The sequence below is a fragment of the Rhodopirellula europaea 6C genome, assembly GCF_000338295.1.
In the GTDB taxonomy this organism is placed as follows: Bacteria; Planctomycetota; Planctomycetia; order Pirellulales; family Pirellulaceae; genus Rhodopirellula; species Rhodopirellula europaea.
In genome coordinates, this window is the sequence record NZ_ANMO01000211.1 from 115,343 (window position 1) to 173,013 (window position 57,671).

44 protein-coding genes (2 of these 44 running past the window's edge) are annotated in these 57,671 nt (G+C 55.7%); 19 read left to right on the forward strand and 25 right to left on the reverse strand.

Features of this window, described 5'->3' with window-relative positions:
• Window positions 1-733 carry the 3' portion of an SMP-30/gluconolactonase/LRE family protein gene (locus tag RE6C_RS21670; protein ID WP_008660087.1) on the forward strand. 239 nt of this gene lie to the left of the window's left edge, so 733 of the gene's 972 nt are visible here — the last part of the coding sequence; its start codon lies off the left edge, out of view; the stop codon is at window positions 731-733.
• A gap of 331 nt (window positions 734-1,064) precedes the next feature.
• On the opposite strand, the gene RE6C_RS21680 is transcribed toward RE6C_RS21670, so the two are convergent.
• Window positions 1,065-5,876 (reverse strand): PVC-type heme-binding CxxCH protein, encoded by a 4,812-nt coding sequence (locus RE6C_RS21680; protein ID WP_039962980.1) that lies wholly within the window; start codon window positions 5,874-5,876, stop codon window positions 1,065-1,067.
• Window positions 5,877-6,184: 308 nt separating this feature from the next.
• On the opposite strand from RE6C_RS21680, the gene RE6C_RS21685 reads away from it, so the two are divergent.
• Entirely contained in the window at window positions 6,185-7,957 is a 1,773-nt protein-coding gene (locus tag RE6C_RS21685; RefSeq protein ID WP_008660089.1) for a divalent metal cation transporter, read from the forward strand.
• Between the two features lie 18 nt (window positions 7,958-7,975).
• On the forward strand, window positions 7,976-9,469 hold the full coding sequence (locus tag RE6C_RS21690; protein ID WP_008660091.1) for a UdgX family uracil-DNA binding protein: 1,494 nt from the start codon (window positions 7,976-7,978) through the stop codon (window positions 9,467-9,469).
• 13 nt (window positions 9,470-9,482) lie between these two features.
• On the opposite strand, the gene RE6C_RS21695 is transcribed toward RE6C_RS21690, so the two are convergent.
• Window positions 9,483-12,161: a U32 family peptidase gene (locus RE6C_RS21695; protein ID WP_008660092.1), complete on the reverse strand. Its 2,679-nt coding sequence runs from the start codon at window positions 12,159-12,161 to the stop codon at window positions 9,483-9,485.
• A 339-nt stretch (window positions 12,162-12,500) separates the two neighbouring features.
• A complete protein-coding gene (locus RE6C_RS21700) occupies window positions 12,501-12,725 on the reverse strand; it encodes a hypothetical protein (RefSeq protein ID WP_007327455.1) in 225 nt (74 codons plus the stop codon).
• A gap of 472 nt (window positions 12,726-13,197) precedes the next feature.
• Here RE6C_RS21700 and RE6C_RS21705 point away from each other — a divergent pair, with 472 nt between their 5' ends.
• Window positions 13,198-13,632: a secondary thiamine-phosphate synthase enzyme YjbQ gene (locus RE6C_RS21705; RefSeq protein ID WP_008660095.1), complete on the forward strand. Its 435-nt coding sequence runs from the start codon at window positions 13,198-13,200 to the stop codon at window positions 13,630-13,632.
• Between the two features lie 165 nt (window positions 13,633-13,797).
• Here the strand turns inward: RE6C_RS21705 and RE6C_RS21710 are convergent, their stop codons facing one another.
• Window positions 13,798-14,184 carry a DUF2237 family protein gene (locus RE6C_RS21710; RefSeq protein ID WP_008660096.1) on the reverse strand — a complete coding sequence of 129 codons (387 nt, stop codon included), beginning with the start codon at window positions 14,182-14,184 and terminating at the stop codon, window positions 13,798-13,800.
• Window positions 14,185-14,824: 640 nt separating this feature from the next.
• Here RE6C_RS21710 and RE6C_RS21720 point away from each other — a divergent pair.
• From RE6C_RS21720 to RE6C_RS21745, 6 genes are all read left to right on the forward strand, one after another.
• On the forward strand, window positions 14,825-16,864 hold the full coding sequence (locus RE6C_RS21720; RefSeq protein WP_008660100.1) for a hypothetical protein: 2,040 nt from the start codon (window positions 14,825-14,827) through the stop codon (window positions 16,862-16,864).
• 217 nt (window positions 16,865-17,081) lie between these two features.
• Complete coding sequence (locus RE6C_RS21725; RefSeq protein ID WP_008660102.1) at window positions 17,082-17,666, forward strand: pyroglutamyl-peptidase I; 585 nt, start codon at window positions 17,082-17,084, stop codon at window positions 17,664-17,666.
• Window positions 17,667-17,823: 157 nt separating this feature from the next.
• Window positions 17,824-18,906, forward strand: a complete 1,083-nt coding sequence (locus RE6C_RS21730) for a leucine-rich repeat domain-containing protein (protein WP_173401821.1) — start codon at window positions 17,824-17,826, stop codon at window positions 18,904-18,906.
• Complete coding sequence (locus tag RE6C_RS21735) at window positions 18,903-20,411, forward strand: protein kinase domain-containing protein (RefSeq protein WP_008660105.1); 1,509 nt, start codon at window positions 18,903-18,905, stop codon at window positions 20,409-20,411. The genes RE6C_RS21730 and RE6C_RS21735 overlap by 4 nt, the downstream gene beginning before the upstream one ends.
• 55 nt (window positions 20,412-20,466) lie before the next feature.
• Complete coding sequence (gene proC, locus RE6C_RS21740) at window positions 20,467-21,285, forward strand: pyrroline-5-carboxylate reductase (RefSeq protein WP_008660107.1); 819 nt, start codon at window positions 20,467-20,469, stop codon at window positions 21,283-21,285.
• A gap of 176 nt (window positions 21,286-21,461) precedes the next feature.
• A complete protein-coding gene (locus RE6C_RS21745; protein ID WP_007339964.1) occupies window positions 21,462-21,701 on the forward strand; it encodes a hypothetical protein in 240 nt (79 codons plus the stop codon).
• A gap of 153 nt (window positions 21,702-21,854) precedes the next feature.
• Here the strand turns inward: RE6C_RS21745 and RE6C_RS21750 are convergent, their stop codons facing one another.
• Genes RE6C_RS21750 through pyrH form a run of 3 tightly spaced genes read right to left on the reverse strand, consistent with a single transcriptional unit; the run spans window position 21,855 to window position 24,929 of the window.
• Entirely contained in the window at window positions 21,855-23,540 is a 1,686-nt protein-coding gene (locus RE6C_RS21750) for a membrane protein (protein ID WP_008660109.1), read from the reverse strand.
• Between the two features lie 6 nt (window positions 23,541-23,546).
• Entirely contained in the window at window positions 23,547-24,107 is a 561-nt protein-coding gene (gene frr, locus RE6C_RS21755; protein ID WP_037254753.1) for a ribosome recycling factor, read from the reverse strand.
• A gap of 42 nt (window positions 24,108-24,149) precedes the next feature.
• Window positions 24,150-24,929, reverse strand: a complete 780-nt coding sequence (pyrH, locus tag RE6C_RS21760; protein WP_008660111.1) for a UMP kinase — start codon at window positions 24,927-24,929, stop codon at window positions 24,150-24,152.
• 302 nt (window positions 24,930-25,231) lie between these two features.
• On the opposite strand from pyrH, the gene RE6C_RS21765 reads away from it, so the two are divergent.
• Both RE6C_RS21765 and RE6C_RS21780 read left to right on the forward strand, forming a co-directional pair.
• Window positions 25,232-25,582 (forward strand): hypothetical protein, encoded by a 351-nt coding sequence (locus tag RE6C_RS21765; RefSeq protein ID WP_039962942.1) that lies wholly within the window; start codon window positions 25,232-25,234, stop codon window positions 25,580-25,582.
• Window positions 25,583-26,490: 908 nt separating this feature from the next.
• Entirely contained in the window at window positions 26,491-27,993 is a 1,503-nt protein-coding gene (locus RE6C_RS21780; RefSeq protein ID WP_008660116.1) for an arylsulfatase, read from the forward strand.
• Between the two features lie 87 nt (window positions 27,994-28,080).
• Here RE6C_RS21780 and RE6C_RS21785 read toward each other — a convergent pair whose 3' ends face one another.
• Together RE6C_RS21785 and RE6C_RS21790 are read right to left on the reverse strand one after the other, a co-directional pair.
• The gene (locus RE6C_RS21785) at window positions 28,081-29,571 is read right to left on the reverse strand and encodes an arylsulfatase (protein WP_008660117.1); all 1,491 of its coding nucleotides are present in this window, start codon (window positions 29,569-29,571) and stop codon (window positions 28,081-28,083) included.
• Window positions 29,572-29,829: 258 nt separating this feature from the next.
• Window positions 29,830-30,696 carry an endonuclease/exonuclease/phosphatase family protein gene (locus RE6C_RS21790; protein ID WP_008660119.1) on the reverse strand — a complete coding sequence of 289 codons (867 nt, stop codon included), beginning with the start codon at window positions 30,694-30,696 and terminating at the stop codon, window positions 29,830-29,832.
• 66 nt (window positions 30,697-30,762) lie between these two features.
• Between RE6C_RS21790 and RE6C_RS21795 the strand changes: the two genes are divergently transcribed.
• Complete coding sequence (locus RE6C_RS21795) at window positions 30,763-31,335, forward strand: hypothetical protein (RefSeq protein ID WP_008660121.1); 573 nt, start codon at window positions 30,763-30,765, stop codon at window positions 31,333-31,335.
• Between the two features lie 215 nt (window positions 31,336-31,550).
• On the opposite strand, the gene RE6C_RS33045 is transcribed toward RE6C_RS21795, so the two are convergent.
• Window positions 31,551-31,844 carry a GNAT family N-acetyltransferase gene (locus tag RE6C_RS33045; protein ID WP_236618422.1) on the reverse strand — a complete coding sequence of 98 codons (294 nt, stop codon included), beginning with the start codon at window positions 31,842-31,844 and terminating at the stop codon, window positions 31,551-31,553.
• 66 nt (window positions 31,845-31,910) lie between these two features.
• On the reverse strand, window positions 31,911-32,066 hold the full coding sequence (locus RE6C_RS33050; RefSeq protein ID WP_236618411.1) for a hypothetical protein: 156 nt from the start codon (window positions 32,064-32,066) through the stop codon (window positions 31,911-31,913).
• A 624-nt stretch (window positions 32,067-32,690) separates the two neighbouring features.
• Between RE6C_RS33050 and RE6C_RS21810 the strand changes: the two genes are divergently transcribed.
• Window positions 32,691-34,814, forward strand: coding sequence for a S9 family peptidase (locus tag RE6C_RS21810; RefSeq protein WP_039962946.1), 2,124 nt, complete (start codon window positions 32,691-32,693; stop codon window positions 34,812-34,814).
• A gap of 98 nt (window positions 34,815-34,912) precedes the next feature.
• Here the strand turns inward: RE6C_RS21810 and RE6C_RS21815 are convergent, their stop codons facing one another.
• The 8 genes from RE6C_RS21815 to nadB all read right to left on the reverse strand — a co-directional run bounded on the left by RE6C_RS21815 (window position 34,913) and on the right by nadB (window position 42,926).
• Complete coding sequence (locus RE6C_RS21815) at window positions 34,913-35,419, reverse strand: lactoylglutathione lyase family protein (protein WP_008660129.1); 507 nt, start codon at window positions 35,417-35,419, stop codon at window positions 34,913-34,915.
• A 150-nt stretch (window positions 35,420-35,569) separates the two neighbouring features.
• Window positions 35,570-35,788 carry a hypothetical protein gene (locus RE6C_RS21820; protein ID WP_008660130.1) on the reverse strand — a complete coding sequence of 73 codons (219 nt, stop codon included), beginning with the start codon at window positions 35,786-35,788 and terminating at the stop codon, window positions 35,570-35,572.
• Window positions 35,789-35,931: 143 nt separating this feature from the next.
• Window positions 35,932-36,516 carry a hypothetical protein gene (locus RE6C_RS21825; protein ID WP_236618413.1) on the reverse strand — a complete coding sequence of 195 codons (585 nt, stop codon included), beginning with the start codon at window positions 36,514-36,516 and terminating at the stop codon, window positions 35,932-35,934.
• A gap of 226 nt (window positions 36,517-36,742) precedes the next feature.
• Complete coding sequence (locus RE6C_RS21830; protein WP_236618414.1) at window positions 36,743-37,219, reverse strand: hypothetical protein; 477 nt, start codon at window positions 37,217-37,219, stop codon at window positions 36,743-36,745.
• A 263-nt stretch (window positions 37,220-37,482) separates the two neighbouring features.
• On the reverse strand, window positions 37,483-38,133 hold the full coding sequence (locus RE6C_RS21835; RefSeq protein WP_039962949.1) for an SGNH/GDSL hydrolase family protein: 651 nt from the start codon (window positions 38,131-38,133) through the stop codon (window positions 37,483-37,485).
• 159 nt (window positions 38,134-38,292) lie between these two features.
• Window positions 38,293-38,670: a hypothetical protein gene (locus tag RE6C_RS21840; protein WP_008660136.1), complete on the reverse strand. Its 378-nt coding sequence runs from the start codon at window positions 38,668-38,670 to the stop codon at window positions 38,293-38,295.
• Window positions 38,671-38,767: 97 nt separating this feature from the next.
• Entirely contained in the window at window positions 38,768-40,951 is a 2,184-nt protein-coding gene (locus RE6C_RS21845; protein ID WP_236618416.1) for a DUF5722 domain-containing protein, read from the reverse strand.
• 292 nt (window positions 40,952-41,243) lie between these two features.
• On the reverse strand, window positions 41,244-42,926 hold the full coding sequence (gene nadB / locus RE6C_RS21850; protein ID WP_008660139.1) for an L-aspartate oxidase: 1,683 nt from the start codon (window positions 42,924-42,926) through the stop codon (window positions 41,244-41,246).
• Between the two features lie 124 nt (window positions 42,927-43,050).
• Here nadB and RE6C_RS21855 point away from each other — a divergent pair, with 124 nt between their 5' ends.
• The 4 genes from RE6C_RS21855 to RE6C_RS21870 are packed head-to-tail and all read left to right on the forward strand — an operon-like array spanning window position 43,051 to window position 47,490.
• Window positions 43,051-44,046, forward strand: coding sequence for a phosphatidylserine decarboxylase family protein (locus tag RE6C_RS21855; RefSeq protein WP_008660140.1), 996 nt, complete (start codon window positions 43,051-43,053; stop codon window positions 44,044-44,046).
• Complete coding sequence (pssA, locus tag RE6C_RS21860) at window positions 44,043-44,993, forward strand: CDP-diacylglycerol--serine O-phosphatidyltransferase (protein ID WP_008660141.1); 951 nt, start codon at window positions 44,043-44,045, stop codon at window positions 44,991-44,993. Before RE6C_RS21855 ends, pssA begins: the two co-directional genes overlap by 4 nt.
• Window positions 44,990-46,081 (forward strand): hypothetical protein, encoded by a 1,092-nt coding sequence (locus RE6C_RS21865; protein WP_008660144.1) that lies wholly within the window; start codon window positions 44,990-44,992, stop codon window positions 46,079-46,081. The genes pssA and RE6C_RS21865 overlap by 4 nt, the downstream gene beginning before the upstream one ends.
• Entirely contained in the window at window positions 46,078-47,490 is a 1,413-nt protein-coding gene (locus RE6C_RS21870) for an MBOAT family O-acyltransferase (protein WP_008660146.1), read from the forward strand. The genes RE6C_RS21865 and RE6C_RS21870 overlap by 4 nt, the downstream gene beginning before the upstream one ends.
• A gap of 57 nt (window positions 47,491-47,547) precedes the next feature.
• On the opposite strand, the gene RE6C_RS21875 is transcribed toward RE6C_RS21870, so the two are convergent.
• Both RE6C_RS21875 and RE6C_RS21880 read right to left on the reverse strand, forming a co-directional pair.
• Complete coding sequence (locus RE6C_RS21875) at window positions 47,548-48,459, reverse strand: NAD(P)-dependent oxidoreductase (RefSeq protein ID WP_008660148.1); 912 nt, start codon at window positions 48,457-48,459, stop codon at window positions 47,548-47,550.
• A 6-nt stretch (window positions 48,460-48,465) separates the two neighbouring features.
• Window positions 48,466-49,521: an NHL repeat-containing protein gene (locus RE6C_RS21880; RefSeq protein ID WP_008660151.1), complete on the reverse strand. Its 1,056-nt coding sequence runs from the start codon at window positions 49,519-49,521 to the stop codon at window positions 48,466-48,468.
• Between the two features lie 276 nt (window positions 49,522-49,797).
• Here RE6C_RS21880 and RE6C_RS21885 point away from each other — a divergent pair, with 276 nt between their 5' ends.
• Window positions 49,798-50,415: a hypothetical protein gene (locus RE6C_RS21885; protein ID WP_008660152.1), complete on the forward strand. Its 618-nt coding sequence runs from the start codon at window positions 49,798-49,800 to the stop codon at window positions 50,413-50,415.
• A 61-nt stretch (window positions 50,416-50,476) separates the two neighbouring features.
• On the opposite strand, the gene RE6C_RS21890 is transcribed toward RE6C_RS21885, so the two are convergent.
• From RE6C_RS21890 to RE6C_RS21905, 4 genes are all read right to left on the reverse strand, one after another.
• Window positions 50,477-51,784: a DUF1501 domain-containing protein gene (locus RE6C_RS21890; protein ID WP_008660153.1), complete on the reverse strand. Its 1,308-nt coding sequence runs from the start codon at window positions 51,782-51,784 to the stop codon at window positions 50,477-50,479.
• Window positions 51,784-55,572, reverse strand: a complete 3,789-nt coding sequence (locus RE6C_RS21895; protein ID WP_039962953.1) for a DUF1553 domain-containing protein — start codon at window positions 55,570-55,572, stop codon at window positions 51,784-51,786. The genes RE6C_RS21890 and RE6C_RS21895 overlap by 1 nt, the downstream gene beginning before the upstream one ends.
• Window positions 55,573-55,752: 180 nt before the next feature.
• Entirely contained in the window at window positions 55,753-56,115 is a 363-nt protein-coding gene (locus tag RE6C_RS21900; protein WP_039962954.1) for a hypothetical protein, read from the reverse strand.
• Window positions 56,116-56,145: 30 nt separating this feature from the next.
• Window positions 56,146-57,671: the final stretch of an FtsK/SpoIIIE domain-containing protein gene (locus tag RE6C_RS21905; RefSeq protein ID WP_008660158.1), read on the reverse strand. 2,713 nt of this gene lie beyond the right edge of the window; only the last 1,526 of its 4,239 coding nucleotides appear in the window; its start codon lies beyond the right edge, outside the window; it ends in the stop codon at window positions 56,146-56,148.

Here is a 57,671-nt window from a genome sequence, read left to right on the forward strand (position 1 = left end):
GGCAGGCAAGTTTGTCGCTGGGGTGGAACGTTCGCTCGGAATTTTCGACACCAACTCGGGCGAGTGGACGCCGTTTTGCGATGGTGTCGATAGCGACGTGACCAACACGATCATCAACGATGGGTTGGCAATTGACGACAACCTGATCTTCGGAACGAAGGACTTGGAATTCGCCGAGAAGAAGGCTGGGTTGTATCTGTATCGTGGAAGCGACCAAAAGCTGATTCGTCTTCGTGACGATCAAATTTGCAGCAACGGCAAAATGATTCGCAAGGACGAGTCCGGCAAACTGTTCTTGTTGGACATTGATTCACCGACGCGAACGGTTGTCGAGTATCCGCTGGACATTGCTGCGGGCACCGTTGGCGAAGCTCGTGTGGTGTTGGATTTGACCGATGATCCCGGTGTTCCAGACGGGGCAATTTTGACACCCGATGGCAACGGAATCATCGTCGCGATTTTCCATCCCGGTGTCGCGGAGCACGGTGAAACTCGGCTTTACGATCTGGCGACCGGAGAGTTACGAGTGGTTTGGCAGACTCCCGGATCGCCTCAGAACACTTGCCCGGCATTGGTGCCTTACGAGGGCAAGCTGAAGTTGGTCATCACCACCGCAGTGGAGAACTTCAGCGCCGAAGATCAAGCCAAGTGTCCCAACGCGGGCCAATTGTTCCTTGGTGAAACAGACTTCGTCGCGGACGAATCGTTTGAGCGAACTGTCTGGCCCGTTTGAACGTTGTTCGCCGACTGGTAACGAGTTTGACCAGTGAGACGCAGACCGGTTTTGTACCGCCAATTGAGCCGCACGGCGTTAGCCGCGGTTGGTGTGGCGGGAGCGAGTTCGTAATTGATCGGAGTGTTAGGCCGGTTGGGATGTCGGGTTGATAACCGGGCCTAACGGCCATCGGCTGATGTGGGTGTTGGTATTGAGCCGAACGGCGTTAGCCGCGGTTGATGCGGCGGGAGTGAGTTCGAAATTGGTCGGAGTGTTGGGCCGGTTGGGATGTTGAGGTGAGAACCGGGCCTAACGGCCTGCGGCTGATGTGGGGTCCCGGGGGCCACGGTCACGGCAAGGGCCGGATGGAAATGGAATCGATTCCGGCCATCCATCTTGCGATCGCTTTTTCGTTCTTGCCTGTGATTTTCACTTCGATCGTCAGGGGCTCATCGGCCTTCAGTTCCACTCGATCCCACGTGACGGCCGGTAAGACTCGGACGTCCGGTGAATATCCATCGAACGTTTTTTCGGCCTGGTCGCTGATCTTGAGCGATAGCTTTGCGTAGTCGACTGCCCCTGTGAGGTGCATCTGAACTTCGGCGGGGCCAGTGACATCATGCGGTACGTTCAACGTGATGGTGGATCCCACTTTGCCGCCGGTCCACCACAGTTGATTGTCCGCCGACCACTGATCGTGGAACGGTTTCATGCTTTGGTTTTGAACTTTTCCTCCCGATACAACCGCGGTATCGAGAACGCTTTCTGCTTCGACCGCCCATTCACGAGCGAACGATGGTCCGGGGCTCATCAGATAACCAAACAGATCGCGAATTTGATTTGGCTTCATCGGCTCCAGTTGTCCTTCCGGCATCAATGAAGTCTCAGAGAGCTTTTCAACTTCGACTTCATCAAGTGACAACACGATCTCCTCGGAGGTTGTCTGCACCGTGACCGCGTCTTCGTTGCGAGAGCGAACCAATCCGGATACCACGCGACCATCGTCCATCAAGAACGACGTCATCTGATAGGCGTTGCCGATCACGGCGTTCGGTTGAAGAATATTCTCCAGCCAATAGTTGACGTCGCTGCGGTTGGCACCGGTCAGATCAGGCCCGATCGGTTCGCCTTCGCCAAATAGTCGATGGCATTTGCCGCAGTTGGCTTCGTAAAGTTTCTTGCCTTCGGATCGGTTTGCGGAAGCCAATGTTTTTGGCGTTAGCAAAGCGGTGTATTTGGCGTGCAATTGCTTGGCTTGTTCACTTGTCGAACCAATTCGTCCCCAAGCGGCCTCGAGACGTTTGCGAGCGGAGTCGTCTTCGAACGGCAATGACAGCACGTTGCGAATGGCGTAAGCCGGAACGATGGATGGTGGAATGACGCCTTCCTCCATCGCACTGATCAGTTGAATCGCGGATCCGGTTCGCGAAGTCAATGTTGCCAGAGCATCGGATTGCTTTTGAGGCGACCAGTTGTTGAAACGGTTAATCAGCGTCGATGCGATTTTGGGTGAATCAAACGGTGCGAGCCCACGGACGGCATGGGAGCCGATGTCGCGATCGTCGATCAACGTGAGGAGCAACTTGCCGAGTTCAGGATCTTTGGCTTGCGTGAGCAGACGCAACGCGTCCAAACGGGGCGCGGTCGCTTCATCCGAGTTCGCAAGAATCGTGCGAAGTTCGGGCAGTGCGGATGCATCGCCGAATTCGATCGCGAGTGCGCCCACCAGGTCTTTGGTGCTGTTGGCAGATGCTTTTTCACGAAGCAGCCCCGAAACCTTTGGCCACGCCGAGGGCATGGCAACTCCGCCGCGACTTCGGGCGGATTGCAGGAGTTCTTCCAACATCCAATCGTATTGGTTGTTGATGGCTGAGTCTTTTGACGAGTCGATTTGCCTTGCGATCGATCTCACCAACGCTTCTCTTCCTTCGGGGGTGGTTGCGGTTCGTCGAGTCACGAATCGTTGCAGTTGATTCCAATTGCTACTGGACACCAAACTCATCACTCCCTCGGCATCCGTGTCGACCACCGGTTCAATGCCGTACCAGATCAACCAGGGCAAATTGCGATCTTTTTGGTCGACGTTGTGTCGGAGTAATCCGCGTGCGATCCCGAGTCGTTGGTTCTCTGGAATGCGTTGCAACAAAGAAGCCAGGTATCGGCGCGTGACTGGGGATGGCTCGCTGGCGGACATCGTTTCCAACTTGGCGAGCAAGCCAGATGACAAGGCTTGTCGATGTTCCCCGATTAACTGCACCGCCCATCCACGGATGATTGGATCGTTGTCATCCAGGAGCGAACTGAGATCCGTTTGAACGAAATTGGAATCATCTTTCTGTTTGCCTTCCACACGGAGCACTCCTGATGTCCATGCGGTCCAAACGGCTTGCAGTCTTGAACGTCTGGGTGCCTCCGATTGGATCAATGCAGTGAGTGCCTCGGCGACTTTGTTTCGGTTGATTTTTCCAGATGCGGCACGCTCCTGCAAAATTCGCTGCGACTGACGGACGAAGTACGCGTTCGAATGGGTGAGGTTTTGAACGAGTTGATCGTCGGACAATTTGGATAGATCGAAATTGTATGGCTGGAGTTCGCCGTATCGGATTCGAAACAGACGGCCATTGGTTCGGTCCCAAATCTCGTGATCGCGATGGTGGCAGGTTTGGTCGTCGTGCCAGTCAGATGTGTAGAGTGCACCATCGGGGCCTTGCATGATTCCAACGCCGATTTGTTCATGATCGTTCGACATCATGAAGTCCGGGCGGTGCCGACCCAGGAAACCGGAACCTTCGGTTTCCAAGTGCTCACGAACGATTCGGTGGCCGTGCAAATTGTGGAAGAACAACTCGCCGCGGTAGTGAGCCGGAAATTCGTCGGCTTGGTAAATCGTCAGACCGGCGTGAGCGTGGCCTCCACCGACCATCGAGGTCGTTGCTGCGGTACGCCGGACCAAGTCTCGATCGACCCGGTTCGCGGAGTTTGCCGATTGAAACGTGCCATCACCGTAATGCAGGTGATCGGCAATGGTCTTGATGTCGTCGTACGTATAAGGATTGAAGTGCTGGCCGGCTTGTCGGAAATAGCGGCCGCCTTGCGACAGATGAAACAAATGAGGAATCACGCACGCACTGACGAACCAATCGCCGTTCTGGTTGAAGTCGACTCCCCAGGGATTGCTGGTCCCGTGCGCGTAGACTTCGAACTCGTGTCGCACCGGATGGTACCGCCACACGCCGGCGTTCAGCGGAGTCCGGTCTTCTTTGGCCGTTCCCGGTTTGCCAACGCTGGAATGGGTGAACACGCCATGGCAACCATACAGCCACCCGTCCATGCCCCAAGTGAAACTGTTGAGGGTTTCGTGAGTGTCTTGGTATCCCCAGCCATCCAATAGCACGGTTGGCTCCGCATCGGGCACGTCGTCGCGATTGGCATCAGGGTAAAAGAGCAGTTCGGGAGCCGCCCCAATCCAAACGCCGCCAAAGCCGACTTCGATTCCGCTGGCCAAGTTCACGCCATCTGCGAAAACCTTTTTCGTTTCGAACGAACCGTCGCCATCGGAATCTTCCAGGATCAGAATGCGATCCTTTCCTTCACCGTCGGGAGCCTTGGTTGGATACGTGTTGCCCTCGATCATCCAGATTCGGCCGCGATCGTCGAAGCACATGGCGATGGGTTGGACCAAATCAGGTTCGCTCGCAACCACATCGACCTCAAAGCCGTTCGGCAGATCCATGTTTTTGGCCGATTCGGACGGGCTCAATCCAATCGCGTATTCGTTTTGCGGTCGTTTGGATGTCCGCCAGCGTTCTGCGACGTGTCGCCGTTTCGCGAGTGGAACATCACTCAGGTCAGTTTGAATGTGGACCGTCAGACCTCGCTTGTTGCCAGTCAGAACATCCACCAATCCATCGCCGTTGATATCCGTCGTGACGACTTCGACACCGACTCCGGAGGTTTCGTGGATGACATGTGGAACGAACTCGAGTCCGCCGGGTTGGTCGCTTTTTACGTTGCGGAACCAAACGACCAACGGAGCCTGCAGTCCACCGACGTCTTTGCCCCCATGGGCGTAGTAGCGTTTTCCGGTGACGATGTCACGCCGCCCATCTCCGTCGACATCGATGGTTTCCACTGCATGCATTTGCGATGTTGCGTACCCGTGTGGGTTTTGCATTGACGATTCGCTACTGATTTGATGCTGAGCGAATTGACCGGGGCGAGTTTGCTCGAACCAGGCCAGGCCGTACCCATGGGCATTTTCGGAAGTGACCAAATCGGAGTCGCCGTCACCGTCGAAGTCGTGAACGTGCATCTGAGCACCGCCGCCACCGAACGGCTGAGCGATCCAGGCTTGTCGTTGCCACAATGGTTTTGAGTCGGCCGTATCCGTTGAGTCGGCCGTATCGGTTGAGTGGGTAAGGGCAGACTCCGGTTGTCGCCACCAATGCTGGCGATTGATGATGTCTTGCTTGCCATCTCCGTCAATGTCGCCGACACCCAAGCCATGACCAAATGGTTCGAAAGCGGTTCCCGGTTCCGAGATCGCAACCCATTGCCACGGTTGCGTTGGATCGTCCATCGAATCCGCGGTGTAGTAGCCGTAGGCTCGATCGCGTGCACACACGAGTTCGGGAAGTCCGCCCGAAATCAAATCCACCCAGGCAGGCGATTCGTTCGAGACACGAGGGGCAATTGTGTGGGCCGGCCATAACTGATCGGACTGGCTCGCGGTCTTTTCGCCTGGATTGATGTACAGGGTGGCTTGGCGACCTGGGAAACCAACCGAGATCACGTCGGGTTTTCCATCGGCGTTGACATCGCAGACGTGTGAAAAGAAGTGTTGGCTGTATGCCATCACCGAAACGACGTTTGCCTCAGCCAGCTCGTGTCGGGTTTGGTAGTCGGGACCTTCGTACCAAACCGGACCGTAGACCAGATCGTTGACGCCGTCGCCGTTGAGGTCGCCGACCGCGGAACCCTCGGCGAAGAACTGATCCGTGATCTGCTGCGATTCCCATCCGACGTCGGTGTATTCGAGTTCGGATTGGCTGGTTTGTGCGAGAGCCAGCGTCGGAATCAGGCCGAACGTCAGCGTGATGCAGCTCAAAAGAGCCGCCTTGGCCAGTGAAACGGGACGATCCAGGGACGCGAACAGATTCATGGCAAAAAACCGGTGGGGAGGCGGGGAAGGCGGATTGTCAGGCAGGACCGCGTCAATCGAGGCGGTGAATTGAACGAGGGTGTGCAACGTTGACCGGGAAAGCCGGTGTGTCGCCGGTTTGTCAAACTGGGACGCGATAGAGGGATCAGGCGGGGATTCTGGATGGGCAACCGTCAGAATCCGAAACTCGATTCTATGGTTCTTTGCCAGTATGACTGATTCTGAGCCGCTAGGGGGTAACGACGTGCGTTTCGTGGCTGGTATTATCTTGCCAGTTTCCTACCTCCCCGCCCGCCTCGTGACCGCGCATGTCTGAATCGAACCCATCTTCCAATGTCGAAGCCAATCCACTGACTGGTGGTGAAGCCGTTGTCAGCGACAAAGTTCTCGCCGATCGTGCGATGCTGCAAAAAGCACAAGCCGAAGGCAAAACGCTTGGCACCTACATCAAACTTTCTGGGCCGGGTTGGCTGCAATCTGCGATCACGCTCGGTGGCGGCTCGCTGGCCGGATCGTTGTTCTTGGGAGTGATGGGCGGAACCAGCATGCTGTGGTTGCAGCTGGTCGCGATCGTGTTGGGCGTCGTGATGTTGTCGGCGATCAGCTACGTGACGCTTTCGACCGGACGCCGGCCTTTCGAAGCCATCAACAACGAGATCAACCCGGCATTGGGTTGGGGATGGATCATCGCGACCGTGCTCGCGAACATGATTTTCTGCATGCCGCAGTTCAGTCTGTGCTACGACGCACTGGACAAAAACTTGCTGTCACTGGGCGGTGGCGAAGGCCTGGGTGATTCCCGCGGTGTCCGATGGGCGGTCACGATGGTGCTGTTCTTTGCAGCTGGCTTCATCGTCCTGCTGAACACCAAACAAGGTCGCGCCGCGAAGGTTTTCGATATCTTCTTGAAGACTCTGATTGGAATGGTCGTAATTTGCTTCTTCGGCGTCGCGATTCTTTTGTTGGCGAAGGGCCAGCTCAACTTTGCCAGCATCTTTGCTGGGTTGATTCCCGACCTGACGCAGTTTGTTCGTCCTGCCGGCGAGCTTCGCGAATCGGTTGCAAATCTGTCTCCCGAAGCCAGCTCGTTCTGGACGGGGCGGCTGATGGGAACCCAACGTAGCGTCATGATTTCCGCGATTGCGACGGCGGTTGGCATCAACATGACGTTCTTGCTTCCGTATTCCATGCTCGCTCGTGGATGGGACAAGACGTTCCGCGGACTGGCTCGATTTGACTTGTCGACCGGCATGGCGATTCCATTCGTTCTGGTGACCAGCTGCGTCGTGATTGCCTCCGCGTCGTCTTTCCACAACAAAATCGATGACCAACTGGCATCGTCGGACGTGGCTGTGATGCAGACGTCGCCGTTGTTTGAAAAGGTGAAAGGCGATCTGACCGCACGAGTCGATTCGACACTGGGTGCAGAAGCTGAATCGACCGACGAAGCGACCAAGCTTCAAATGATCGCCGATCTTCCAAAAGACGAAAAACTTTTGGCGGCCGCTTTGGTCAAACGCAATGCTTTCGAACTCTCGCAAACCCTGGCTCCTTTGCTAGGGGCTGAACGAGCCAAGCTGATCTTCGGGCTGGGCGTTTTTGGAATGGGATTCTCGACGATCATCATCCTGATGCTGATCAACGGCTACGCGATTCGCGAAATGTTTGGGCGTCCGAACAGTCAGACGATCTTTATCGTGGGCGTTTTGATCGCCGGTGCGTCCGGGGCGAGCTGGGTTGAATTGTGGACGGATCCCGACAAAAAGTTCTGGTTGGCGATCCTCGCCAGCACCTTTGCTGTCATGTTGTTGCCGATCGCATATTTCACGTTCTTCTTGATGATGAACAGTCGCGAAATTCTGGGTGAGGATCGTCCAACCGGCGGTCGTCGCCTCGGATGGAACGTTTTCATGGGATTGGCCGTCATTGGTGCAACCGCCTCCGCTGGGGTTGCCCTTTACGAAAAGTACTTGGCACCCGATCCGCTGTCGTTCCGCATTGTCGCTGTCATTTGGGTTGCGTATGCGATTGCTGTGGCCTTGGGTTTTGCTTTGAAAAAGAAGACTCCCCGCACCACTTGATCCCAACGTGGAGATTTCATGACCGCGTCCGAAGAATGTTTGAGTGTTCGGGCGACGCGGTGGGAAGATTGGCGAGTCACGTCGCGGCGGTTGCTGATCAGCGGCGCCGCTCCGGAAACGATTCACTGGATCGACGGTCGGTCCAAATCGGGGCGAAAGCAATCCGACCTCTTCGGAACGACCGACGTCGAGTTCGCGGCAGCTGAACCAGCAGCCCAGGCTGGCGGTCAGGACGCAGCGGCCGATACATCTTCGCCGTTTCGCGTACCCAAGGCGTTTCTCAATCTGGCACGCCATGTTTCGTGTCATCGGTCACCAGGTCGCTGGGAGCTGCTGTACCGCTTGCTGTGGCGAATCACCGGTGGTGAAAAGCACTTGCTGACCAACGCCGCCGATCGCGATATGCACGCGGCGACGAAGCTAGAAAAGTCCGTCAGCCGCGACGCTCACAAAATGAAGGCGTTCGTCCGTTTTCGCGAGATCGAAGACGCGGAAGGCAAGCGTTTCGTTGCATGGCACCGACCTGATCACTACACGTTGGAACTGGTTGCCGACTTCTTTGCACGTCGGTTCGACGTGATGCGGTGGGCGATTTTGACGCCGGATGAGTCCGCGATTTGGGATGGCAAGAAGCTGACAATGGGCGACGGTGCTCCTCGCAGCGACGCACCGGAGGCGGACGAGTTAGAAGAGGTTTGGAAGACCTACTATGCGAACATCTTCAACCCGGCTCGGATCAAACTGAATGCGATGCGGGCGGAGATGCCCAAGAAGCATTGGGCGACGATGCCCGAAACGGAGTTGATCGATGATTTGGTTCGAAACGCTCCGACACGTGTCGAAACGATGATCCGGCATGCCGAAGGCGGTGTGTCGGCACGACCGTTCTTGCCCGAAGTCACAAGCGGCGAACCATCGCACTCCATCGCCCGCTTGCGAGATGCGGCGGCGGTTTGCCAGGGATGCGACTTGCATGGACCCGCCACGCAGACCGTGTTCGGCGTGGGCAATCCAAACGCAAAATTGGTGCTGGTGGGCGAGCAGCCTGGCGATCGCGAAGATTTGGCAGGCGAACCGTTTGTTGGACCTGCCGGTCAGTTGCTTCGCGAGACGCTGAGCGAGGTTGGGTTGGATCCGGCGGAGCTCTACATCACGAATTCAGTCAAACACTTCAAATTCAAACCGACCGGCAAGCGTCGGCTGCACGTCAAACCTGCAGCCAGAGAAGTCGCAGCGTGTCGGCCTTGGTTGGAAGCCGAGCTGGACGTCATTCGGCCGAAAATGGTTGTGGCTCTTGGAGCAACCGCGGCAGGAGTCTTGCTCGGTCCTGGATTTCGGCTGCTGAAGTCACGCGGTCAAGTGCAGCGTTCGGATCACGCCAAGTGGACGATCGCGACGTATCACCCATCCGCGATTTTGAGAGTGCCCAATGAGGCGACTCGCGAAACGATGCGGAAAGCGTTCCTCGAAGACCTGCATTTCGCGGCGGAGCATTACCGAATGCTACCGTGAAGCTGTGTCGTGACTAGAGAATTGCCAGCGGGTTACGTTTGGCTTCCAGAGTGCCGCGGGTCACGCCGACTCGATTCTCGGCCGATAACGATCGCCAAACGTCTTGGCCGGGGATCTCGCCCAACAGCAGACGGCGATACAAAGTCAGCATCGATTCCGCTTCTGTCTCGTTTTCGTTCAGCAATTCGACTCGGAACGAACCGACACCGCGAGCGACCATGGTGCCGACAATTTCCGCTCCGCTTTGAGGCGTGGCGTTGAACAGAGTGTTTCGGCAAGCGATGTCGGCCTGCAACACGTGCAGTTTTCCCACGCGGTCTCGCAACTGCACAACATGCCGATCGCATGGACGACCACAATTGGTTTTGTTGGTGCCCGGTGACAACACGCTGCAGAACACACAGTGCTCCATATGGAACATTGGCATATGCTGGTGCAAAACCAGCTCCAACCATTCCGCTGGCATCGAGCTGACCAGTTGGTCCAATTGGTCGGCGTTCAAATCGTATGACGCGGTGACTCGCTGGACGCCTTGATCCATCAACCATTCTGCCGATCGGTGATTGGCAACGTTCAACGAAAAGTCGGCGATGGTTGGAATGCCCGCCTCGAGGCCCATCCGTACCGCCGCCAGATTGCGAGCCAGCAATCCCGCAGGAGCTTGTTTGAGGATCTGTTTCAGCAATCCCATCTCGCCGGGCTTTTGAACTCGAAGCGACGCGATCCAAACATTCGCGTTGTGTTCCGCCCCCAAAGCAATCGCGGCTTTGTGATCGCGTGGATCGTGAAAATCAGCGTAGATTCGTTCTGCCGACGCGGCGATCGCACCGCGTACTTGATCGAGAGTCCGGCACAAAACGGACAGTTGCGGTGACGGCCAATCGGATTCCGCCTCTGTTTTCGCGATTGGACGTACCAAATCGCGCCCCGCCGACAAACGAACCGTTCGTCTTGGTGGTGCATGCAGTTGATCTTCGAGCTTCTCGACCAATTCGCGACGAAGTTGGTTCAGAACACCGAGCGGAACCATGGGGCCGCCACTCAGGTCGCTGGTCAATCGTCCCAAATGGAATGGAGAACCGCCGAGTCGACCAAGTTTGTCCGCCAAGACTTCATCGGTGATGGCATGCTTTTTCGCGACGGCCAAGTCATCTTCGCCGATGATGCTTTCGGTTGTCGCGTGGTCGCCGCTACCCAGCGTCGCGTGCACTTCGACTGGGCTTCCGACATGAGCCACAACGTGCAGATTGATGGGCCGCGTACGACGAGGCTTGCCGCCGAATGTCGCAGCCAAGCGTTTGTTCAGTTGAGGATCATCGTTCTTAAAAACCGTCGCGCCGATTTCAATTCGCGAAAAATCGATCTCGTCTCGGCCGAAGCCAATCCAAACGGTTTGATTGGTTTCGACTTTCTTGAGCTTGTCACCGGATGCTTGGCCTTCTGCCTGTTGTCGCTGGCGGGCAAGTTCCCAAGGACTCAGTGAAGATTGTTCTGATAGCTTTGACTCAGTTTTTTGACGTGGGCTTCCTGCAGATTCACTGTCGATTCGCAGCGAGTAAATTCGGCCGCCTTGGTGGTTGTCAGCGAAACCACTGTCGAAAGTTTGCGTGCTGTTGGGATCGACCGCGGACTCAATCGCCAATCCATCGCCGAGTGCGACTCCGGCTTGCACATCGACCAAAATTGAATCGCGACCGATGGCACGGATCTCGCCGAGCACGATGCCTTGTTTGGCGGATCGGATGCCAGGCACCAACCGTTTATGGTCGTTGCCTTCGAGCCATCCCGGTGTGAAGCCACGAGAGAACGACAGTTCCATTTCATGACGAGCGTCGTCGCCGAGGTTCACGGCGCCGTCCGCGATGGCTTGGTCAATCGCTCGGCGATAGTGGCCGGTAATGTTGGCGACGTACTCGGGTGTTTTCAGACGGCCTTCGATCTTGAGGCTGTTGACGCCCGCGTCGATCATGTCCGGGATCGCGGCGTAACCTGCCAAATCCTGCGGGCTGAGCAGGTAGCGAACATTGCCGAGTTCCTGATCGATTCCGTCGCACACCAAGTCATACGGCAACCGGCAGGCTTGAGCGCATTGCCCGCGGTTCGCACTGCGTCCGCCAAGAGACTCGCTGGTCAAACACTGGCCGCTGTAGGCAACACACAGCGCTCCGTGAATGAAGGCCTCGATTGGCATGTCCGTCTTGGAACGGATTTGTTTGATTTCACCAATCGATAATTCGCGAGCTACCACCACGCGAGACAACCCGAGCGATTCCGCCGCTTCGATGGTCTCGGAGCTGGTCAAACTCATTTGAGTCGATGCGTGAATTTCCAACTCGGGACAAATCGCTTTGACGATTCGAGCGACACCGAAGTCTTGAACCAAAACGGCGTCGACACCGGCACTGGCAATCGCGTCGACCACTTCGACCAAATCGTTCAGTTCATCGGGGAAGACCAGCGTGTTGAGCGTCACGTAGCCACGGACACCGCGAAGATGCAGTTTGCCCATCAATGAAGAGAGATCATTGACACCGAAGTTGGCCGCGCGATGACGAGCGTTGAAGCCTCGATCAAGACCGAAGTAAATGGCGTCCGCACCGTTTTCAATCGCGGCGTGAACACAGTCCCAATTGCCGGCGGGAGCGAGCAATTCGGGGGCGGAAGCGGTGGGTGGCAAAGCGGATTCGATCATGGATGAGAGTGTAACCGAACACACCGAAATACCAGACCAGAATTGGTGCTGAATGGTGTCCGACCGGGATCAGTTCGCCGGCGAAAGACGTCGGCCGCAGCTGCAGACGGGCTGGTCGCTCGACTCGCGCCGATTGCTCACGCAGAATCAACCTGCGAAGCGGGTCACGGAGCGATCGTCGATCAGGCGAAGAGGGACTTCGCGGGATAAACGCGAAGGGGAAACGAAAAAGCCCCGGTCGCGGGAGACCGGGGCTTTCTGGGTCGTTCGTTGTGGGAGTCGATGGTTGCGAGCGTCTCGCCTCTATCCGGGCGGGCTGGCATTTTCGATCGGTCGAACTTATTCGCGAGGGCGGATCGCGCCCGTCAAACCGCTGTAATCAACGCGGTCAGTCGTGTGCCAGAGAGGCTGGCCCAATTCAACACGACGACGCAGCACTTCGATCTTCTCTTGGCTGCCTGCAGGTGCATCCGTCGCAGTGAACATCTCATCTTCGTTTGGCACGAAATCTTCATCGTGGCCGTAACGCAAGATTGCTTCGAATACGTTTTTGCAATGAGTCATACTATTCCGATTTTCTTCAGGGGGTCAGGAGCCATCCAAGCGACCTGGACACCGCGTACAAACAGTCGCCTTCAACCAAGTCCATTCGCTGAAAGCATTTCACACGAAGGGATTATTCGTGTGGAACGGCGTGGGTCAAGAAAATTCTGGAGGGGGCTTGCTCTTCCCAGCCTTTCCGGCGTGTCCCGCGACGATCATCCATGACCCTAACGAAGAGGTCGGGTTTGCCGGTCGCGAATCAATCGACTTTCCGGCTAGCGAATTATGAAGGTTTCAAGGGGGTTATCCCCAACCTAACAACTGCATGAAGGTTTCAAGAAGGCACTTGAACGGGTTGTTATGAAACCGGTTCCGTCGTCAGAATGAAGCGTTCCCGCGTTTCACGGCTCAGCAACGGTACAAACGTCACCACTCAAATGAGCCGCAAAAAAGTTTCAGAATATTTCTCTTCTTCCTCTTGGTAGCTTCCCAAATGTCGTACTGGATGCAGCGTGAACTGACAATTCCAGCCGTTCGTCGTGGCTTTCACCTGATCACGCGGCCGATTCTACAAGCCATTCCCGAGCTGGCCGAGATCGAAATGGGGTTGTTGCACGTCTTCATCCAGCACACCAGTGCATCGTTGACGATCAACGAAAACGCCGACCCCGATGTGCGAGTGGATTTCGAGACGGCGATGAACCACGCGGTGCCCGAATCGCTTCCCTATGTTCACACCCTGGAGGGACCCGATGACATGCCGGCTCACGTAAAAGCCTCGATGATGGGCAGCAGTGTCAGCGTTCCAGTGAAGGACGGACGCTTGAACGTGGGGACTTGGCAGGGAATCTACCTGTGCGAGCACCGGGATCGAGCTTCCTCGCGGCATCTCGTCCTGACATTGCAGGGCAAGCGGTCCGACACTTGAGCGGTGGGCGGGACAATTGCCACGGTTGGTCGGTTACCTGAGGCATTGTCTACCGGAGGCATCGTACGCTGTTCGGATCGGGCAAGCTGTAACCTTCCGAGATATCAAACGCTCAGGCAATCGGCATCTGATCATTCGATTCTCGGTCGCCTCGCGAGGGTGGCTTCAATTGGATTCAGTGGCGAATTCTTGTAGTTCTTCCAGCGAAGCGAATTCGAGTGCCGAGATGTGGGTCGCCTCGAGGTGAACTTTCGGCGCCATCCCCGCATCGTAAGCTTCTTTCCAGCGAGCGGCGCACAGGCACCAACGATCGCCAGGTTTTAGCCCGGGAAATTCGTACATCGGCATGGGTGTGCTGAGATCGTTCCCGCGTGCTCGGCTGAATTTTAGGAAATCAGCGGTCATCTCGGCACAAACGACGTGCAATCCGACATCCTGCCCGCCGGTGTTGCAGCAGCCGTCGCGATAGAAGCCAGTCATTGGCTCCGTGCTGCAAACCGCCAGATCGGATCCCAAGACATTTTTCGCGTTGGAGCGTTTGGGTGTGGCCATGAAATGAATCCGTCAGGATGAAATTGGTGAGACAGCAATCGCGTAGCGTTCCACCGCAATCGTGTCGCTCAAATCGGTTTCGATCAAGGGACGCTGATCAGAACGTTTGAGTTCCCCAAATGATGTTTGAACCGAACTCGCTACAAATCAGGTCGGATCAGCGGAAGCGAACGAGTTTACCGATTGGGGGATGTGTCTGCAGAGTGCCGTCCCGTTCAGTCAAGTTGAATCGAAATGGCAAAGCGTTCCGGTTGCAACGCTCCTAGCAGTCGATCGTATTCTTCGCTGAATCCGGCGCGACTTAGCCACCAATTGAGGGATTGCTACGTGGAAAGGAGTCCACCACTGACGATTCGAGTTGCGGAAGGAAGATCAAACCGAGCGATCGGTCTGGTCAACCAACTTCTCTCAATTCAGGTCCACCGTATTGAACATTCGGCTGGGGTGTCGAGCGAAACCATTTGCTCAACTGATTGAGATCGAACTGACACCTCGTGAGTGCCTCCCAGCTGTTTGGGCCGGCAACTACTGGTCCAACTTGACTGTCATTTCGATCTTGGTCGGTCGCCTCTGTGGAAGACCCGATTTCGGCTAGGGCAGTTGCAATGAAGCACATTAGCGCACGCAGAAGGAGTCAGCGATGAAATTCAACGTCTTGCGAGCTGTCGCAGCCACCCTTTCCATGGGTGTTTGCACGATCGCCTCGGCACAGTACGGACCTGGTCAATACGGCGGACAACCCTACGCTGGTCCAACCAGCCAACTAGGAGTTCCTCAAACGCAAGCGGTTCAAACGTTTGGCGGAGGGAACTACCAACAACCCAACGCAGGCGGCTATCAAGCTCCCGCGAAGTGGAACAACTTCGGCAACCAAAACAACGGACCGCAATTGTTCCAACCCGCTTCGACGGGATACGACAACCAATTGCCGCCACCGGAATCCATTCCGACACCGGCTCCTTCCTACGGCGAACAGTTGTCGGCTCCGATGCAACAACAGGCCGCTCCTGCTCAGCCAGCGCCGTCCTACGCCGCTCCTGCACCGCCCGCAACGGTGCACCAGCACTCCTCGCATCAGCACTCGGCTGCTCCTGCTCAGCACTACTCGGCACCCGTTGAGTACAGCAGTGCTCCAGCCGGCGACTGTCAAACATGTGCTCAACCCAGCCCGTACATTCAAGCAGCTTCGCAACCTTGGGAAGGCGCTTCGTACGCCGCTCAATCTTGTGGCATGCCATCAGCCGCTCCCGTGCGGGCACCTTTGTTCCCATGGTTCGGTTCGTTTGACCTGTTGTTCTTCAACATGGACACAAACGGAAAAGACCGGAACATCGTTTCGCGATACGACAACGCCGATCCAACTCGGCCGTACTTGCCGCTGATGGGCATTGGTTCGATCGAGCCCGATAGCTCGCTCGGTTACAGCCTCAGCTTCGGTCGCTACATCGGATGTGGTCAATACGGTTTGGGCGTGACGTACTTCAACTGGAATCCAGATTCCGAGATGTACAACTCGCCGGTGTACACGGCGGAAGACTCGATTCCAGATGGCGGTGGTGGTGGTGCTCTGCGTGCTTCGGGCATGCCTCAGTACAATGGCGCTGTCATGAACTACCTGTATGACAACGGTGGTGGAACGTACAACGGCCTCGACATCGATGGATCGGGTGCCTACGTCGATACCGGTGCTGACTATGCAAGCGTTTACGACATCATCGACGGTCGCGCAGGCCAAGGAGCCTTGAACGGTGCGGACGGTACTGCAGGAACGGCTGATGATGATTTGAACGCTGCTCCGGGTGGTGCAGGAACGAGCTCATACGCAGAAGCGACTCAGTTCCGTGCTCGTCGCGATGTCGACGTTCAAGGCCTGGAAGTCAACCTGTTCAGCTTCGGTTTGATGGGAGCTCAACGTGCTTCGGCCGCGTCTTGCGGAACCGGCATGGGAATGGGCCACAGGCTGAAGAGCTTCATGGGAATGGGCGGATATGGCGGAGTTGGCGGTTACGGCGGAGCCAACTACGGCGGCTATGGCAGCTGCAATACCGGTGCATGCCCACCACAACAATTTGCCCCTTGTGGACCACGTTACGGATTCGGCGGAGCAGCCGGACCCTTGGTTCGTCCTTGCAACGGCAAAGTCCAAGTCGTGACCAGCCACGGTCTTCGTTGGTTCCAGTTCAAAGACAGCGTCGACTACGCCTACGATGTTGACGGACGAGCTGGTTACACGATGAACGACATCTACGACACGACCTCGACCGAGAACGATTTGTTCGGCTACCAGTTCGGCAGCCAACTGATCTACTGCTTGGGAAGCCGCGTCAACTTGAACGTGGGTGGTAAGTTCGGTGTTTACGGAAACCAAGCTGAGTTCCGTCATCGTTTGGGTACCCAAGACACGGCCGCGTCGCTCGCCGCAATGCCTGACCAAATGATCGACTACAACACCAGCGACACTGTGTTGTCGACTTTGGGTGAGTTTGATCTGGGCCTCGGCGTCCGCGTCAGCAACTGCTGGACGGTTCGCGGTGGCTACCGAGTTCTCGGTGCAACCGGCTTGGCCATCGCTGACAACTACTCGCGTGACTACAGCTCGGTCGCCTCGGCCAGTGCCTTGCACGCCGACAGCAGCCTGTTGCTCCACGGAGCCTACGTCGGAGCAAACTTCAACTGGTGATCGTCAACGGCGTCCTGAGACGCTGAACGCAGACGCAACCATCTGAACCGCCAAACGCCCTCGAATCGCTTTGATTCGGGGGCGTTTTTGCGTTTGTGACTTCGGCGCGAACAACGGCGAACTATACTTGCGGGGCCCGTTTCAGCATTTTGGCCCTGGATATCGGGGCTGAAACCCTGCTCCGCTTCTCTCGCATTTCTGCCGGACGACCCAACACGTGACCAAGGTTCTTTTGACGGCTTTCGAGCCCTACGACCGCTGGCCGGACAATTCGAGCTGGATGAGTCTGATGGAACTGACCCATTGGTACGATGGGCCGGTGGAGCTGGTCACGCGGCGATATCCGGTGAATTTGCTGAAAATGAGCGAGCGGCTGCGTGCCGATCTGCAGGCTGGCTACGACTTGGCGATCCACTGCGGCCAAGCCCCCGGTTCGACGGTAATGCGTCTGGAAACGGTCGGATTGAATCTGCGAACCGATGGCACCGAGATCTTGCCGGATGCCCCCGCCGCCTACCGGTCCGGATTACCGCTGGCCATTTCCGCCCAAAAAATTCGCGATGCCGGCATTCCCGCCGCGGTGTCTCATCACGCGGGTACTTATCTATGCAACGCCGCGTTGTATCTCAGTCACCACTATTCAGCGGCATTCAGCATGCGGACGCAGTCTGTGTTTGTGCACATGCCTCTGGCCCCAGCCCAGGTCGCTCGCGAAAATTCGGATGCACCCAGCATGAGCGTGCCGATGACCAGTGCCGCACTCGCGATTCTGATTCAGAGTCTGGTTGGATCGGCTACCTGACGAAAAACCGTCGTCGATCTGGCCCGTTGGCCATAGCGGGAGATGACGATTGTGGGGGGCAGCGACTATGATGGGTGACTTTGTAGCCCTCCATCTTCCCCCACGGTTCAGCACATTCACCATGCACAGCTCGCGAAAACTGTCCGTTCTCTGGTTCATGTCGCTCTTCTGCCTCTGCCTGGCTTTCGCCCCCGCGTTGTCGGCTGACGACGACAAAAAGCCCGCCGACAAACAGGAAGCCGCCCCGGCCGAAAAAGCGGCCGAGGTGAAGGAGGCCGCAAAGTCGGAGAAACCGGCAAAGAAGGAAGCCAAAGAGAAGCCAGAAGCGAAGAAAACGGACGCAAAGAAAGAAGAGAAGAAGCCAGAGGCCAAAAAGGCTGACAAGGCGGAGATGAAAGAGGAAAAGAAGGAAGACAAGAAGCCGGAGGAAAAGCCCGTCGTCAAATCGGTCTTCCCCGACAAGGCTCTCGAGTCAGCCGTTCGCGCCGAAGTTTTCGCGAAACGCCACAACGACGAACCGATCACTGTCGAAGACGTCGCCAAAATCTCTCGCGTTGTCGGGACCGGCAAAGGAATTCAATCGCTCGAAGGACTTCAGCACTGCAAGTCCTTGATGCTGATCGACCTCGCTGACAACAAGATCGAAGATCTAACCCCGATTGCGAATTTGAAACGTTTGCAGTCGGTCACTTTGGCGAACAACAAAATTGCCAGCCTGGATCCTGTCGCCGATTTGGTCGCGATGCAGTTGCTGGATGTTTCCGGCAATGAGCTGACCAGTTTGGATCCGCTGGCGAAAATGAGCAATTTGCGAACGCTGTATGTCGCGGACAACAAACTCACCAGCCTCGATCCACTGGCTGGCCTGACGAAGATTTGGTCGCTCGATGTCGCCGGCAACGAACTGACCAGCCTCGATCCCGTTTCAAAGCTGGGTTGGCTAACGACGTTGGAGATTTCCGACAACAAGATTACTTCGCTCGAGCCGCTGACGTCGCTCAACGATTTGGACATGTTGATCGCTCCGGGCAACCCAATCGCGAATTTGAAACCACTCGTCGACATGTGTCGGGCGGACGTGGAAGGCGATCGCCGTTTTGCACCTTATCTGAACATCTACTTCTCGCCCGCCCAAATGACGCATGCGGATTGGTCAGATGACCTCGCCGCATTGAAACAGCTCGGTGTGCGTTTGCACGAGTACGAACGAAAGAAGTCGGGAGAATCATCGAATCCATGAGTGCTCCGACTGTCGAAGAATTCATCCAGCGTGCGGTAGCGGTTGGCATTGCCGAGCGGCGAGAGATTGATCGCGCGCTGTCGGAACTTGGGGCTGAAGAACGGCAACTCAACGACGTTATTGAATTGTTGCAACGCCACGGCATTCTGACCACGCTGCAATGCGAGAAGCTAAGTCGCGGCGACAAGGGCGGCTACTTCTACGGCGACTACAAGGTTCAGTATTTGATCGGTGCTGGTACGTTCGCTCGCGTGTATCGCGCCGAAAAAGGCGACGAGGTTTTCGCGGTCAAAGTGCTTCGCAAACGTTTCCGCGATGAACCGAAGGAAATGGAGCAATTCCTTCGCGAAGGCCGCATGGGTCTGAAGCTGAAACACCCAAACATCGTTCGCATTCTGGATGTTGTCCCTGACGTTCGAAACCCTTTCTTGGTGATGGAATTCGTCGAAGGGCAAACGCTGCGTGAGCTGGTTCGCATTCGCAAGCAACTGCCGCTCGAGCTGTCGCTGAAGTTGACGATGGAAATTGCCGCTGGGTTGGCACACGCTGCCGGTCTTGGGATTTCGCACCGTGACTTGAAGCTGTCCAACGTGCTGATTTCATCTGGAGGGACCGCGAAGCTGGTTGACTTTGGTTTGGCCGCTTTGGCCGACCGCAACAACCCCGAACAAGTCGCCGATTGCCCCAACGCTCGTGCGATCGACTACGCCGCATTGGAACGAGGCACCAACGTTCGCAAGGATGACCCTCGCAGTGACGTCTTTTTTACCGGCAACATGCTGTATCACATGTTGGCGGGGACACCGGCACTAACGGAAACGCGAGACCGTTTGGCACGTCTGAACGTCTCTCGTTTTCAAGAAATCAAACCGATCACCGAGCATGTGCCTGATTGCCCAGGGATCGTCAGCCAATTGCTGATGAAAATTCTGGCGTACGATCCGACGAAACGGATCCAGTCCGCTTCGGCATTGCGAGTCGAAGTCGAACGCGTGTTGGAAACGTTGAAAAGAGGGCCGGTCGAACGTCAGGTTCACGACACCAGTGGAACGGTCAATGCCGCCGATGTCGGTGACGATCAGGTGGTCACCAACGAAGGTGAAGGTTACGTTGTGATGTTGGTGGAATCCAAGGCGAATCTGCAAAACGCGGTTCGCGAACGATTGAAAGCCCGCGGCTACCGCGTGTTGATCATCGCTGATCCGCGACGCGCACTGGCTCGATTCGAGGACGACATCGAGAATCCGGCGGATTGTGTGATCTTTGGTGCAGCCGAACTTGGCAACGACGCCTTGGAGGCCTACAACCAATTCGTCACCGACGAAAAGACAGCTGAAATTCCCGCGGTCTTGCTGGTCGATCAACGCCAAGGACACATCATCAGCCGCGCAAAACGCGGCCCCAATCGCGTGCTGCTTCCCCTGCCGCTGCGAGTCAAGCAACTTCGAGTTGCGTTGATGCAGTTGCTGGCAAACATCGAAAAGCGTACCCCGGGAATGTTCTGAGCCGTCTGCTCGGACGTCTTCTTCCCAACACGCGACAGATGGATTGAATCTCGAGATGCAACTCACCGGATTGACGGTCATTGGCGGCGGGCAAATGGCTCGCGCTCTCGTTGGCGGAATGCTCGAAAGCGGGTGTCTCCAGGCGAGTGAACTGACGATTGTTCACAAAACCAAGTCGACCGGAGAATGGTGGTCGTCGAAGTACAGCGAATGCACCACGACCACCGATACCGTTGAGGCGGTTGCCGGTGCCAAAGTCGTGATGCTGGCCGTCAAACCGCACATCATTGCTGAAGTCTTGTCGGTCAAGAACGACGCCGGGAAGTCGGCGGATTGGTCGGGGCGCTTGATCGTCTCAATCGCTGCGGGAATCGGTTTGGACAAACTCACCGCGGGAGTCGGCCACGATCGAGTTGTTCGCGTGATGCCGAACACGCCCAGTCTGGTTGGCGAAGGCGCCAGCGGCTTTTGCGTCAGCGACGGTGTGGGTGACGATGACGTGCAGTTGATCGAAACGATGCTCAGTAGCGTCGGGATTGCGTCGCAAGTCACCGAACCTCAAATGAATGCGGTCACCGGAGTCAGTGGCTCAGGACCGGCCTACGTGTTCCTCATCATCGAAGCTTTGGCGGATGGCGGCGTCGCGGCGGGTTTGCCTCGCGCGACCGCATTGCAGTTGGCGACTCAAACGGTTCTGGGGGCCGCGAAAATGGTTCGCGAAACTGGCGAGCATCCCGGCGTCCTGAAAGACAACGTCTGCAGCCCCGGCGGAACGACCATTGCCGCGATGAGCACCCTGGAACAGAATGCGGTTCGAGGGGCAATGATTCAGGCTGTTCAAGCGTCAGCGAATCGTAGCCGTGAACTCGCCTAATGGCTTTATCGCTGCGACCACGCGAAACTGACTGTGGTGCCGGCTTAATTGTCGGAACATTCCGAAGGCGTGCGCGAATGCCGTGTATTTCGATGCCTCACTAGCGAAGTTGGCCGAATCGACTGACTCACCAATTCAACGACTACCTCTTTCACATCTTGCCCAGGGACACCGCGATGGTTTCTCCGATCGTCAAAGTTGATGACAAACACTTGCCACTTTACCGAGTCGTTTGGATTGCGGATCTGCCGCACTTCTGTGGCGAAGAAGACTGCCAACGCGAAGGCTACTACGAGATCCGTTTGGACGTCGAAGATTCGGTGTGGACCAGTTCCGCGGAACGCGATGAGGTGCTGGAAGCTCTCAACCGTTGGTGCGGCGACCCTCGAGACGATCCTGACGAACGTCCTTTCTGAATTCGGGGCTGCTTCGAAGAAGGCAACCAAGAAAAATTGAGAGTAGCCTGATCAGCCATCTGAGCGTTCGCTTCGCTCGTTCGATTCATTGGGGCTTCCAATTTGAATCGAACGAAGTCTCAACGATTACCGTGGGCTGATCGCGGATCTTGCTCAACCGCCAGCGTTGCGGGCACGTTCGGCTTCGCGAACTTCGTCGATATCGTTCTGCTTCGGAGCATCATTGACGGACTGGCCAATCGCTTTGGCCAATCGTCCCAGCATCGCAAAGTAGATGAAGGCTCCCGCTGTGGCCGTGAAGATGCAAACGGCTGCCGCAGCGACCGGTGCAAACAAACTGGCAACGAAAAATGTCAGGAACGTTCCGAAGAAGATCAGTGCTGCGGACAGATAGAAACCGCCCCAGGCCTCTTCGCAACGCGTCACACTGCGGCCCACTTCGGGCGAGAACGGGACGAACATGTTTTGCATGTCCAACATCGATAGCAGAACAAACGGAAACAGCAGAAACACCGACAACATGACCAAGCACACTGTCGCTAGGTTTTGTCCAAACGCCAGCGTGCCGATGATCCATCCCGGGCCGCCCGTCAATCCAACGGCGGCAAAACAGAACGCGGTCGGGGCGAGCCACTCGAGCGGTTCCAGAGTCAATGGCCAATCGGAAACGGTCTCTTCGTCATTGCTGACGGATTGCAGGATGGCAAAACCGCATGCCAGCACCATGGCTCCGTAGACGAGCCCCGCGGGAAACAAAAACTTCAAGGCCGCATCGAATCCGGACCCGATGGCGACTGCCGCGACAACCGACGCAATCGATGAAAGAATCAGCCAGTGAACCGCAACGGTGAACTGACCAAAGACGCCAAAGGTTGACTTGGCCCAGTCCGAAATCTTTGGCACATCTAAATCGGGGGCGGGCTCTTCTTCTTCGACTTTCGCGGCTTGAGCCAACAGCTCCTGCGCGGACTTGCGGAATGGATCGGCGGGGCGATCGCTCTGTGTCACTGCCGTTTCATTGAACTGGAACGACTGGGCGCGATCCATGTCGATCACGACCTTCTTCTTCTTGCGAGGAGCCGGTGGCACCTTGATGGACTTGTGGCAATCGTGGCATCGAATCTGTTTGCCCGACTGCGCCGCGGTCACGTTCATCATGGTCGCGCAGACGGGGCAACGCACCCGAAAGTGCTCTTCGTATTCGACGTTGTGCGCGACCGGTTCGTCGGATGCTGGCGGCTTGGGTTTGCTCGCAGCGGCAGCCAAAGCGGCGGCCTGGGAAAACAACGGATCAACCATCGAATCCTTGGCCGGAGGAACAGCCGAGTCAACTGGACTGGCTGATTCTTCCATCGCGTCGAAGTTGAACGGGTCGTCGGGATCGTCAAATGCATCGGCGGAGGTCGCCGGTTCGCCGCGATTGGTTCCCGTCCCAAGATCTTGGATGTTGTCGAACCCAAATGGATCGTCGTCATCCGACGAGGCTTCTGCATCAAGCGGCGGCAGATCCATGTCGAACATGTCGCCGTCGGAGTCTGCTGGATTCTTGGCTGACGTGTCCGAACCTGTATTGGTCGAGCCACTGGTTGTGGCCGGCTTGGGCGTGACCGCGGGAGAAATATTCGCGGGTGCCACTGAGGTTGGCTTTGGCTTGGCGGCCGGCTTTTCCGGCGGATCGCTCAGCACCAACCAATCGTCATCGTCGTTGGTGGTGCTGGCGGAAACCCCGGGGACCAAGAACGTATCCTGGCACTTCGGGCAAATCACGCGAGTCCCGCCGGCATCGTCGCTCACAGCGACGGCCGCGAAACATCGCGGGCATTGCACCGATTGTGTCATCGAGGATCAGTCCTCCATCACTTCCGCTTCGCGAGCTTTGGCGGATTCATTGACGTTTGTTTCAGCCTTCTTGGTCAACTCTTGCACTTGATCTTTGGTCTTGTCGCGATCGTCTTCCGTCATCTCTTTGTCCTTCTCTGCCGTGTCAGCGGCTTTGTTGGCATCGCGACGGATGTTGCGAATCGAAACCTTGGCTTCTTCGGCCAATTCCTTGATTCGTGAAACCATCTTTTTGCGAACTTCGCCGGACAGCGGAGGTACGTTCAGTCGAATGACTCGGCCATCGTTTTGTGGATTCAATCCCAAGTCACCGGCGACAATCGCCTTTTCGATATCTTTGATTGTCGTTGCGTCGTACGGGCGAATCAAGATTTGTTGTGGCTCGGGCGTGCCGATGCTGGCCAATTGTTTCAGCGGTGTCAGCGAACCGTAGACCTCAACCTTGATCGAATCGACCAAACCTGGGTTGGCTCGTCCTGTGCGAATCCCCGACAAATTGTTTTGCAACACCGAAACGGCTTTGTCCATTCGCTCTTCGGCGTCCATCAATATCTCGTCGCTCGTCATTGTGTCATCCTGGGATTGAGGAGGGGGAAAGGCTGTTTGCAATCAACGATGGTTGGTTTGCGTGTCTTGTGGGTCACCGATCCAGGTTCCCACAGATTCGCCGCGGACGGCACGCACAATGTTGCCATCCTGCTTGAAATTAAACACCAAGATCGGCTTGCGATGTTCGTTGCACAACGCGATTGCGGTGGCATCCATCACTCGCAGCTTCTTTTGGATCACTTCGTTGTAGCTGAGTTGTTCGTACAAAACCGCATGTGGGTTCTTTTCTGGATCGTCGCTGTAGACGCCGTCCACGCGGGTCGCTTTCAAAATCACGTCGGCTTCGATCTCGAGTGCTCGTTGAGCCGCGGCGGTATCAGTCGTTACAAACGGACTTCCGATTCCTCCGGAAAGGATGATCACGCGGCCTTTTTCGAGATGACGGATGGCGCGGCGCCGGATGAATTGTTCGGCCACGCGGTCGACGGGCAACGCACTCATCACTCGAGTCTGCAACCCGATCGAATCGAGAGCGTCTTGCAGAGCCAGCGAGTTGATGACCGTGGCCAGCATACCCATGTAGTGAGCCGTGGCTTCTTGGACGGATGCATTGGCACCGGAAAACGATGCGCCTCGCAGGATATTGCCACCGCCGTTGACGATTGCAATTTGACAGCCGGATTCGTGGGCGGATTTGATCTGCTTCGCAATCGCCAGCAGTTCATTGTCGCTGATTCCTCGCTTGCCAGATTCAGCGAGGCTTTCGCCGCTGAGTTTCAAAATCACGCGGCGATAACGTAAATCGCCTTCCGGTTGACTCGATGGGGCAATGTCGGGCATCTCGGCGTCAGGTCGGGTCAGAGGGAGCAAAAAGAAGAGCGGATCGCCGCGTCACAGCGCGGGTTTCGCAAGCAAACGTGGCTCGTAAAACGGTAACGATTTCCGCGTGTTTGCGAAACCAGACACGAATCTCCGTGTTTTTGTTTCGCCAACACGATCCTTCGCTACAGACCGCCCCTGTAGATGGGGATCAATTGTGCTTTTCCGCTCCCTTCCCTCGATTCTTGACCTAGGGTTGTGGTGAGAGGTCTCTCGAAAACGTGTGCAAGACACGCTCGTTACCCGTGTGAGGATCCAAATTGATGCCGTTGCCACCTCCAACCCAAACTAGCCAGACGACACCTGTGACCGTGATTCCGCCCCGTCGGAACCGGCAGGAGTCCGCTGCGCGATCGGAAACCACGGAATCGCGTTCAACCGAGCGAGAAGTTCGCCAAGACCGCCGTCGCAACCGAGACGCGTCCAAGGGCGGGTACGCTCGCGAACGTAGGCAATTTGGAAGTTCGCACGCGGATTTGTCGGAAGATGGTTGTGAATTGGCTGCCGCCATCGATCGCTACAAGATGCAACATCATCGTCGGTACATTACTTGTGATGAGATGCTGATCGTGATGCGAGAATTGGGCTACTCGAAGTCTCAGACTTCCTCCTGACGTTCATTCGTCCATGAAACGTGCTCGTAGCGACACATCGACTCTTGGTTTGCCCTTCTTCCTTCAGGGCCGATCATCCATTCGAAAATGGATCGAGTTTCTTGGCCGGTTTGTTTGTTGACTGAATCGACCTTGAACGATCTCGACGAGTCATTCGATCTCGAGGTTTCGATCTGGATAGTCCTTGAATCGGAACCGGCCGAGTGTGCGGCCCTCACGCAATTTTGCGGGCTCAGTTCGCAGGCATGCGGCGGCATCTTGAACCCATGCCGTCCGATCAAACGTTGCTGCGGGGCAGATGCGGTGCCAGGGTGATCGTCGGCTCACTCTGATCGATCGTTGCTGTTCCTTGTTGGAGCGAAACGCAGCACTCTGTTGAGATCGCCGCCAACAGTCTGCAGCTCTCCATGGATCGCACATGCAATCAATCGGCTCGATTGCAACTCTAGATGCTGGTGATCAAACTGGCACGCGTACATGCAAGCGGCATTGTATAGAACAGACGTGAGTGTCCCAATCGATTGCTTCTTGAGCACTTACCGAGAAATCAAGTCGCAATCCCCGGCCAGAACACTCCGATCGTTCATTTGATTTTCGCGAAACGTTCACCTGCAAATCGTTTCGTATATCCAAGAGCAATCTTTGCCATTCAATTCGCTGAGACTGGTGGAAGAAAATATCAAAACCAAGTCGACTCAATGTTGTTGACGACTACATGCAGCGTGGTTAGGCGGATAAGCTGGTGAGACGGAGGTGCCCATCTGGCTTGCTGTTTTAAGACGCGAGGCGTTTGAGGCCCTGTCTCTGCTACTCAGCACTGCATTTCGCAACATTGCTCCCTCTGACTAGGACCTATTCAAATGAAGTGTAGATCTCTTGTCCTCCAAGTCTTTGTTCTGACTTTGGGGATGTGCCTCACGGCTCACGCTCAAGACAAGCCGAATGTCCTCGTCATCTGGGGCGATGATATCGGCACTGAAAACATCAGCGACTACAACCGTGGGATGATGGGCTACAAAACGCCCAACATCGATCGCGTCGCGAAGGAAGGGATTTTCTTCACCGACTACTACGGCCAGCAATCCTGTACCGCTGGTCGAGCTGCTTTCATCAGCGGTAGCGTTCCGGTCCGCAGCGGGATGACCAAAGTTGGGCTGCCCGGTGCAAAAGAAGGTTGGCAGAAGACTGATGTCACCATGGCGACTGTCATGAAGAGTCTCGGATATTCAACCGGCCAATTCGGGAAGAATCACCAAGGCGACCGCGACGAACACTTGCCGACTCAACATGGTTTTGATGAATTCCTCGGCAACCTCTACCACCTGAACGCGGAAGAGGAACCTGAAAACGAAGACTACCCCGGTGACATGGTGATGGCCGATGGTCGCACCTTCCGTCAAGCGTTCGGTCCTCGTGGCGTGATCAAAGCTACCGCCGACGGCAAGATCGAAGACACTGGTCCGCTCACGAAGAAGCGGATGGAAACGATTGATGAAGAAACCATCGCTGCGGCGAAGGACTTCATCACGCGTCAACACAAGGCTGGCAAGCCATTCTTTTGCTGGTGGAACGGAACGCGAATGCACTTCCGGACGCACGTCAAGAAAGAGCATCGCCATAAAGGCAACGACGAATACACCGACGGCATGATCGAGCACGACATGCAGGTCGGCGAACTGTTGGATTTGTTGGATGAGCTCGGGATTGCTGACAACACGATCGTTCAGTACTCAACCGACAACGGCCCGCACTACAACACTTGGCCCGACGCTGGGACAACTCCCTTTCGCAGCGAAAAGAACTCAAACTGGGAAGGTGCCTACCGAGTTCCCTGCTACGTGCGTTGGCCCGGCAAGTTCCCAGCCGGAACCGTTCTCAACGGCATCGTCGCACACGAAGACTGGTTGCCTACTTTCGCTGCCGCTGCAGGCGGAGCAGACATCAAGGACAAACTGCGAGAAGGTGTGGAGCTGAATGGTCGCTCGTACAAGAATCACATCGATGGTTACAACATGCTGGACTACTTGACTGGCAAAAGCGACGAATCACCTCGCAAGGAATTCATGTACGTCAACGACGACGGTCAAATCGTTGCCATTCGCTACGAAGATTGGAAAGCCGTCTTCCTCGAGAACCGAGGCGTTGCGTTTGAAGTGTGGCGTGAACCCTTCACCGAACTTCGCGTTCCGTTGCTGTTCAACCTCCGTCGCGATCCGTTCGAGAAAGCACAACACAACTCGAACACCTACAACGATTGGTTCCTGTCGCGAGTGTATGTGTTGGCGCCCATGCAACAACTGGCGGGAAAGTTCCTGATGTCGATGAAGGAATTTCCGCCAAGCCAAACGCCGGGTTCGTTCAACCTGGAGAAGATTCAGAAGCAGATCGAAGGCAGCCTAGGCGGCCGATGATCTGATCGGACGTAGATTCTCAAACGATTCTCATGAAGCGGCGGGTAATGCTCGCCGCTTTTTCTTTGCCTGATTGGAGGATCGCTATCAATCCAGCGAAGGTGGGGACCAACGCGCAATCCCTGTCTCTTCCTTTTGTTTCAGGAATTGATCTCGGAATGGTTTGCCGACATCGAGCGGAGCATCTTCGTTGACCATCAACGGACGCACTTCATCCCACCACGTGTCAAACGCGGTGAGCATCCGTGTCACGATTTCCGGGTGACTGTCAGCCACGTCGGTCGTTTCACCAGGATCAGCTTTCAGGTCGTAAAGCTCGCCGTTGACCAAACGCCACCTCTCGTCTCGCACGGCGTAGTTCTTGTGTTTCGAATGATCCGGGTCCGGGTCGCCTTTGCCGAACTTGCCTTTCAGTCCAGCCTTCGCCCATCTGCCGCTGTGAAAGAATTGAAAGCGATGCTCCCATTCCGATTGCGGGTTCTTGATCAGAGGCACGAGGCTTCGCCCATCCAAATCCAGGTCGTCTGGAAGGTCGGCACCGGCGATTTCGGCCAGGGTGGGAAACAGATCGACGTGGCGAGTCATCGTCTCGATGTCCACGCCGCTGTTCGTCAAACCCGGCAGCCGCATGAACAAAGGCACTCGTGAGCCGCCTTCGTGCACGGTTCCCTTTCCACCATTCATGCCCGCGTTGTAGATCTTCGATCCTTTTGCACTGCCGTTGTCAGTCATGAATATCAACAATGTGTTGTCGGCCAAGTCCCACTCATCGAGCTTGGTCATCAACCTTCCTATGTTCTCGTCGATGTTGACGATCATGCCCAAAAACTCCGATTGCGGGGAGGAACACTTGTCACGGAATAGATCGGAGTATCGTTTCTCAACTTTGTACGGCGCGTGTGGAGCGTTGGTTGGAATGTAGGCGAAGAACGGCTTCGTTTCGTCTTCGCTTTGCGAGCGGATCCATCCGAGCGCTTGCTGGAAGAGAACGTCCGTGCAATAGCCTTCGGTTTGCACGAACGTTCCGTTGTGCTTGATGATCGGGTTGAAGTAACTGGTTCCCGGTGCGTCGCTTTGCGAACCAGCGAAGTTCTGGCCGATCCCGCCAGCGCCGTGAATGAACGTTTCATCGAATCCACGTTGATCAGGTTGGTACGCGTCTTCATCACCCAAGTGCCACTTGCCAAAGATGCCAGTCGTGTATCCAGCCGACTTCAACACTTCGGCGATGGTGGTTGAAGTGAGCGCCATCCGGTCGCGTTCCAAGATGGTGTGAGTGACCCCGTTCTTGAACGGGGCGCGTCCTGACATCAGCGCAGAGCGCGTCGGTGCACACGTGGGGCTGGCATGAAAGTCGTTGAAACGAGTGCTTTCCGCATGGAGGCGATCAAGGCTGGGCGTTTTTAAAAACGGATGGCCGTGACAACTCAGGTCGCCGTAGCCCTGGTCGTCGGTCATCACCAAAACAATATTTGGCGGAGGCATTTGAACAGAGGCGTCTTTGTCCTCAGCACCGAGCAGACCTCCGCCAGGCAGAACGAAAAGGAGAATTACCGGAAGGAAGGCTCTGATTGGCATGGAGAACTGATCCTGAGTGAACTAGAGAGACTGCGAGCTAGATGAGTGAGACGCCAGAAACTTGTGCCCGCCATCAAAGATTGGTGCTCCCGATTCTAAGCGAGTCCGGACTGAAAGTTTGACAGCACCCGCCCGACCATGACCAACCGCGGCCCAGCAAAAAGGGACGGGGGTCTTTACGCGACACGGCGTGTCGCGAACGCTTTCGATTCGTCCAAACCACCGAGTGTCAGGCAGGCTGAATAGAATCGTGAGCTTCTACCGACTAACTGAATCAAACACTGCCAATTGTGGAAGGTGATCGCTCAAGGCGAACGACTTTTTGTCGTCGTTGTTCAAACGAAACGCACCGTCAAACAATGGTCTCGATTCTCTCACGCGTTTCGCGATCGGTCCCGCGGCGAAGATGTAATCGATACGCCACTCAGGATGGTCTGCTTTGAAGGTGAAGCCATTGTCTGCTCCGACTTCCGCAAAGGTATCCGTCCAACCTGCATCGATCCAAAGCTTGTACTCGTCGGTGTCAGGGCTGTGATTCAAATCGCCAATCAATAACATCGAGCGTCCGGAATCAAAGTCCGATTTCATCGATTCGATCATCGCCCGAATCTCTCTCAGTCGAACTGCGGGGTCAGGCGTTGGAAAGAGATGTGCCGAATGAACGACTAGCGGTTCGTCACCAGGCAATTCAACAATGGCTCTTCCCCAGTGTCGGGTGAACAGCTCCTTGGGTCTATCTCCGTTCATCGGAGCGTTTTGCGATTCCAGTATTTTCGATTTGCTCAGCAAAGTCCCCGGCCAATGGCCGCCGCTGGGAAACCGCACGTGATTCATCCCCAGCAATTTTGCCACTTCTTTCGTCACGTTCTCCGGGGGCGATTCTGAGAAATTGATGATGTCCGGATCATAAAGGGCCAATTCCATCGCCAGTCGATTCGCCATCTGTCCCCGTGCGACGGCTTGCTGAGCCAACGGGCTCTGGCTAGGCCAGCCTGTCAGTTTGTAAATGTTGTAAGCGACCACTCGAATGGGCTTTGATGTTTGGTCGTTCGCAATCAGGCTCAGATTGGCTGAGGCAATGCCCGCCCCAACCGCTCCGCAAAAACATCGTCGTGAAAGCGTCATGAAGATTCCCGTGGTTGTGTTCGCTTGGTGGGTTTCGAACTCTCTCGTTTTGATAATATAGACGTGATGAAGAACGCCTTTGAAACAAACCGAGTCGAAGCAGCCACCATGTTACACCGTTTGGTCATCTTGTTTGTTTCGCTGGCTCTTGTCTCAGGACCGATGAACTGCGCGTTGGCTGAGGACGAAGATTCGCCGTACTCGATCACAACGTTGCGGGCGGATGATGAGGTCGAGGTGAAAATCGGCAAGGACAAAGCACGCTTCGATGTTCAAAGCCCTGCCGGAATCAGTCAGGCAGTCATCGAACGCAGGGGAAACAGGTGGCCGGCTATCGTGGTGGTGCGGTTGCACTTGCAGGGACTCGAGAGCCTTCGAATCAGCAACGGCAATGAGTCGCTCGTTGCCTCGGTATCAAGTCATGATGACAAAGTATGCCTCAGGATGGATGGGCAGGAAAACGCACCGCTTGATTCTCGCCATTCGTTTTGGATGAAGATTCGAGTGGTACGCGGGAAAGAGGTTCCGAGGAACGTGGATGTGGCGAACCGTGCGTACTTTGAGATGAAGCTGCCAAAAGCGTTGTTGGAAAACAATCCGAAGTCGATCAAGCTGAAATGGATTGACTTCTATCGGTGAAGACAAGATGGCTTGAGTGACTGCCGGGAGAAGCAGCAATCGACGCTGGAAACTATTGATCGAGTTCGTCTTGATACCCGACGAGCTAGCGGGCTGTTGAATTAGTCGTATACCGAATGACAACAATTTGCCGATGGACGTTGGCGCCGGTTGGCGTTTCATCAACCGCCGCGAACGCGGTACGGCTCAATGGATCAACAGCCCGCTAGGCCAAACTACAATTCGATCCAGTAGCGTCTCAGGCTCGAATTGGTTGCGGGATCGAGGGCAACATTCTCAAGGACGCCTCCGTTGCGTTCGATCACGCTTGCTGACCCGAAGTTCTCAGCGTTGCACGTCACCAAAATCCGGTCCAAGCCACGTTCGCGAGCGAAGTCTTTTGCGTCCTGCAACAACAGTGAGCCATAGCCCTTGCATCGCTCCGAAGGCCGAACGCTATACCCACAATGACCACCGCATCGCTTCAGTTCCGGTGAGAGTTCGTGGCGAAAATTGTAGTTCCCTACAATGCGATCACTGACAAGTAGAAACCGAGTCGAGCTCGGAACGAATCCCGCAAGCCGATCGCCGCGAGATCATGCTTTCAGGTGATCAACGATTTCTGCGTGCGACCAAACTGATTTTCCGAAATAGCCGTGGACGCGGGATTCGCCTTCGCTTTCGAATTCCGCCAAGTAGTCGGCGAGAGCTGACTCGTGCTCCAAGGCGAGTTCCACAAACTTCAAGCTCATTCGATTCATTGATCTTCTTCGCGATCCGCTTCCATGGCGTTCAAGCAACGCTAACGTACCATGATGATTGGAAGTGCAAGGATACCAGAGACAACGAACCAAACCGGCATCGTGAACACTGCAAAAACGGTCGGAGATAGCAGTGGTCTGATCCGGTGCAAAAGCCGAAACGCACGAATCCAAAGGTAACCACCAACCAACCATCCGATGACCAGAAACAGGGGCGGCAAGGAGTTTGGCGTGTTGGATGTTGAAGCACCGGTTAGCGAGTCGACGAAAAGGTCAATCACGCTCAGTACCGGAAAAACAATGACCGCCAGTGGCCCTGGTTCGGTGCAGCGATGCAAGGGAATGCCCGCGAGCATTGGGCCGATAAGTCGCCTTTAGTGGCGTCCACTGGTGCGTTGTTTTGAATGCCGCAAGCAAATAGATTGGCTGACTGAAACGGATCGCTCGTTTGGTCTAATCTCTGAGTATCCCCATCACAGACCTGCTACTACACGCCCCGCCCTTTTTTCGCGTCGCTTCTTTGCGGAACTGCGATTTGACCAACGGAGAGACATCGTCGGTCTCCTGCGTCATGTCAATGTTTTATCTCGCGACATCACATGAAGAGTAAGATTGATGGATTTAAGTTTGAAGGTTGTCTCTTTGCTTGTTGCGGCGTTCGCGGTAGCAACGACCCCATGCCATGCAGTAGCTCAATCAGCTGACTGGCAATCGACCAATACTGCGGAACTGCTTGAAAGGTCCCGTCCTCGGTTGGAAGGGATTTACGCAAAAGGCGAGATGCGTGCGAAACGATTCGAAGCTGAATGGTTGGCCGACAGTTCGGAATATGTTGTTCGCGAGAAGGACGCGGATACGAATGAATTGGTCCGAGCGGTCTATCAAGTCGACTCGGGGGAACGATCTGTTGCATCAGCCGAGGTTGCGACGGCGAAACAGGATCCTCTGGTCTCGCCGGACGGCAAGCAAGTCTTGCAGAAGCGTGGTCGAAACTGGATCGTTCGCGAAATCGGAAGCGGAAAGACGCGTCGCTTGTTCGACGATGAACCGTCCGGCGATGTCTCGTACCGGGAACTCGCTTGGAGTCCAGATGGCTCGCGAGTCCTCTTCGTTGAAACAGATTCGAGCGAGGTTCAGTTGCGGAACGTGTTGGTTCCCGATGACCCTTCGTATCCCAGCGTGCAGCAGACTCGATTCGCTCGCGTGGGGACGAAAATCCCTGAACTGCGAGTGGGCGTGGTCGATGTGGAGGGCGATGACGCTGGTTCGGTGACATGGTTGCCAATCGAATTCCCAGAGCAAGGCGGCTACTTTGGAGAAGTTTCTTGGGCAGGGAGTTCAGACGAAGTTTTGGTCGAGCGTCTCAGCCGTTTTCGCGACAAACGCGAGTTCCTGTTGGCGATGGTTGGCGGGACCGTGTCCACCATTTTCGAAGAGACCAATGACGCTTGGGCCGTCGGAAGTCACGGGATCAATTCCGGTGTCAAATGGATTGATGGTGGGAAGAGTTTTGTCTTTTTGAGTGAGAGGGATGGATGGCGTCAGGCGTTCGCCATTGATCGCGATGGCGAGAATGAACGGCCGCTGACTCCTGGCGACTATGACATCATCGATCGTGCCGAACCGGGAGATGTCGTGGACGAAGCCAGCGGTTGGTATTACTTCTACGCTTCACCGGACAATGGAACCCAGCGTTCTCTTTACCGAGTTCCTTTGGATGGATCGGGTACGCTGGAAAAGATTACGCCTGGGGACCAGCCTGGATGGCATGGGTATCAGTTTTCTCCTGATCGCAAGTGGGCCTTTCACACCTATTCAACCGTGAACACGCCTCCGGTTGTTGATTTGGTTTCGATTCCGGAGCATCGTTCGATCCGGATCCTGGAGGACAACCAAGAACTGCAGAAGCTTGCGCAAAAGACGATCACGCGCCCCACTGAATTCGTTCAGCTCAAGCTGTCAGAGGATGTGACCGTTGACGCGAGTGTGACCAAACCCAGTGACTTTGATGATTCGAAACGCTACCCGGTGTTTGTCTATGTCTATGGCGAACCCTATCTGCAGACGGTGCTCGATCGTTGGGGAGCCGCTCAAATCGACTTTCTCCGCACGATTGCGGACCTTGGATACATCACCGTTTCGATCGACAACCGCGGGACGCCTTGCCCCAAAGGTGCAGCATGGCGACGGAGCATCTTCGGTAGCTTGGGACCGCTGTCGACGGAAGAACAGGCCGCAGCGATTCAGGAACTTGGCCGCACGCGATCTTATGTGGATCTGTCGCGGGTCGGCATTTGGGGTTGGAGCGGTGGCGGTTCGAACACACTGAACGCGTTGTTTCGCAAACCCGATGTTTATCATCTCGGGATCGCTGTCGTGCCCAAACCACAACCGCATCTCTACAACGCTTGGTTCCAGGAGATCTACATGCGGACTCCGGAGGTCAACCCGGACGGATACGCTCGTTCGGCTCCACTGGGATTTGCAGAGGGGCTGAAAGGCAAGCTGTTGATTGTCACCGGATCAGGCGAAACCAACACGCACATTCAGATCATCGAAGGGTTGGTCGATCGGTTGATCGAACTGGGCAAGGCTTTCGATTACATGGTCTACCCCAATCGAGACCATGGGCTGCGTGAAGGCAAAGGTTCTGAAGTGCACGTGCGAATGTTGATCACGCGTTACTTGCTGGAGAATCTGACCCCGGGGCCTCGCCCAGGATCAACGCCGGCACAGTAGAATTCGCTCTCGAGGTTACCCACTCGATCGCTGACGCAGGCGGGCTTGTTAGTGGCCAGCTCGCCGCGATGCCACTGGGTTGCAGGAAGCAATAACACTCAGTCGTTCTCGCCTTGGTAGGCACCGGCTGAGTATGTTAGTTCGTAGCTGTGGGAGTAGATTTCGATGATGTTGCCGAAGGGATCTTCGCAATAGACCATTCGGTACGGTTTTTCACCGGGGAAGTATTCGCGGACTGGCATGCGTTGCTTGCCACCGTTGGCAACGATCCGTTTGGCAAGACCTTCCACATCCGGGTCTTGAATGCAGAAGTGAAACACACCCGTTTTCCAATATTCAAAATTGTCGGCGGGTCGCTCCGCGTTCTTGAATTCGAAGATTTCGACGCCGATCTTGTCGCCGGTCGAAAGATGAGCGATTCGGAAACGTCCCCAGCCTTCGCCGAAGACGTCGTTGCACATGACACCGATGGCCGAGTCATCTGAAACGATTTCGGTCGGCGGCATGATGACGTACCAGCCAAGTGTTTCGGTGTAGAACTCAACGGCAGCGTCCAAGTCGGTGACCGAAAGTCCGATGTGCGAGAACGTTCGTGGATACGTCATGGTCTATGTCCGGGATGAAAAGTAGTCGTCGTGGATGTGGCAAGAATCCGTCCAGAAGGGATGATCATCGGTGAGAAGATCCCGCCACGTAAAGTTCAAACAGAGAGCGGCGTTGCTTGCCTCTTCCTGAGCACTGGACGAGACCGATTCCTACTTCTGCCACTTTAAAATGGCGTGCAGTCCCAGCAAACCAAGATTGGGTGCGGAGAAGTAGGCAAGGATGAGCCAGAGTGCGTGCGGTGCAAAATTCCAGTAGTGGCTTTGATAGGTGACTGGATCGCCATTGTTCTTGGCTGCTTCGACTTGCATCTCAATCATCGTGGAAGCAATGCTGAACAAGGCAACCGCGAGCGGAATGCCGAGAAGCACGGCGTTCAAGAACGCAAATTGAAATCGCCTACGAGGATAGGCTCTCTGTTTTGGCGAGGTCAGCGGCGGACGGTATGGATCGGACACTAGCGTGAGTGGTTGGGCGCCAGGTGCTGGTTGGCAAACGGGCATTCTGCGAACGTTTATAGCTGCGGATGCGGCAACTCGGAACGGAGTCGAGTCAGCAGTGCTTTTGCCTGGACGTCGTTTACGAAGCCATGCCATCGATGACTGAAAGTCCGTTTCTGGCGATCGAACTTTGGAACATAGAAGTTCTGACATTCCCAGCAGACCGTTGTTTCGAAAAGCAGCGATTCGCCACGGTAAAATCGAAGTCCGTAGACGGGACGATGACAAAAGGCTCCGCCGTCGCGGTCGAAGGTGAGTTCCTGCCAAAGCTTACGCAGGTCATCACAGCTAGGTCCCGTCAACGTTTTGTGTTTCAGGACGGTCGCGTTCTTCCCATACGGACGCACCGGAAAGGCGTCTTTGCCTGATTCTCGCTTCATCGCATCGTCAGCGAATGGATCAGGCATTGAAAGCGTGAAGATCTCTGCACGGTCAAAGCGAGGCAGCGCTTCGGTGTGAACCAAAGCCAACATTCGCTGCTCCGGCGACTCTTCATCGACGACGTCCGGTTTTGATTCTGAGACGGTGTCGTCAGCAGCGACTGGTCGAAACGGATTGTCTAGCGAGTCAGGGGCTTGGGCCATGGTTGTCGCGGTCATGGCAGTCCACAACACCAAGCAATAGGTCGACGGGTGCATCATCTAATAGACCAGTGAGTCGGGATGAGATCAGTCCATGCGCAAAGTGGAGAAAGGCAGCGTTCAGTTGAAACGGGAGGCAAGCATCGCTTTTCAAACAAGGTCGCGAAAGATTTGGATTTGGTTTTGAGTTTACGCCGGTTTGGTGCTTTGGTGAGTTCCAGATCGCAGACAGGAAGAAGCGTCTTCATTCGATGGTACTTTGATCGTTCGTTTCGATTTGTCTGAGTCGTTCATTCACCATCGAGTAGCGTCGCGTGCCGCTGACGAAGATTCCGCAGGCAACAAATGCTCCTAAGGCTGCTCCGAGCAAGATGATTCCGAAACCTTGTGCGTTGGGACCTGCCAATACGAATAGTCCGGCGGGCGGGAACGATACTGCGATCAATGAGTAGAGCAATTGCCGATGGCGAACCTTTGGATCGTGCGGCCAGCTCCGTGATCGAATCCGGAAGATCAGTCCACCGATGACACATCCAGCTAGAATCGCGACGAGCCCCAGTGCAGGAAGGTGAGTCAGCCATGGAATGGATGCAAAAGCACCAGCCAATGCCGAGTAAGCAATGTACCACACCGGTCCCCTCCGGAATTCTGAATTCACGACTGGACTCACCGGACGAACTGTCTCGGTGGCGGTCGGTGGTGCGTAAGGGGTGTCAGTCACAGAGGCCGAGATTGACTGTCGTGTTTCGAATGAAAGCGGTTTGCAAGATGATCCCTGGCGGACTTGGTTGGATCCCGGAAGCGGAATGACACTCCGCGGTGCGAGGCTGATGCCATCCGAATGCGAGGAAGAAGTCTAGCGAATCTGGCTGGTAAAAGGCTTTCGACCAAGCGGAGAGTAGGTGGCATAGGCTTCCAGCCTGTGATCGCGCGGACCACAGGCTGGAAGCCTATGCCACTTTGAGGACAGGTTCTTGGTCTGAATCAGGTTGCGTCTGTTGCCAAAATTCCTGCGACGGTCGCAGCTAGTGCGGTACCAAGAGCCAGGTGTTGTTCTTGATCAAGGTGGACTCCATCGACCACGCTGGTTGTGGTGCCCTTGGCCGCATCAAAGAATTCGCAGCGTTTCTCTTTTGCAATGTTGCGAACGGCATCTGCGAGTCCTGCTGATTTCGTTTCCGCACCTTGGAACTTCGCCGCCATGTTGTGTTTCGGCGATTGAACGGTTGGCGGTGCGATCAACAGGATTTTGGGGGTTGGCATTCCAGGTTCAATCGGCGCCACACGAATGGCGTCGACTAGCGATGCGAGTCCCTGTGCCGATTGCTCAGCGTGGACATTGTGGACGGACTGGAAGTCGTTGGTCCCAAGGAAGAGGATAACGAGTGAGAGCGGCGAATTGACCTCGATCCTTTGTTCCAGGCCTTCCAACCCATTGCGTCCGGCTTTGATTGGATCGTTCCAGATGGTGCGGCGACCATTGAGGCAGTCTTCAACGACACGCGTTTCGATTCCTGATCGTTGCAGCGTAACTTCCATCACCCCTGGCCATCGCTGATGGAACGCGAAGCGACAACGGGTGTTTGGAATGATTCCCCAGCTGAGAGAATCACCGTAAACCAGGATTTGATGCATGCCGTTTGGATTTCTCATGAAGCCGACGGATGGTAAAGCGTTCACACTGCGATTTCGCTGACGGCCAAGCGAAGCGGATACGGGATGGCGTCGCTGAACGTTGCCGTTTTGGGAAAGCAATCTCGTCTGGCGTTTTACGGCTCAGTCTTACTGGTTCGCTCAAACACTCGGTGGGATCAGCCGGGCACCACATTGATCGCAGTAAACGTCGTTGCGAAGCGTGGCGTCGCAGTGGCTGCAGGTGGGGACCATTTCCATGTGACTGCCGGAGATAACCCCGGCGTAGTCGAGCTTCGCAATCTTCTTGAGCAACCGAATGATTTCAGCGAGGGATTGCAAGAAAAGCCAATTCAAAAGTGATCCGACGAGGATGGAAAGCGATGTGACGATGGCTGGAAAACCGAAGAAGATCAGTACGGCGACGGCGGCGACCACTCCGATGAGGACCGAGACCATCGCGACGGCGCCGATCAAGGATTCAAGTGCTAGGCTTTTGGCTTGGCGGCGTTTGGGAATCGAATGAGCAGTGAGTTCCATGATCAGCTATCTGGGAAGTGGAGGGGCTTGAGATTGTCATTGGACGCGACGAAGTGCGGCTCGCTGGGCACCATCGAATGGTGCAGTCATGGCACGCTCAATCTTTCCAATGAGATTCGTAGCGCACACGCAGGTTGGATTCGGAGGGAGTGTCGATGGCTTTGAACGCATCCCAAGCTGGTTTTGCCTCGCCTCGAGGGTGTTCAGGCGAACTGAGCCCACGCAATCCGAGATACAGGCCGCCTTCGCCGCGTGAGTCGACTGGGCGGTGGTAGTCAAACGCAAGCACTGACGAACACTCGCGAATTTTTTCGAAGGTGTAGAACACGGCGGCTGCTTGTTGGTCCAGCGCTTCTGTATCCGCCTCCGATGCGTGGAACCCTTGTTCGCTGAGCAATACCGCGCGAACGTTGCCTTTAGGGTCTCTCAAACGTTTGGTGTGTAGGTAGTCATCGAGCACCTTCCAGTTTTTGAGTGTGAAACGAGCGGTGTCCATTGTGAACTCGACGTTGTCATTCCAGGTGTCGGATTCCCACAAACTTTCGGGGTAAGGATGATGGGCCAATCCCCACGGAAAGTTGCCTTCCACTTCACCATGCCGCACGAGAGCTTCCACGATGTCTTTGGACGCATACCAACGCCAGTGCGGCGGATCGGCAAGATTCCAATGATGCGTCAATGTGATGAACGATCGAGCGTGTGGATTGATGCGTCGCGTGGCCGCATCAACCATTCGCAATGAACGAAAGTAGTGGTCCAAATAGACATGCATGGGGACTTCGCCCATGTTCGTCCATTGCCATCCGGCATCGATTTCGTTGTGGACGATCCAATGATCGATTCGCAGATTCCCGCGGCTGTATCTTTCGGCGAGAAAGTCCAGTGTTGCGGCGTAGAGTTCGGCAGAATCTTGATCAACCAAGTTCGGCATCGTGTAGGCTCCAGCCGGATCCGCGTCGGGGTGCTGCAATGTGGGTGAATCGTCGGCACGCTTCCCGTTGCGAGAGTTGGGAATGAGCAGAATGCCCGCCATGACCAAACCAGCGTCACGACCCATTTGGACGCGTCGATCGAGCTGACGCATCATGCCCTGGTTGACGTATCTCTTGCGACCGCGAATTTCCATTGGCAGAAAGCCTGGACGTGGCGAGATCGACACAAGTCCCGAAAGAACAATGTTGACCGAACCGTGTTTGAGTCCGAGTTCTCGAATGTGTTCGGGAGCAAGTTCTGACAAACAGGTCATTCCTTTGGCGGCACGCAGAGCAGGCGTTGGTGGGAGCTCGTTTGCTTCAGCGACGTCGAACGTGTCAACATGATGAACAGCAGAGAAGGGCACGGTGGGACGCTTTCCATCCGAGTCAAGCTGATTGGATATCGAAACGACTTGCCAGCGCATTCCCGTTGCACGAAGCGTCGAGTCAGATACCGCCGGAACACGAACTTCAAACGTTCCTTCCGCATTGATTCGAATCGGATGAACCGCTGATTGCGAATCCACCCGAGCAGCGATCGCGGATATATCCGACAAATTTCGCGGGATCAAACTGAGGTTCGCAGTTGACAGTTTGCCCGTCGATTCTCCGGCGATAAGAATGTGGTCACTATCGTGAGTGACCTGTGTGATTTTGATGGGGAAGGCAGTTTGGTAGTAAGAGGCAATTTGAGAATCAAGCTTTTGAAGTGATTCGATCCGTTCGAGTTTCTGTTGCCGTGTTCGCAGTTCAAAATCGTTTTCGAGACGAAGGACTACGTTTCGGACCTGGAAACGCTTGTTGGCAGCGGCTCCGAAATCAAGTCGCAGCCAGATCGGCCCATCCTCACGAAGAAATTGTTTGTCTCGTGACAAATCACAGCTGTAGGTCGTCCAGCCTTCGGAACGAATGATCGGGGGCTGATCGACGCGCCGCTGCGCGGACCACGGTTGCTGGTAAAAGACTTCCATTTCCCGGATGCCCTGAGGACAGAAAACCTCCATGGCCAGAACCCAATGGCGTTCGTTCGCCGGGGTGGCTGGAATTTGGAAGGCGATCGATGGATCATTTCCAGTTGTTACAAACGTGATCGCGACGTCAGAGACTTCTCGCCGCAGATCGTGCAGTTTTGATGCTTCGCTCGCCCAGTCGATCGATTGCGGAGGGGGCATCACAGCGTTTTGAGCTTCGGCGGTCGCGAAAACGCCAATTACCCAGGTCAGAAAGAACAGGAAGAGTGCGACATAGCGGACCGCGGCATCGGAACGAAACGCGGATTGAACCGAGGATCGGTTGATCGAAATCATGTGTGGCAAACACTGAAGAGTTGGCGTGGATTCGATGGCGAAGGAAGGAAACGCGCCACCGGGCGGGTGAGTTGGCGACGATTGTAGTAGCTCGCCGCAGCAGCCCAAAGCGATCGAACACCAGATCGAGTTTGAAGTGCATCTCAATGCGATCATCGTCACATAAAAACGTCACGAGATGCTGAAAATTCGGAGCAAACCGAAGACTGATTTGCCGAGCCGATTCCCCGGCTGGCTGGAGTGAATTGCCTGGTTCGTTTGAGATCGTTCAGACGAGGATTGAACGAGCAATTCAGTCCGCGGTCGAGTCCGCTTCGTTGGTTTCACGCAAGATGATCGGCGATGTCATCGGTTCGCCTTTTCGCGGCATGCCGCCGTCGACATCGACTTGAATGCTGAGGTGGCAACGCCAGTTCACATCGTCCGGTTGGGGGAAGTCGCTGCGAAGATGAACGCCGCGTGATTCGGTCCGAGCCAGTGCTGACGAGGCCATGCAGTGAGCGGTCAGCAAGAGGTTCTGTAGTTCCCAACCTTCGACGCTGTTGAATTGATGTCGCATCACGTAAGCGGCCAACGAACGGATTTGACCGTCGGCTTGGCGAAGTCCCTCGGCATCTCTTTGAACGCCGACCAATCGTCCCATCAGGCTTTTCAGTGACACACGGACGTCGGCGACATCGAACGATTCGTTGAGCGTGTGGTCGGCATGTTGGATGCGGCGAGCAACCATTTTATGTGGGCCTTCCGCTGCGGAACGACTGGCCGCTTCTCCGGCGTGAGCACCGTATACCAATCCTTCGAGCAAGCTGTTACTGGCCAATCGATTTGCACCGTGCAGTCCGGAGCTGGTTGCTTCACCCGCTGCCCACAATCCAGGAAGACTGGTTCGTCCCAGCATGTCGACTCGAACTCCGCCGATCATGTAGTGAGCACCTGGACGGACCGGAATGCGATCTGTGGCGATGTCCAAACCAAACTTGCCGCAAGTCTCCGCGATTCCTGGGAAGCGAGCTCGGACGTGTTCCGCGTTGAGGTGAGAAAGGTCCAAATACACGCACGGATGCGCGGTCTCGTTCATCTGATTGACGATCGATTGACTGACCACATCCCGAGGCGCGAGTTCACCGCGAGAGTCGTAGTCGGGCATGAAACGATGGCCGGTCGAATCACGAAGGTAAGCTCCGTCGCCACGGACCGCTTCGGTGATCAATGAACGAGACGAACCGGCGATGTACAAAACGGTCGGATGGAATTGAATGAATTCCATGTCTCTCAGTTCCACGCCGGCTCGATAGGCCAGCGAGGTTCCGTCACCGGTGGCGACGGGCGGGTTGGTCGATTCGCGATAAACCTGGCCGACTCCGCCGGTGCAAAGAATTGTTTCCTTGGCCCACACCATCGTCGGTCGTCCATCGCTGGTGACGATAATCGCGCCGTGGCAGCGACCTTCTTGGCTGAGCAAATCGACCGTGAAAGCGTTTTCCCAGATGTCGATGTTGGCGGCTTCGCGTGAACGTGCGATCACGGCTCGCATCACTTCGCGTCCGGTCGCATCGCCCATGGCGTGGACAATGCGCTCGTGGCTGTGCCCGCCTTCTCGGCCGAGAGCAAGTTCGCCTTCGCTTTTGTCAAACTGGGTTCCCCAATGGATCAGTTCTTCGATCCGCCTTGGGCCTTCGTGAATGACTCGCGCGACGACGGCGGGATCACAGAGATTGCCACCCGCGATCAATGTGTCTCGGATATGATCGTCGAAACAATCTTCGGGATCCAAGACGCCGGCGATGCCGCCTTGTGCGTAGTTGCTGTTGGACTCACGAAGCTCGTCTTTGGTCACAACCAGAACAGACAGGTTCGGTTCCACCGCGTTGGCCGCTCGCAAACCCGCCAAACCACCGCCAATGACCAGGACGTCTGTGAAACGATGAAGGGCTCTTCGCGAATCAAACGGCAAAAGATACCGGGGTGTGATCATCGTCCATCCAACGGGGTAACAAATTCGAGTGCGAGTGTTCTCGACAGTTTCACAGTGTAACCAGTACGCTTCACGCTGACCGGCCCCCTGCCAAGCCGTCGTTTTTGGCTTTCATATTGAATTCATGGCCAGCTATTTGTCCTCCAACGCTTCCGTCCCGCTCAACGATCCAATCCCGCCGTCTTCTGATGCGGCGATGTTGGACGAGCCAGCCATGGACCCAGCGCTGAAATCGATCCAGCCCGGTGGCGGAGTGGTGATGACAATCGAGTTGGCGTGGGGCAGGCTCCGGCGAGCTTGGTTGAACGCGGTTCGCCCCAAGTACGTGGCGAAAATGCGGGATCGCCGCCAAGGCCATCGCGGCGAGTTGCCGTTCGAACCGGTCGATTCGCGAGACATGAAATACTATCGCAACCAAGACAGTTATTGGTGGGCAGACGCCGACGACCCGTTCCTGTGGCGAGAATCGCTTCCGTTTGTGCGGGTTGGGTTAGCCGAACTGATCATCACGACAGCGGCCTCGCTCGTCTTGGCTATCTTCGCCGGGTGGTTCTGGTGGCCCCTGGCCGTTCCGTTCGTTTTGGTCGCTGCTTTGGTCGCTTGGTTCTTTCGAAATCCCAGACGCAAAGTGCCGGAAACGATCGGCACCGTTGTCTCGCCAGCGGATGGAAAGTTGGTGGAGATCGTCGAAATTGATGATCCGATCATTGGGGCCGCGGTACGCTTTGGAATTTTTCTGTCAGTGTTCAACGTGCACGCGAATCGGATCGCGATGCCGGGACGAGTCATCCGGGTTCGCTATCGTCCGGGCAAATCTCTGAACGTGCTGCGTTCCGAATCGACCAAAGAGAACGAAAACATGGACGTCGAATTGGAATGTCCGGAAATTGGAGGCCGTATCGTCCGCATTCGGCAGATCACCGGTAAATTTGCGAGAAGAATTGTTTGTTGGGCTCGCGTGGGCGACGTTTTGCAGCGCGGAGAAATGTTCGGAATGATTAAACTAGGCTCGCGAACCGAGCTGGTGATTCCTCGCGACGAAGCCCTCGAGATCGTGGCGCAAGTCGGCGAAAAGGTGTGTGCCGGCTCGACGGTGTTCGCCCGCTATCAACAAGGTTGATCGAAATGAGCGAACTGAAACCAAGACTGCCAATTCAAGACGACGACAGCTTCGATGACGAATCAGACCTCATGCAAGAGGATCGATTCGCTGAACGATCAAAGTTTGGACGCAAGCGGCGACGCGGTAAGAAGCGGCGTCTGACGCTGGCGGTGTTGCCGACGTTGTTAACGCTTGGAAACGGCGTCTGCGGATTGGCTGCTATCGCGATTGCGGTTAGCACGGAATCGTTGGATTGGACGCCAGAGTCCAAACTGTTTGCCGCCGGTTTGTTGATCTTTGGCGGCATGTTGTTTGACGCCTTGGATGGCTCGGCGGCTCGGCTGACCGGGCAAGCCAGTCAATTCGGCGCGGAGCTGGATTCGTTGTGCGATGCGGTCACGTTCGGGGTCGCCCCCGCGGTGATCGTGTGGCGAATCAGCGATGTGTTGCTGCAACGATTGACTTGGGGCATCGGAGTGTTGTTCGCCTTGTGCGTGCTGATTCGATTGGCACGTTTCAATGTTGAAACGCCCGAGGATGATGACCACGAGGGTTTCGAAGGTTTGCCATCGCCGGCCGCCGCAGGAACGATCGCGGCGTTTGCGATTGCGATTCCGGATTTGGCCGACTTCTCGGTCGGAGAAGCCTATCCCGAGTGGATTCATTCGATGGCTGGGCTTGCACTGGATGCATCGCACTATGTGATTCCAACACTGGCTTTAGTGCTGGCGTTTTTGATGGTGTCTCGATACGAGTACCCACACGTGTTCGCGCAGTTGGTTCGCGGACGGCGGGCACCACACCAAATTGGACAAGCCTTGTTTGCGGTGGTTGGTTTGTTCCTGCTTCACTGGGTCGCGCTTCCCGTCGTGTTCTGCTACTTCGCGTTCATGTCGCCGATCCGTTCGTTGCTGCAACGCAATTCAAAACCCGCGACGTCGGCTTCGTCGGTAGAAGGCGGATGATTGCTCGCTGGTTGATCGGTCTGTCGTTGGGCACCCTGATCATCGCAGCGACATCGCCATGGTTTGTGCGCAGCTACGTGGCACGCACGTTCGATGACGTTCGGCAACGTGTCGTGCTCTCACCGGGCGAAGCCTATCGATGGCGAGCGGAAGGTTATGCCACCACGTCAGTTGGCCCGCACGGGATGATGGGCAGGACCGACATGCCCGAATCCGATGGCACGCGAGTTCTGACCCTCGCACTTTGGGGCGATTCGCAAGCGGAAGGTGTCAGTGTCGCCGACGCGGACAAGTTGTGGTATCAGCTCGAAAGTTCGCTTGGTGAACGTGGGGTAAGCGGTGAGCAGAACGGTTTGGACGTGCGCGTTCTACCGCTGGCCAGCAGCGGCGATGACGCTGGCTCGTGGAGGCGGCAGATGCCGTTGGTTGAGCGAGAGCTAAACGTGGACGGGCACGTTCTATTGCTGTGCGAAATGGTTGATCTGATGGGGACGGTTGAGTCCTCCGATGCTCCAGCCTCGGTCGACTCAGTGGACCTTTCCGCGACAAGTAGGCTGGCGAATTGGGCGCCGGACTTGGCCATTCATGCCGGACGAAACTTGTTGACTGATCCGCAGACAACCGAGCGTCGTCGACTGAGGTTCCGCGTTGGCCCCATTCCGAAGACCGCGCAGCCGACTCGCGTGACCTTTCAAAAAGAAACGGATCGAGTCGCTGCGGAAGGCTGGATTATCGACAACCTCAACGCGATTCGCGCTGCAGCAACAACGCCCATTTGGATTGTCTACGCACCTCGGTGCCCCTTGGTCATGGACGGCAAGCTTCGCGTGGATGATCCAGACGATCAGCTTTGGGGCATTGTCGAGCGGAACGCGGATTCGAATTCATTCGAAGTCATCGATTGTCGTGACACGTTTCGAGATTCGGTTGCGAGTGGGGTATTTCCACATGGCTTCCACAATGGCCGGTTTGGAAACGGGCACCTCAACGCGGTCGGATACCAACTGATTGCGTTGAAATTTGCGAAACATTGGCGAGATGCAGAATCGCGAAAACTCCCGGATGAATCACCCGGAGTGGCCGAGTGAACTTCACGCAGTTGGAATTCCTATGTTTCTTGATACTGGTGGTGTCAATTGCGTGGACGCTTCGCGGTCGCGTGGCACGCAACGCGTTTCTGTTGCTGGCCAGCTACTACTTCTACGCCTACTGGGACATTCGTTTCTGCGGGTTGTTGTTGCTTTCGACAGCGGTGGACTTTGTCGTCGCCAAGAAGATTGTGGCGAGTGAAGTCCACGCGATTCGCAAGCGTTGGCTGATGTGCAGCTTGACCGTCAACCTCGGCATGCTGGGCCTGTTCAAGTACTTCAATTTTTTCTTGGAAACCGCCGAACCATTGGTGCGAGCGATTGGTTTGGATGCGTCAACGTTGCCCATCGTGTTGCCGGTGGGAATATCATTCTTCACCTTTCAAACGCTCAGCTACACGATCGATGTCTACCGTCGAAAGATGAAGCCAACAAGCAGCGTGCTTGATTTCGCGTTGTACGTTTCGTTCTTTCCGCAGTTGGTGGCTGGACCAATCGTTCGTGCGGCGCACCTGTTGCCGCAATTGGCGGTGACTCCGAATTGGAATTCCAAGCGGATGTACAACGGAGCCCAGCAGTTGCTACGGGGGGCGGTGAAGAAGGTCTTGATCGCCGATCATCTGGCCGACTTGGTCGATGGCGTTTTCGCGGGGCCGGAACTCTATCACCCGGTGACGGTTTGGCTGGCCGTGTTGGCTTATGCGGGGCAGATCTACTATGACTTTTCCGGCTACAGCGACATGGCGATTGGAATCGCAAAGATGCTCGGGTATCGGTTCCCGGTCAACTTTCGTCATCCATACCTATCGACATCGGTCAGCGAATTCTGGCGACGCTGGCACATCACCTTGTCAACTTGGTTGCGTGACTATCTCTTCATTCCGTTGGGCGGATCACGCGGCACGACTTGGAACACCAATCGCAATTTGTTAATCACCATGACTCTCGGTGGGCTTTGGCACGGAGCCGCATTGACCTTTGTGAGTTGGGGCGTTTGGCACGGAATCGCACTCATCGTGGCTCGATGCAGTCGACTGCGGCTACCGAGATTTGCAGGATGGCTTGCGACAATGAGCGTTGTCTTGTTCGGCTGGGTTCTGTTCCGCGCGACATCGTTTGAAAACGCGATGGTGATCTATCGCGGCATGATTGGTCGCACGACGCCGCTAGCTGTTCCCGGAACCGAATCATGGTCGGTGGCTGGAACAATCCTGTGGCTGCCGCCATTGCCGCTATTGGCACTGGCGTGCATGGTTGTCGATCACCTGGTTTGGCGTACTCACGGGCGTCGGTGGATGCGTTTGCCGGCGGATCGGTGGTTCAGTCCCGTGGCGACCGCCATGATGATTTGGGCGTTGGTGCTGTATGCCCCTCGGGGATTTCGGCCGTTTGTCTACTTTCAGTTCTGAACCAGACATCCCAATCGGCTAGCGTTCAACCCGATGCCGTTTGGGTCACTGTAATGTTCACCGTTTGAGCCAATCGATTCCCGAAAGATTCGCGATAGCGAGTGCCAAAGCATGCGTTCCGTCACGTCCATGCCCTTGTGCCGCAACGGCCTGGTAGAGCTGTTCTGCCAGAGCCAATCCCGGCGTCGAAAGATTCATTGCTCGGCACTCGGCGAGTGCAATTCCCATGTCTTTGATGAAATGTTCGACGTAGAAGCCGGGATCGAATTGATTGTCGATGATTCGCGGTCCCAAGTTGTTCAGTGACCAGCTTCCCGCGGCACCGGATCCGACCGATTGCAGAACCGTCGGTAAGTCCAAGCCGGCTTTGTGTCCGTAGACCAACGCCTCGCAAACACCGATCATGTTGGTTGCGATCAAGATCTGATTGACCATTTTGGTGTGCTGGCCCGCACCGGGACCGCCCTGATGGACGATGGTCTTGCCCATCAATTCCAGGCAAGGCTGCACCTTCATGAGTGCTCGGCCACTGCCACCGACCATGATGGATAGCGTTCCATTTTTTGCACCCGTGTCACCGCCGGATACGGGAGCGTCGAGCGAGTCGACTTCTCGGCGAGCCGCGGCTTCGGCGATTTCAACGGCCAGCGATGGTTGGCTGGTCGTCATGTCAACGATCGCATTGCCTGGATTGCAGCCCGCCAGGACTCCGGTTTCAGGATCCAAAATGACATCGCGAACGTCGTGGGGGTAACCGACGATCGTGAAGATCAAATCGCTGCTTTCCGCGACCGCCCTGGGTGTCTTCACCCAAGTTGCCCCGCGAGTCAGAAGCGGTTCTGCTTTCGCGAGTGTTCGAGTTGTCAGGGTGACTTCATAGCCGGCGTCGAGCAGATGGCCGCACATGCTGGCCCCCATCACTCCCGTTCCAACCCATCCAATTTTCGGGAGCGATTTGTCGTCGGCCATTTGCTTTCACTTTGCTGGAAGAGGAATTCGCAAGATGCGGTGATTGAAGCTGTCAGCAATGTAAAGTTGATCGCCGCGAACGCAAACACCGTGCGGTCGACGAAGTGTGTAATCGCCTAGATTCAGCGTCTGCACGACGTCGGTTTCTGGATCGTAAACCCGTACCAAATGGTTGACATCGTCGGCGATGTAAACGCGTCCATCCGGGGCCACGTCCATGTGTTTGGGCCCGTTGAAGCTGGCCTGTTTCGCATCCCCGTCGGCGGTTCCTTTTTTGCCACTGCCAGCGAGCGTCGTGATGTCGCCGTTTGATTCGACGCGTCGCAAACGGTTGCCATTGCGTTCCAACACTAGCAGTCTACGCTCGCCGTCCAAATCCACCGCTCGCGGATCTTTGAGCTTAGATTTTTGGCCAGCGATGATGGATACCATTCCCGACGATAGGTCGAGCGACCGAATGACTTGGTTTCCGATGTCAGCAATCAGCAACCGATTGTCTTTCACATCGAGTGTGACCGAGATTGGTTCGTGAAACGTTGCGTCGCGGCGATCAACATTGTCTACGGCTGGACCGCGTTTGCCATTTCCAGCGTAAGTGTCGACGACCCACTTACCGTCCTCGCTTTCCATCAATCGTCGAACCGAGTGATTGGCGTGATCGGACAGATAGAGCACGTCGTTTGAGTCAATCATTAAATTGTGCAGCTTGTTGAATCGCGCCGATCGGGCGGGGCCATCAACGTATCCAAGTGCGTTGGGTTCAGTTGCCGATTCGGGACCAGCGATCACGTGAGGGTTGCTAAAATCATTGGGTTCGCAACGCATTACGCGTCCGCCATCGAACTCGACGATCCACATGCGATTTTGCGAGTCGAATTCGACAGCAAAAGGCGTCCGCAACGGTCCAGGATCGGGCGTTTCCTCGGGAGCGGGGTCGGTTGGACCGATTAGGACCTCAACCGGTAGAGAAGGCATCTCGCCAGCTGTCGCGTTGTTGGCAAACAATACCAGCGTGTAGACGGTCACCACCAACGAACAGCTACGAAACGGAAACGACGTCATGAGAATCTCGGTGCAAGAAAGGAGGCTTTTGAGGAACGGCAATGAAACAGGTGTGACGGATGAATGGCACGGTCGGTAGTTTAGCGACTGGGTGTTGAATAGTTGACTCCAGCACCGAAGGAGGCAGGCCGCTATTGAGATGGAGGACAGTTCAGTGGTTTGTTGATCGTAAATCGCGAGGATGGCTGCAATGAGTTCCACAACCACCGAAAGCTGTAGTAAAACGTAGGCTAATCGGTAGTTACTCGCTCTCATTCATCAAAACAGGCGGCCCCAGTGTCAGATACACCTCAAGATTCAGCGAACCAACCTTCTTCACCTCAGCCCAAGAGCAGTGGAGGTGGCCACAAGGGGCTGTTCATCACACTTATCGTGATTGCCGTCGTACTTGCGGCATTCTGCTATGAAACCTTCGTCGCCCCAGCGAACCTTCAAGCTGGCTTTGACAAGGTCGCCGAGGCGCAGTTTCAAAGTCTGGCGGACAACAAGACTCTGTCAAATCTCGACGTGCGAGAGGTGTTGGGAAAAGAACCTTCTAATACCTATGAAGAGGGCGATGAGTACGTCGAGGTGTTTCATTGGATGGGTGGCATGATTGTGAATTCGCATAAACTGTATGCGGTCTATCGAAAGCAGGGTGAGGATTGGTTGTTTGTTCGCCACTCGTTGAAGCCCAAGAAGGTGACTGATGAGCAGACCATTGTCATTGATCCGGACGCAATCGAGGGAGATTCGGAAGCTCCTATGGATACCGCGGACGGCAGCGGACCGCCTAACGAACCGAGCGGAGAAGATGATTCCTCCGCGGCCGACCAACCCGACGATGACGACAACAACGATTCTGGAAACGATTCGGAGCCCGTAACTTCAGAAGAAGTTGAAAACCAAAGATAGTGGTTTTGCCAACGGATCGAAGTCCGGGCCTGTTACGCTGTCATGGTCATCGGCAAATCGGTCAGACAAGCAATGATTCGATGGGTTTGCCGTTGTCAGTGATTGGAATGGGACGGTCGCCGTCATAAAGCAGTTTTTGGGGATCGATCCCCAATGATGCGTGAACGGTGGCGAATAGATCCGGAACGCTGACGGGCGATTCGACGATGTTTTGCGAGAGTTCGTCCGTCAGTCCGTAGGCTCCGCTGTGGTTCAGGCCGCCACCGGCCAGAACACAGGTGAAAGCCTTGCCTTGGTGGCCGCGACCGCCGCCGGCGTCGAAGCCTGGTGGGCGTCCAAATTCAGACGAAACCATGATCAGGGTTTTGTCCAGCATCGAGTGCTTTTCCAAATCATCGATCAACGTGGACATAGCGGTATCGAGGTCGCGAATCAGCTCGTGTTGTTTGTTGATACCATCGTTGTGGACATCCCACCCCGTGCCGTTGATGAAGTTCAGGTTGTGAGACACTTCCACAAACCGAACGCCTCGCTGGACCAAGCGTCGAGCCAGCAAACATCGTTGACCAAATTCGCTTCCGTATTGATTGCGAAGTTGGCCGCTCTCATTTTCCAGTTCGAACACTTCTCCGAACTCCGGACCTGACAATCGCAGCGACTGTTCGATGACCGAATCGTAGTTTGCGACAGCCGAATCATTTTCGTAGCGTCGTCGTGCCGATGCTCTTGTTGCACTGAGCAGTTGCTCGCGTCGAGATTGACGTTCGGCATCGATCCCGTGCGGCAGTGACAATCCGGACGGTCCTTTGCTGGTATCCGTCAGATATAGGTAACCACTGGATGCACCCAGGAATCCCGGGCCGCGAGTCACATTGGGATAGCCGATCAAGACGTACGGCGGAACGCTGGAATCTGCTGCACCAAGTTCGTGTGCAACGACGCTGCCTAGTGACGGGTAGGTGACTGTTCCTGTCACAACACGACCGGTGTGCATTCGGTTGGTCGCGGCCGCGTGTTCATCAATCACGTCATGGTGCACCGTACGCACGGCCGTGACACGATCCATCCGTTCGGCAAGTCGTGGCAGGTGTTCACAAACGGAAACTCCGGAAACCGCCGTGTCGATCGATTTGTACAGCGAACCCGGTTTTCGAGCCTTTTGGTCGCCCAATCGTTTGGGATCAAACGTGTCGATCTGCCCCATGCCGCCACCAAGCCAAATCGAGATGACGTGTTCGGCTTTTCCGAATGGCGTGGCGGCCTTTGATTCATTGGCTCGCAACAATCCATTCACGCCAGCGGATGACGCGGCAATGGCGGTGCCGCCTGCTGCAACGTTTTGCAGCCAACTTCGTCGAGATTGCAACATCAGGGGATCCAGATGAATTCGGGGGAATTGAGCAAAGACCAAATGACGTCTTCGTAGTTCTGACGCCACGTCGAACGCAATCGTGAATCGGGGGCATCGCCGTGAACGGCTCGCTGTTCTAGTTCGAGTTTGATGCTGTTGGCACGGTCGGCCAAATGGTTGGACCAAGAGACATGCTCGAGTTCCGGGAGTGGTTCTGCACGCTGGCGGTGAGACATCGGAACGATCCGGTCATCAAAGCCATCACTCAGCACATTCGCGAAGAGTTCGCGTTCGTCTTTGGTAGGTTGGCGTGACAAAAACCGAACGAACAGTGATTCGGTCAGCGAATCTGCCGAATTCGATTGCACGGCCAAGTCAGCTAGTTCGCTGTCTTCTGAGGCCGCGACCGTCCAGGATGCAAAGACGGAATTCCCAACCGCGCCGGGTTGCAACACGTTCGGGTCTTCGTCTCGGCGATCGATAGCCGATTGCCGCGAACCGGTCCAGCCGAATGTTTTCATCACATCAACGATCACGCCCGCACGCGGGAACGCGAGGCTGGGACGGTCGCGTTCATTGGACAACGTCGTGAACTCCCACGCTCGTTCGGGAGCGTCCAAATGAATCATGGTTTGTGGCGGTCGGCGGGCTTCGGGATCGAACGTCAGTGGTTCGACGTCCAAGGGGCGCCCTGACGAAACCACCATTGAATCGATGATTTGTTCGGACGACATGCGGCGACGATCGGGGGCCGCGAAGAAACGATTGGCCGAATTGACTGGATCGTTTTGGCCGACGGCTTCGCGTTGATAGACCTTGGTTTGCATGATTGTGCGAACCAACTCTCGAAAGTCATAGTCGCTGGCAACAAAATCTCGTGACAACCATTCCAGCAGTTCCGGATGGCTGGGTGTCGCTTTTTCCCAATCACCGAGCGGCTCGACAAAACCGGTACCGATCAGTCGTTGCCAAACGCGGTTAACGATGACCTTGGCAAAGCGAGGGTTCTCCGGAGTCGTCACAGCGACCGCCAGCTTTTCACGGGCATCGGAAGGTTCCCGCATCCATCGATCCAGTCGCGAGGTATCGACGAGATCGCTGAAGGGCCAATTCGGTTCAATCGCTTCGCCGGGTGGCAAAGTGACCTGGATCAAGGAGGCTCGGCCAGGATGGTCCTCAAAGAATGCGGCTGGAACGCTGCTGCTCGCGGGGACCTTCAGTTCCTTTCGAGCCAACATTGCTGCCAGTGAGTACAAGTCTTCTTGGGTCGTGGAGTGATAAGGTGAATCGTGGCATCGAGCACACTGCAAATTCATCCCCATGAAGGCTGAAGCGGCGACGATGCAACGTGTTGCTTCGGGAGCATCATTGTCGGCCGCCATCCCGAATCCGGCGCTGCCGCCTTCGTAGCGACTGCCATGCAGCATCAACAGTTCTGTCGCCATTCGGTCGATTGGTTTGTTGTCGATCAATGAATCGTGCAAGAAGAACCGGAACGGCCCGGTGTTGTTGAGCGAAGGTTTCAACAAGTTGGGGTTCTCGGCGAGCAAGTCTTGCCAGAAGCTGACCCAGTGATCGGCGACCTCATCTCGCTGCATCAAAACTTTGATCAGACGCTGACGTTTGTTTTCGGCGGTGTCAGTGACGAATGCGAGATACTGCGATTCCGTTGGCGGCACTCCGATCGAGTCCAAGTAGACGCGGCGGACGAATGATTCGTCATCGACCAATTCCGCATCCGCTATTTCGACGGTGTTTGTTTCGTCGGACCAAGTCGCACCTGCGGAGATCCAACGGCTGAGGATCGCGATTTCTTCGTCGGGAATTGCCTCCGATGGAGGCATCCGTTCTGATTCGTCGGGCGAGCGAATCCTTCGCATCAATTCGCCAGCGTGTGGGTCGCCGGAAACCAGAAGCGTTTCACCAGAATCGCCGCCCGCATGGATCGCTTCGGCGGAACTCAATTGCAAACCGCCTTCGCTGTCCTCGTCATGACATCGGAAGCAACGTTCCCGCAAAATCGATTGTGCTTGCAGCGACAAAGTTTGGGTTTCAGTGTTCGCGTCGATCGATTTCGCGTTGTTTCGATACGCTTCGATCTTTGCGGTCAGGAATCGGTCAATGGAGTGAGCAGCCTGGTTGGAGTTCTTTGGCACGGTCGGAACTTCGACTGCGGCAAGTGACTCGATCCACTCATTCGCTCTCGCGTGACGTTCGTCCCAATAGTCATTGTGTGCAGCGGCACGACGCCGCCGAGTGCTAATGTCGTGTGCATCGAGAATCGATTCGACTTTTGCCAATTGCTTGTCGATGACTGCGTCGGTGATCGGTTGACGCGTTTCTTCGTTTCCGAAGTCAGATGCAAGCAACCAGAACGGCCCCGTTCCGTTCAACTGCACGGCGACCATGGTTTCATCGGGTTCCGCTCGATATCGAGTGCCGCCAACGATCGTTTCGAGAATGAGTCTTTTGTTGCCATTCTTTTTGACAGAGTGCTCGGCAATTGTTTCTTGCACCCCATATGCCAGACGCCTCAACCCGGGCCCCGGTCGTTCCGGCAACGGTTCGACTGGGTTGTGCCCATCGGTACGTCCGTTCTGCGGGCCGATCGCTGCGATTTCCTCGTCGTTCATCCAAAGCCGAGACAAACCTCGCGTGCGAACTAGAAATCGATGGTCGCCCGCGGGAATCGACAGTTCAGTTCCCACACGCAGGTAGACGGCTTTCGAATAAGAATCGCGAATGCCGTGCGAGTCGTACTTCTGCGGCAACCGCGAAAGCAGCATGGGAGCTTCGATGGAAAGCGATTCACCTTCGTCGGCTTTGACGACGGGCCATTTCGTGTGCGTCGGGATGTCGTCCTTCCACCACCAAGTGACTTTGCCAGGGGACAGCAACATTTCCGGTGGTTTGGGACGCGGTGGAGGCGGAGGATTCCAGCAATCTTTCAGATCCTCGTCTCGAAGCAATTTGCGAGAGACGGTCAGTTGATCGATCCAGCCTCGGAAGCTGGATGAATGCTGACCTCCCATGGACGAACCGATCCAAACCGGAGCGTCATCAACGATAGGGTTCTTCTTTGTTGGTCCGCCCATGTCCCACTTCCCGGCGACCGGCTTTCCGTTCAACCAAGCTCGGACACTTTTGGGTTCGCCGAATCGGTAGGTGACTGCAATGTGATTCCAGGTCGCGGTCGATTCGATGCCTTCGCTAGACGTCCAGCGGTGCCAAGGTGTATTGCCAGAGACTTCCGGTGTTGCGAAAAGTAGGCTGATCCGGCTGCTGCCGTTGAGTTGCCGCAAACGCATTGCCCAGTTCTGATTGTTGGATGCGTACTTCTTCTCGTGAGTCCGTCCCTTGCCGATGATGTAGACGTTTTGGCCTTCGCCAATTTCGTCAATCTTGACGATGGCTTGAATTGACAACGCGTCTCCGTTTTCAAAATCCCACTGCGAACCGCTGCCTGGATCATCGATGACCAAGCGTTCGCCTTTGCCATGAAATTGAGCCGACAGGTTGCCGGGTTGAGCTTCCGCGTATTCGGGAGGCAACGGTCCAGGGACGTTCCACTTGATGGAACCGTGAGCGCGGATGTCCGGCTGGGAGGTTGGAGTTGATTCCAGCTTGGTGAAGTCCAATGCCGCCACCGTTTCGCTAAGGCTCGTTTGTTGAGCAAACGCTGACACGGAAAGAAGCTGTGCCGCGATCAGGGCAGCGAAACTGGCAACGTTGATACAACACCGGCGCGCGTTATTGCGCGACCAAGCGTGATCACACGCTCTCGTTGTGATTCCAAACGAAAACATGGCAATTCGGGGTGGGATGGGGAGGCGGGAGGGGCCGATCTGTCAGATCGACGCACCCACTATAGACTATCCGGTCCCCCCGTGCGCACTTCAGCGTGATGATCACCGCCGCTACCTCTCGATGACGCGATCGCATCGGGCGCATCACGGATGCGGCTTAATCCGTCAGCAATTAACTCGCTATTGGTAGCGGGCTCGTACTTCAGGCAATGGATAGTCGGTGACGTCTCGGTCGCCTTCTTCCGAGTTGATTTCCCACAAGCGTTGATAGCCTCGGGTCACCAAATCGATCATCTCTTTGGAGTGCTCAGGGTCGAGTTCGGAAAGAGCGAACGGCCCTTCCAATTCGATTGGTGGAATACGAGCGTCACGGATGCACTGAGCGAGGATCGGATTGCAGCGAATGTGGCGTTCGGGCGACACGTGAAGTTTCTCGGGATCCAATTGCCCGATGACGTAGCGAAGATACAGATCGCTGTCCACGATCGACATTACATCTTCGCCGCAGACTTCGCAGCGATACCCTTCATCACACTTGGCCAAACGAACTTCCTGGACTGAGAGAATTTGGAATCAGTTGGTATTCAACAACGCCATCAATTCTCCCGACGTCGGCGGGTCACACAACCGGAATTTTGTCATTCGACCATCGGAATCGTCGTACAAAATCATCGTCGCGGCTGACAGATCCGCTGCGGCGGGCGAATCGATCAACATAGATGAGTCGCCAGCGTTGAGAGCTCCAACCAAACGCAGTTCCAGATCGTGATGACTTTGACGCGGCAACCAACGATTGAGTGTCTCGGCGGACGGAAGACTCACGACGACGAATATGTTGACTGCGGGGCCTTCTCGCAAAACAGATTGAAAAGCGTCGCAGCCGGATATTTGGCTGGCAGCATCCAACGAGAAGTTCATCGATTCAGGCTGCCGCAAATCGCGGAAGCGGTCGAGCCCATCGAGGACGACAAGAATCGGTGTCTCGTCGTTGTCAGGTAGCTCCGCGATCGGTGGTTCCTCCGTTTTGTCACTTTTCGCTGACACCAACGTTCCGCCGGAATCCAAACTGAAGGCAGTTGCAGTGGACGAGGCGTCGTGATCTTCAGGCGAATCGGCGGGGGTCTTGCCAAGTCGTGCGTCCACCAATTGCGAGAGCTGGATCATCGCCGCTTCGGCGTCGCGCGTTCGCACGATTTGACCGCCGAGTTGTGGGTTGTGCTGTATCCAATCGGCCGTCGAATCACCTTCTTCGGCACGGGAGCCATCAAAGTGGATCAGCGACATGTCGGGTCGATGAGCCTTTGCCGAAGCGATGATGCTGCCCAGAATGCTTGGGCGATTACGAGCCGACCCGACCAGCACAGCGTTGCGACCGGTGTTGGCTTGCAACCGTAATGCGCAAGGAGGCCCGAGTTCGACTGCTTCCCCGAGCAATCCGACCAGCGTGTCGGAGGAACTAGATTCCGCGATGACTTCTCGCGCCATTTCCGCCGTGAATCGTCCGGGGCGGTTGCCTTTGAAGACGACCGAGGCGCCGAGCTCTTGCGTCCACGATTCGTCACGTTCGGCTAGCTGGTTGAGCAGTCGGACTTGTTCCGCACTTTCCAGGTAAGCGACTTGGAAAGGTTGGTTTCCTTCGACCAAGCCGCTTTCGTCGTTGTAGATCGCTTCGCCAGGACGCGAAATTAAGCGAGCGGCGGTGTTGTCGTCGGACAAGATCAATGCCGCGTCCGCTTCGCTGCATTGCATGGCGATGCGAACGGCCATCTGACCCAACGTCGCTCGCGGCAGACTATTTGCGCCGGCCAGCGATTGACTGCTGAGGACAACGTGAATGCCAAACGAGCGACCTTGGCGAACCAATCTGTCGAGCAACGCGGTGCAGTCGGCCGCCAACGAATCGTCTCGCGTGAACAATTCTTGGAATTCGTCGACGACCAGCATCAACCGTGGCATCAATTTATTCGGGCAAGCCCGACGGTAAGATCCGACCTCTTGCACACCAGCCGCACGAAACAATTCGCCTCGCGTCGTCATTTCGGAATCCAAACGTTGCAGCACGCTCCGTCCAAATTCGCGTTCACTCTCAATCCCGATCA

What these genes read in the sequence shown, in the direction of transcription:
- RE6C_RS21680 (WP_039962980.1), bottom strand. Translation starts at nt 5,876, where the DNA reads ATGAATCTGTTCGCGTCCCTGGATCGTCCCGTTTCACTGGCCAAGGCG.
- RE6C_RS21685 (WP_008660089.1), top strand. Translation starts at nt 6,185, where the DNA reads ATGTCTGAATCGAACCCATCTTCCAATGTCGAAGCCAATCCACTGACT.
- RE6C_RS21690 (WP_008660091.1), top strand. Translation starts at nt 7,976, where the DNA reads ATGACCGCGTCCGAAGAATGTTTGAGTGTTCGGGCGACGCGGTGGGAA.
- RE6C_RS21695 (WP_008660092.1), bottom strand. Translation starts at nt 12,161, where the DNA reads ATGATCGAATCCGCTTTGCCACCCACCGCTTCCGCCCCCGAATTGCTC.
- RE6C_RS21700 (WP_007327455.1), bottom strand. Translation starts at nt 12,725, where the DNA reads ATGACTCATTGCAAAAACGTATTCGAAGCAATCTTGCGTTACGGCCAC.
- RE6C_RS21705 (WP_008660095.1), top strand. Translation starts at nt 13,198, where the DNA reads ATGTCGTACTGGATGCAGCGTGAACTGACAATTCCAGCCGTTCGTCGT.
- RE6C_RS21710 (WP_008660096.1), bottom strand. Translation starts at nt 14,184, where the DNA reads ATGGCCACACCCAAACGCTCCAACGCGAAAAATGTCTTGGGATCCGAT.
- RE6C_RS21720 (WP_008660100.1), top strand. Translation starts at nt 14,825, where the DNA reads ATGAAATTCAACGTCTTGCGAGCTGTCGCAGCCACCCTTTCCATGGGT.
- RE6C_RS21730 (WP_173401821.1), top strand. Translation starts at nt 17,824, where the DNA reads ATGTCGCTCTTCTGCCTCTGCCTGGCTTTCGCCCCCGCGTTGTCGGCT.
- RE6C_RS21735 (WP_008660105.1), top strand. Translation starts at nt 18,903, where the DNA reads ATGAGTGCTCCGACTGTCGAAGAATTCATCCAGCGTGCGGTAGCGGTT.
- proC (WP_008660107.1), top strand. Translation starts at nt 20,467, where the DNA reads ATGCAACTCACCGGATTGACGGTCATTGGCGGCGGGCAAATGGCTCGC.
- RE6C_RS21745 (WP_007339964.1), top strand. Translation starts at nt 21,462, where the DNA reads ATGGTTTCTCCGATCGTCAAAGTTGATGACAAACACTTGCCACTTTAC.
- RE6C_RS21750 (WP_008660109.1), bottom strand. Translation starts at nt 23,540, where the DNA reads ATGACACAATCGGTGCAATGCCCGCGATGTTTCGCGGCCGTCGCTGTG.
- frr (WP_037254753.1), bottom strand. Translation starts at nt 24,107, where the DNA reads ATGACGAGCGACGAGATATTGATGGACGCCGAAGAGCGAATGGACAAA.
- pyrH (WP_008660111.1), bottom strand. Translation starts at nt 24,929, where the DNA reads ATGCCCGACATTGCCCCATCGAGTCAACCGGAAGGCGATTTACGTTAT.
- RE6C_RS21765 (WP_039962942.1), top strand. Translation starts at nt 25,232, where the DNA reads ATGCCGTTGCCACCTCCAACCCAAACTAGCCAGACGACACCTGTGACC.
- RE6C_RS21780 (WP_008660116.1), top strand. Translation starts at nt 26,491, where the DNA reads ATGTGCCTCACGGCTCACGCTCAAGACAAGCCGAATGTCCTCGTCATC.
- RE6C_RS21785 (WP_008660117.1), bottom strand. Translation starts at nt 29,571, where the DNA reads ATGCCAATCAGAGCCTTCCTTCCGGTAATTCTCCTTTTCGTTCTGCCT.
- RE6C_RS21790 (WP_008660119.1), bottom strand. Translation starts at nt 30,696, where the DNA reads ATGACGCTTTCACGACGATGTTTTTGCGGAGCGGTTGGGGCGGGCATT.
- RE6C_RS21795 (WP_008660121.1), top strand. Translation starts at nt 30,763, where the DNA reads ATGAAGAACGCCTTTGAAACAAACCGAGTCGAAGCAGCCACCATGTTA.
- RE6C_RS33050 (WP_236618411.1), bottom strand. Translation starts at nt 32,066, where the DNA reads ATGAGCTTGAAGTTTGTGGAACTCGCCTTGGAGCACGAGTCAGCTCTC.
- RE6C_RS21810 (WP_039962946.1), top strand. Translation starts at nt 32,691, where the DNA reads ATGGATTTAAGTTTGAAGGTTGTCTCTTTGCTTGTTGCGGCGTTCGCG.
- RE6C_RS21815 (WP_008660129.1), bottom strand. Translation starts at nt 35,419, where the DNA reads ATGACGTATCCACGAACGTTCTCGCACATCGGACTTTCGGTCACCGAC.
- RE6C_RS21825 (WP_236618413.1), bottom strand. Translation starts at nt 36,516, where the DNA reads ATGACCGCGACAACCATGGCCCAAGCCCCTGACTCGCTAGACAATCCG.
- RE6C_RS21835 (WP_039962949.1), bottom strand. Translation starts at nt 38,133, where the DNA reads ATGCATCAAATCCTGGTTTACGGTGATTCTCTCAGCTGGGGAATCATT.
- RE6C_RS21840 (WP_008660136.1), bottom strand. Translation starts at nt 38,670, where the DNA reads ATGGAACTCACTGCTCATTCGATTCCCAAACGCCGCCAAGCCAAAAGC.
- RE6C_RS21845 (WP_236618416.1), bottom strand. Translation starts at nt 40,951, where the DNA reads ATGATTTCGATCAACCGATCCTCGGTTCAATCCGCGTTTCGTTCCGAT.
- nadB (WP_008660139.1), bottom strand. Translation starts at nt 42,926, where the DNA reads ATGATCACACCCCGGTATCTTTTGCCGTTTGATTCGCGAAGAGCCCTT.
- RE6C_RS21855 (WP_008660140.1), top strand. Translation starts at nt 43,051, where the DNA reads ATGGCCAGCTATTTGTCCTCCAACGCTTCCGTCCCGCTCAACGATCCA.
- RE6C_RS21865 (WP_008660144.1), top strand. Translation starts at nt 44,990, where the DNA reads ATGATTGCTCGCTGGTTGATCGGTCTGTCGTTGGGCACCCTGATCATC.
- RE6C_RS21875 (WP_008660148.1), bottom strand. Translation starts at nt 48,459, where the DNA reads ATGGCCGACGACAAATCGCTCCCGAAAATTGGATGGGTTGGAACGGGA.
- RE6C_RS21880 (WP_008660151.1), bottom strand. Translation starts at nt 49,521, where the DNA reads ATGACGTCGTTTCCGTTTCGTAGCTGTTCGTTGGTGGTGACCGTCTAC.
- RE6C_RS21890 (WP_008660153.1), bottom strand. Translation starts at nt 51,784, where the DNA reads ATGTTGCAATCTCGACGAAGTTGGCTGCAAAACGTTGCAGCAGGCGGC.
- RE6C_RS21895 (WP_039962953.1), bottom strand. Translation starts at nt 55,572, where the DNA reads ATGTTTTCGTTTGGAATCACAACGAGAGCGTGTGATCACGCTTGGTCG.